Here is a 43,922-nt window from a genome sequence, read left to right as displayed (position 1 = left end):
CCCATGGCAAGGTCAGCCTGCATTTCTTTCCCTTCGGCGGCATCACACAGTCCGTGAAGTGGATAGAGCACTACCGTGCTCGCACCGACCCAGGCCCTTGAACATTCTGTGCGACGACCGCCTCTCTGGTGACATTGCGCCACCAGAGAAATATTCTCGCCAAATATAGTCATAAATTAGTCAGGGGCAAGACTCGGTATTGCCCTGACGCGTGAGCTTGCTAAAGTCGTAAATTGATACCTCAGCAAGCTTCAATTTTTTTGGGAATTTGTACAATAAAGTCGTAAATTCAATCACCTATTGCCCGCCGTCTTTATAGGCCGGCGGCAAGAAGCTGATTGAGTAGCCGGGCTCCGAGTTAGATTCTGTCATCCGTATCTACATCGGCATCCTGGGAGACGGCCAGCAACTGGCGATCGTCCTCGGCAGGGACCACTGTGCATCGAAACAAAGTTTGACACAAACTACGCAACTACAAAGTAGAGCAGCATTCTTGCAACAATAAAGTTTGACACAAACTTTCGGATCTCCGATATCGCCCTCGGCGCAACCAACTTCCCCACCTAAGCAAAGAAGCGGCCGGCTTCATGCCCCTGCGCCGCGCCGCTTAAAATCACTTTGCCGGATTCGCCCGTGTCTAATATTGTTCACTGCGCATTGGCGCGACCTAGTGACCTGCTCCCCGAAATTAGTACTGCAGGATGTAGAGTCTGCCTCTGAGAAGGCTACCCTGTTGGCGCCGACGGATTTTTGACCCAAGCTGCCGATTTTCGGTGCCCCATGTCCGTAGCCAGCAAACCCGCGTGCAGCAACGGTTCCAGATGTTTTGAGATGGGTCAGTTGGAATCGGCAGCCTTGCGCATGATGGCGGTGGGGAAGTGGGGCTGATGCAACAACGTTTACCGGCCCGTGACGGTTGGCGGGCACAGCGATTAATTCAACACCCTGTTAACTAGACGTTTCCAACTCTCTCCATCTCACTGCACCAAGTTCTCTGCATATCCAGGCTCTGCTTTAGTCTTCGAAAAAAAGGCTAGTGGCACCTCGAACAAAGCGAAAACCTTCTTGAGCTGTTGCTCGAGCTCTGCCCGCTTCATGACTTTGCTATTTCTTGAAAACATGAGGTGATAAATTGAAGCCCAAACAACAACAGCATCAGAGAAGCTGATCTTTACCGTGGGCCCAATCACGGAAAAGCATCCGCTCTTGGGAATTATTTCTGCCGCCAACTCCTTGTGCACCATTTCACAGGAGGACAAGAACAACCGTCGTCCCTCTAAGTGCGGTTGAAGTAGATCACCGAGTTCATCAAAGTCGATCTCCTCTTGGTTTGTCGTGCATAGACCTTCCTGATTGCCGTGCGCAGATATATGTAGGTAGCGGTAGCGAGATCTTCCAAACTCGTCAATCGCCTTTTCGAACTCCGCGCGTGTACGAACATAGTGATACTTCGGATTCTTCCCATGCAACCTCAAAATATGAGAGATCATCACGCCCTCGCATCGACCGTTGCCTTCGTCATCAGGATCCAAGCTCTCAATAATGAATACTTCCGGCAGCGTTTTCATAGGACTTCTTTCGCAAAATAGGTTCAGAATTTTCTTCTACCGAGTGCCTGTGAACTGCCAGCTACTCCTACTGAGTGTTGCCGAGGTTGCCACTGATAAGGCAGGTGCAGCAAAAGTGTGGAGGAGAATCCGTTGCGTGCAGTTTCATGAGAATAGAACCATTCAGCTTCCCGGACTTCGGCCAAATAGTACGTTTAGAAGTGTGAACTACTTTCGACCATCCCTTGGCTGAATAGTCCACGAGCATCTGACTCATGGGATGCTTGTGTACGTTCCCGGCGCCGACCGAAATAATAAGCTTCTGATTCCAACTCGCAGCAGGAAGGGATGTGCTGATCCCAGTAATGCCCCCCCCGTGGTGTGAGGCCATCAAGCTGGTGACGGTTACCTTGCCTGGCGGCGGCCGCAAGTGATCAAACGAGACATCGCCCGACAGGAGTATGGCATCGGGGCTACCACGTCGCATCACGTACCAGGTCAGGCTTTGATTGTTGCGATCTGTAGGTGATTTTCTAGGGTCCGTTCGAGTAATAACGCCAGCGAAAAACTTCACGCTTTTGAGTCTATTTGGCCAAAAAATGCGGTGTGGTAGCGCGGCAAGCAAACGCATGTGGGTAGGACCTAGACCCTTGGTGTTCTTAATGCGAGGCGGCTTCGGAACAATCCAAGGGCGATTCAGGGCTTCCGCCTTAAACGTCATCTTTGCTGCCTTTTTCCCGAAAACGTAGTCATGATTCGCCACAGCATAGGCCCAGTGATCGAAATCCCAGTGTGAAAGAATGACCGGAGCTCTGGCCGCAATCCGATAGTCACAATTTGCACAGGAATCTGGAGAAAAGAGCATGGGTGGGTCGATGGGACGCGTCGCACGGTTAAAGCTTGTCGGCCATCCAATATCGAAATAAATGATAGGGCGTCCGTGGACATCCACTAACGCTGTAGCGTTGCCTTGTCCGATGTCGTAGACAACTACGTTGCGGAAACCACAGTCAACTTGCGGCTTTGCCTGTCCAAGTATTTCAGCTATCTCTTTCTTTCGAGAGTTCAAACCAACAAGCAGCGACAACTTCGTCAGTGGAGGCTGGATGGGCGTTATTCCGCGAAGAGCGAATTGAGGAAGCTCTTCTTGCTCAGCCGAGCCACTCAACGATATGAACGATGCGCGAAAAGCACGATCCGGCGCAACAGAATGCTTCAGATCCATGATGGATAGGCTTATCCATTGCCCCGCAACCAGTTCGAAGCGGGACAGTCCGGAAGTTTGTGAACCAAGATCTACGCTAAGTAGCATCGTTTCATTGAAACTCTCGTCGAGCTCATCAATGTCCGCCCAAGACTTTCCTTTCAACTTGGCCGCTCCCTGCCGGGTAATGCAGTCGAGTATCACTACCTCACGGAGCCGGCCGTCTTGCCCCGCGATTGATACAACGTCATCGACCATCGCGAAATGCGTAGGAGAAAGCGAGTGTTCAAATTCGGATGGCATAGAAAGCCCTAGTAACAACCAGTTTGGGCCTCCATGGTAACAATTTCAACAGGGAAAATACTCTCGGTTTCTCACTTTGCCATGCCATTCATTGAGCCTTGCAAATTCCTCATACTTGACACACGATTCCAAGCAATTTTCACACCGCGCCAGGCAAAGAAAAATCTTTATGCATCATAACGCAGAAAGGCGATTCCATTTAGCGCGCACTTGATTTATGCTTGATCCCATTGATGCAACGGATGAGCGAGCGACAATGGCAACCAAGACACTTAAGACCGTACCAAAGATTTCCATCAGGATATGGCGCCCTATAATCGACAAGCTGGATGAAAAAATGGAGCTGGCATGCCTACGCCGCGATGCGTACCTCGCGCGAGTCCTGGCAGTCGAGCTCGACGCATTGGATGAAGAGGTCTCTATTCCAAACTCCCAAGCTAGCTACGAATTTGTATCGGCCAGCCTGAGTAAACTTGATCGCAAGCTCGTAAGCTTGGTATTGCCGCCAGATCTAATTGAGCGATTGAACGATGTCTGCAAACGAAAACGAATCGTGCGCGACGCATTCTTCAATAGAGTTTTTCTGCTGCTAGCCGCAGAATCTAGAGTTATTGATGCTCTTCTCTTCGCAGACGCGACGGGCAGTTGGCGTCGAGAGGTATGGGGGGAAAGCAAGCTTGACGGCCCCTTTTTTCAAAATGGCTTCTATCCACTTGCGCCAACAATTGATCCGTTCTGGGCGCTGCGGCACGGACTGGATATCTATTCGAGTAGCGCGAATGCCGAGGATTTCGTTGAGCACGCGAGCGGAAAGACGATACGTATCACGCGCGACATAACCGGCACGCCCATCCCAATTGACAGCCTGTATACGAAGATCTTCGAAAACAAAGTCGGGGGCCATGACCTACTAGGGCTGAGTTGCTACCTGTCGGACTCTCGAGTTCCTGGGGAGAGGGCGGAGTACGAACACCGGGTCAGACTTGATGAGATGTTTGCTGAATTGGGGGTATTACCGTGAACGCACAAAATTTCGGCCACTTGGATCAATCACGAAGCTCACCTGCAGGCCTGCTTGGTGAACTCGAACAGATTGATTCGGCACTTCGTGCGTCCAGGGACTGGATCGTCACGTTGGAGAAACGGCGCCAGGCAATTAGCGAAACAATGGAAAACCCATCGCCACAGCGAACCATTTCTCAACGAACTGCGGGAACAATTCGAATGGGCCTCGAGTTCAGCGGTGTCGTAATCGAACATTGGACTTGCATCGATATTCATCTTGACCTACTCCGGCGCTTCTGGATTGAGTACCCGGATAAGAGAGATGCGATGGCTATGGCGATGGCCGCTTTCGGACGCTCACGTTCATACGTGGCAAGGAATGTCACCGACCTTTTTCCAAATCAGCCGGTCGAATTTGCCAGAAAACACAGCAGGCTATTAGTAGATGACTGGTACGTGGATGTAAACCACAGTGTCGCGAGAATGGGTCGAATCTTGCCATGGGCGGTGCGTGCTGCAGGGCTTGTTTGGAATAAGGATGTGAAGGTCTATTGGCGCCGAACTCAAATGTGTTAAGTATGGCCGTGTAACGGAGTATCAACCCAAACTGAGAGCAATCAATGAGTTACATCTGCCCTGACTGCGTTGGCGAACCGGTCCTGCAATCCATAGTGATCGCCGAAGCCTCCGCTGAGAACCCATGTGAATACTGCGAAAGCGACCTGCCCACCGCAGCAATTTGGAGCATCGCGGAAAGGTGTGATAAGGCATTAGACACGTTCTACGAAGACTCTAGCCGAGCTATGGCCGTGGTTCTTTATGATCGAACGCCGGCAGGAGAGGACCTATCGACGACCATACAAGGCCTTGCTCGAGTCCCTGAATCTGCTGCTTCAGACATCATAGACGCCTTGCAGGAAATTGGTACGACCGGGATACTGGTGAAAGCAAATACGGCGATGACGAGCCATGGTTCATCTTACGCACTGAGATCGAGTCATCGCTACTCACCGAATGGGCCAAAATGGAGAGCAGTCTGCGGGGCGAGGCCAGGTATATAAATCCTAAAGTCACGGCATTTATGGAGTCGATATTTGGAGGAGTTTCGGACGATTATACGGAAGAAGGCACTAGCGTGCTAGTCGATGCGGGCCCCGGCACTGCCTATGAATCGTTCTCTCGGGCGCGTGTATTCCAATCCGAGCAGGAACTGACGAAAGCACTTCAACACCCCGAGAAGTTTCTTGGATCGCCTCCATCCGGCGTTGGATCAGGCGGACGGATGAATGCTGCTGGGCTTCCGGCTTTTTATGGGGCGACGAATACTCACACAGCGCTGGCCGAAGTTCGGCCCCCAGTCGGAAGCTCTGTCGTAGTCGCTACGTTTTCGGTGGTTCACCCATTGAAGCTACTGGATCTGAAATTACTGCGCCAAGTTCAATTGGCACAAACAGCCAGTCTTTTTGACGAAACTACTGAAGTGGCAGCTCAGCGGCGCGATTTTTTGAGGATGCTATCTGAGCGCATGACAGTACCCGTCGTACCAGAGCAACAGGATCACAACTATCTCATCACGCAAGTAGTTGCCGACTATCTCGCCATGCATCCAAACACATCGATCGATGGGATCATTTACCCATCCGTTCAGATCAATGAGGACGATGCTGAACAGAGTAGCGAAAACATAGTCCTTTTTCACAAGGCGGCTTTAGCGATGAGCGCAGACTCAGAAAGCCCCACAGCGGAAGCGGAACTTTGGGAGTACGCAGATGACGACGATGGCGCATACTTTTACCCAAAGATTTTTTTTAAGGAAACGAAGCCGCCGTATCCGTTTCAGCAAGAAGGATTTCATCCAAAGCCAGCCCTTCGATTGGTCGGCGAAAGCATTGAGATTCATCGAGTTCTTTCCGTCCAAATTCGCACGGATCGAACACCCATAAAAGTGGTAGTTGATCAAAATTCGCTGTTTGGAAGGTAGGCGCAACTGCGACTCGATGGCGGCGTCGATACAGCAACGCTGGCGTGCCTGCTGACATGACCGGTCTACCTGCAGGTAGGCGAATCTGGGTGGCCGCTGGCATCATCAATATGCGTGCCGGCATGAACGGCTTTGCTGCAAACGCGGAGAGTGCGTTGCCGGAAAGACCTAACACCGGCCATTGGTTCGTGTTGCCCGCCAGGAGCACTGAAAGTTCCTTGTCGGCGACGCTCTCTTTCGGGAGGCGAGCCAGCAGCGCGGGGGGCACCAGCACAAGCCCGATGCGCGAGTTGGCTAACCCTTTGTCGATGGCGCGCATCATCGGCACGCCGAGGCCAAGGTCCTTCTCGCTGAACCATACTTTGACACCAGCCGCCACAAGCAAATTGTGAAGCTCTTTGGCGGCCTCATTGCGGTCGTCCCACGCGTGGCAAAGGAAGACGTCACGCAGGTCGGGTTGCTCCACTGCTCGTTTCTCGACGTATTCGCGGACTGGTGTCAGTGTCTGCACCTCGGCGGCCGTGTACACCACGGACGAACCCGCGCGGGACCAGCGCGGCCTAGGACTACTAGACCCGCTAACGCTGCTTCGGCCTCCACCGCTGCTTCCCGCTGAGGAGTACGACGAAGGTGGATATGAATACGAACTATATACGCTACGCGGTGGCGCAATGTCGGAGGAACTTGATCGCTTGGCCGCCGTGGACGAATTCGTGCGGCTCAAGCTGTACGAGAAGTAGGCGATTGAGATCTCGTCGACGATAGCGAACAGATAGTTGATAGTTGCGGCGACTGATGGCAACCACACGCAGATTGCGCTCTGCTGCGGAGTTATAGATCTCCATCTAGTCGTCGCCGCAGTAGCGAGCCTGTGTCGGCCACGGAACCAGATCATTCCCATCGTTCACAACACCACGTATGCAGATCTCCGCAATGTCAGCCCAATGCTCGCCTCTCGAACCGGTCTGGACACTGCAGAAGAGTCAATGGCGGCGGTCGCGAAAAAAATCTCCGAATTGGTCACGATCTAATTTCATTTTTCACACCAAGCTTTTCCGGGCTTCCGGGTGTTTCAGCGAGTATGCGCACCACTAACTGCTGGGACGGATCCAACAGGTCAGGTGGTGGGAATGTGGACTTTCGCCGACGTGATTCGCCCGAATTCTAAAGACTAGACTGGGGACTATAAGACAGAGTACTTTTTTGGGATGCAGCAGAATGCGCGACTGCCAGATGGCTACCAATCGGGACGGAAGAGCGATGGCTACGGCTACTCGGATACGTTAAACCAGGCCACAAGTGTGGCCAGGGAAGTTACGCGGGATGCTGTTGGTTACCAGCCTAACGTCTTAGCTTGACCAGCCAGAATCCGAGTGATCTCTACCGAATCAGGAGAGAGACGGGATACGTTAGTGCGATTGTTTACAACCAGTTCCAAACGCGAGCGAACTGACATTGCCATGGAAACCGTCGCCGTCTTTGCCGGGCATTCTTCCACTTGGCTGAACTCGAAGTTCAGCGATAATTGCTTGTCGTCGTGAACATTGTTGAACATGTAAGCTCCCCCTGTGTAAGCACACTTACCTGCGCAAATTTCTAAAAGTCATAGATTATACATGACCTTGTCACTGGAATTCAGTCTAGCAGAATGCTAATTTCGTGCTCGTTCGTTACAAAAAAATTATAGTCTACGCAACATATCCTCGACAACATCGTCGGAGAGGACGACATCAACCCTCGTTTGCTGCACCCGAACCTTTGGTGCCAAGACCAGGTGGGGCGACCGGTGCCGCTGCGAGTGAGGCGACGACAGGCGCCGGCGCAGTGATCGGGAAGACCTCATCAAACAGCGTCGCTACTTTCACTTCAAAAACACGATGTGGGTCGATGTATTCATGAATAATTTTAATCGGGAACTCGCCACTGATCGTCCTGTTGGGCACGAAATCGCCGTTATCATTTTTCCGCGTGTCCCGTTGAAAAAAATCTGTGTACATGCGGGGGCCGACGCCGGAAAAATGAACAAATCTTAGTCTGGTGTGTTGCACGGGCGGATTGGCGGCGACAGAATCATTGTCGTGATCTAGAACCTCGATCGCATCCTTGTGCGCTTCCGGCGCAAGACTTTTCTCGTAGGGTTCAATATAGTAGACCTTGTCTATTCCCGCCGCGATGATGTGGCGAGCGCAGTTATGACAAGGGAAGGTTGTTGCGTAAAGGCTTCCTCCCACAGTCGACCCGCCGCCCCCGCGAGTCAAAGAAATAAGCGCGTCCATCTCGGCGTGCACTGCTCGCGAAAATTCTATTAGATCAGGAATACCCGACTGCTCGTAGACGAAGTCTGCAATCGCTGCGACATTCGCTTCCGCAATCTTCGCCATGTCCGCGTCCTTAAAGACCTCAGCAAACTTGGTTTCAATCCCCAGTTTAATTTTCGCAAATCGACGGTTTTTTTCAGCGTTGTTTTCGCAAATCTTGTGCGTCTTAAAGCAGCGATCATCCGTGGGATTTTCAGAGCTATAGAGGCCACCTTTATACTGTGGGACGTCATTGGTGCCCACCGCGATCAGTCGGCCCGAAACGTCCGTAATCGAGGCGCCAACCTGACGTGACAGGCAACTTGACTTCATGGCTGTTGAGTATGCTACGTACATGGCATGTTCATGCTTAGTGGGCGTGATCGCGTTATCACCGTGCGTCAAATGGATAAAGCGCTCGACCTGGTCGGTAACCAGTTTCTCCACTCCAAACGGATGATGGATAAAGTAATCGGCGAGTTTGAATGCCTTCTCCAATTGCTGACCAAACTTGTGGCCTTCCTTACGGTCACGGTTGACGACCTGGTCGATCAAATCCGGCTTCATGCCATCGTCCTTGAGCCGCGCTCTTCGATTGGCCTCCAAACTCATGACGCCGACGAGATAGAAATTATTCCGGTAAACCGTTCGGAGCAAGACAACCTCATCAGGATGCTTAATCTGGTCGATGAGGTAAGCAATCCTTGGCGGCTCTTTGGTCAGATCCTTTAACTCTGGATCAATCGCTAAGCGGTTTCGGCCTATCTGATTGATGGCGTACTTGGCCATGATGTCATGGCCGTGAAGTCTACGAAGTTCGTTGCCGCCACTCTGATATTTGAGATACCGATCATCCATATCCGATACAGGCACTGTCACCGTTTTATTTTCGATCTGGGCGGCTATAAAGGAACTCATCTTCACGCGGACAACTTGGTATCCTAGCTTGACCAACTGCTCTTCGAATTCAGTGACAATGCTCGGCAAGCCGGAGCCTACCGCGCCCATTACTCCAATCACAAACTCCTTGGACGCGCGGCTTTCAAGAAGCCCCACGACGGACCCCCGCGGTATGTTGCTCGTTCTCTGCGGGGCTTCTTTAATCTGGGCGCTCATCAATTTCTCTGTAAAATTCTAAGGCGACGATGACGTCGGAAATTTTTTAATTATCAATAACTAAAACAATTCTACCGTAATTTATTGACAAGAATCATTAAAATTGCATTCATGGCGTCGATGGCAGACTTCCTAGATTTGATTGGACGGAAGAAACGGGCCGGCTCGACGAATTGATCATTCGCCACGCGTCGGTAGCGGTCACGTGGTGAGTCCAAAAGAAGTATGACAATGCGGCATTTACGGTATTCTTCCTGCTCGAAACGCTGAACCAATCGGACTCGTAGGTTTCTTTCGGAGCGACTTTCGCAGGATGTCGATTGGATCTACGCATATCGCTTTCCCCCGCTGCGTTCACGCTGGCGGAACCGCTTCACGTATGCGCTGTCGGCAAGATCGTCCGGGCCGAAATCCAAGGCGCAGTTGGCTAACGAGGCGAGCGTGTTATCTGTCAATTTAAAGCCCTTGGGGAGCAGGCCATGGTTGTCCGCACTGTTTTCTTGGATGGCGGCAAGCAACGCCTTGAAGAAATCGGCTCGTGATGGGCGCGCGGCTGCCGTGGCGGCGGCGGTCAAGGGATCAGTGGTCTCCATGTCAGCATGTTGAGCATCAGAAGCTACTACTTGGAGAAATTGGCTCAACGACGGCCAATACTTGAGGTCGAACTGCCCGGAAAGGACATCTAGGCGTTCTTTGATATAGGACTTGAACAGGTAATTGTCTTCAGATGCAGCCTCGATAACGTCGCAGACGTGATAGTGCGTATTGCTGCTAAAGCCCGATGTGTTGTGCAAATCCGAACGACGTTCCAAGAGATCGACCAGCTCCGCCGCTTTGCCTGCAATCTGTTGATTGACGTCGGCGAGTTCATCGCGTGCAGAGCGTGCCTTTAAGATTTTATCGGGACTCCAGAACGCGGCCGTACTCAGAAGAACCTCCAAGAAAACCTTAAGGGCCGGGGGCTGCTTATGCAGCTTCTCGTGTAATTCCTCATAAGCCTCTTTCAGTTCAAGGCCACGCAAAAGCAATCGATCTGCCACCGCATTTTCACTTGGCAGAATGTGATGCTCGATGTTGTAGCGTTTTCCATCAATAAGGAGGTTTTCGCAGATTTGCAGTGGGGTCGTCAATTGGTGTGAGCTCATGGGCTGTCTGTGATGTTGGCCTCACATATGAGTCTGAAGTAATCAATGATGAGCAATGGACGGCATATGCAAGAAACTACGGTAGTTGGAATATCGAAGCCCGTCATTTTCCTGGCTCAGTATCGCGGATCTGGACACCTCATATTGGCAGCACTGGATTGTTAGACCTACGTTTATCTGAGCAGGCAAGGGCATCAAAAGAGCAGACTCTAGAGGAAGTTCTGGACGCCTTCATGTATCGCAACGCCAGCAAGGCTGACATCGAACACGCGACCACTGTATTAAAGGTGGAGGCGGCTCAACGCGTCAAAAAACTGGTCGCTGGTGCGAAGACGGAAACGCAAAGTGCACTTGAAAACTACGATGGTGAAAAGCCCACTATTTCTGAGACGCGCAAAATGGAGCAGCAAGGCAACGACGCTAGCGCTGAACGGCCAGCTGCAGACGCCTCGAATGACGAATGCGATGAAGCCTACGTCGAAATGATGCGAGGCGTTATTGCCAAAGCCACCCTAGGAGCAAACTCATGAATGTCTTGCATCCGAAGGACCCTTACGCAGGCAATGTGTTAGTTGAGAGGCTCGGTCCTATTCTATCTTTTCCGGAAACATTAAGGGCCTTAACGTATTTCCCGAAACTCCCACCCGACAACGTCGCTGACATCCCAGTACACATTCGTCTGCATCATCTTATGGCGCTTCGTGATCTGCATCTTCCATCACAAGAGGGTGCGCGCCTGCATCAGACAATCGATCTCATGATACGGCAAAGTTACCGATATCGGAATCCAGAATCAGCAGAAACCTGGAGGGCAATAGGCGGAGAGGCCAGTTCAAGTAAGTTGCTCCCCGCGCCGGCGGGCGCGGCTATGGTAACGGGATTTTCTGGCACGGGAAAAACGCAAGCGGTACTTCGCAGTTTGGCTACCTATTCAGATCAAGTTATCTATCACGAGCGCTTCCGCCATATGGCGGCAGGGCTACATCAGCTAGTGTACTTATCGACCGACGTCCCAGCAAGCGGGAAATCAGGTGACCTCGCAGCAAACCTAATGATGAGTTTCGATCAGGCGATGAACAGCTCCCGCTTTAGCGCAACGCTACAAAGAAAGCGAAATGACGGAATGAAGATGCTGGATGAATGGAAGCAGGTCGCCTCGTCTCATTTCTTGGGTATCCTTCATCTCGATGAAATTCAGAATTTTTTTAAAATCCCTACGCTTGAGCGGCGTCGTGCTGCAAAAAAATCTGAGCAGGGATTGGAACTCAGTATAGTGGAAGATTCACTGCTGAAGTCGATCCTGAACTTTACAAACACCTCGCAAATCGCTTTGCTGCTTTCTGGCACTCCCGATGGTGTCGGCGCCATGACTAAGCGTATCGCCACCACTCAGCGATTTGTAGCACAGGGGTATCACGCCTTCACTCAATTTTCCGGAAATGATGATCGAGAATTCCATAAGATCTTCTTTCCTACTTTGTGCCGATACCAGTATGTGAAGAAACCGATTCCCCATTCCGAGAACTTTGGGAACCTGATCATTGAACTCACAGCGGGAATTCCAAGGGTAGTCATTGCGCTATGGATTGCTGCACACCGCGTCGCTTTCGAGCGGAAGAAGAATGATGAACTCAGGCCAGAGGATTTCAGAAAAGCGGCGCACACATATTTATCTCCATTAATTCCTGCCATCGCATCGTTGCGGTCTCAGGACCCGAAGCTTATGCGGCACTTCGAAGACTTGATGCCTAGGGAGGATGGATTCTGGTCGACGTTTTGGAACGATGTGAAACGCACCTAATGCAAGCACTCTGCACCAGGGAACAAAATACTCATCCCAGATCATCATTTACGCAAGAGCCTCAATTCGTCGAAATTTTTCTGGAGTAAAAATGGGCAGCACATTACACCTATTTTCCGAAAGCCCACTGTTGACATGGATAGGGAGTGAGACTTTATTTAGCCTATCAAGCCGGTACCATTATTTCAGTGGCAGCAGATCCAATGATGCAACCTGCGTGGCATTATTCGGCCACTCCCGTAGAGGCTATCAGCATGATCTGCCGGCCGGGATCGAAGAATTCTGCCATCGCACGGAAGGACTTCTTGGCACAGCATCTGAAATTTGCACCCAACGTACGCTTCTGTGCTACTACTCGAAATTCATAAGTGAAGGCGATATGCTGGCGGCTGTATCAGCTATGCGCGGCACCACCGTCATGGGTTTAAAGTACAGGCTGGGAATTCTGACCAGCAGATTTCGTGCGCATCATCCTTTAAAAGCATGCCGGCGATGCATGGCTGAAGATCTCGCCGCGACAGGGTGGTCCTACTGGCACATTGAGCACCAGTTTCCTGGCGTCTGGGTCTGTGTAAAACACGATCACTTTCTTTTCGAGTCCACGGTCAAATCGAATGGAGTTGAGCGTTTCCTCTGGCATCTTCCAGATGCTGATAACTTTTTGCCAGCACCTCAGCTACCGCCAGAGACAAAAAGCGATTTGATGAAAAATCTTACTCGCTTAGCTCTCCTTACTAAATACCTAATAGAATCTAAAGAGATTGTACAAGTAGATCTGTCTTGCCTTCATATCCTCTATCAGGCAGAGCTACGCCGGCGTGACTCACTACGCTCAAATGAGCGCTTACCACTATTAAAAATTGCTGCAGAATTTGAAGCCCATGTCAGGCCATTTCGATACATGCCTGAATTCGCCGCTCTACCGGCCAATCCTGATCAGGCTTACTCTCAACTCTCAAGGTATCTTCGTTATCCTCGCACCGGTACCCATCCTTTGCGCCACCTCATCATTATTGACTGGCTGTTTGGCGATTACGAAAAATTTCTTAAAGCATACAGTGCGGGTATGTTATCGAGCATCTCAGATACAACGCTGCCATACATGGCGTTGGTATCGGAAGAAAAAGAAGATAGCCGAAGGGCAGAATTTTTCGCAGCAATTCAACAAGATCAATTGTCTCTAAGCGGCGCTGCGAAAAAGGTCGGAATAGAGGTAGCCACCGGCATGGCCTGGGCCACTCAACTCGGCATTGCGTGCAATCGACGCCCAAAAAAACTCGTACCGGCACGACGAGCATCTTTGATTGAAGAACTGCGCCTGGGGATAGATAAAGCCGAAGCCGCAGTTCGCTATCAAATCTCAGTAGGTACGGTTACACACGTCTTACGGACGGAGATTGGGCTTCACACCGTTTGGAAAAAAATCCGCCTTGAGTCGGCTTTGAGTTCGGCTCGAAGGCGTTGGGCACATCTAATTTCGGAGAATAGCGGTCTGGGCGTGAAATTTATTCGCAAACTTGAACCTGCTGTATACGCTTGGCTTTATCGAAACGACAGGCATTGGCTCTCCGAAAACTCAAACCCACGATCTAATCCTGATTCGTCTGGAATTCTGCGTGCACCATGGCACGAACGGGATGCCACCCTCAGTTCTGCAATCGCAAGCGCTGTTCTTAAATTGACTACTCGTCTCGGAAACAGGTCGCTGAAACTGTGGCATTTGTATCAGGAAATTCCCGAGCTACGAGCAAAACTATCGGCACTTCACCGATTACCACGCACTGCTGTTGCGATAGATAGGGCTTTAGGGGGTAAGGCAAGACGCTCGAATGTTCAGGCATTCGATCAGGCAAAGCTACTCGGAATAGATCCTGATCCTACTCAATCCAAAGAAAGAAACTGACATTGCTGATTCGACTTATACCCTTCGACGATGAACTAGACCGATCTTATTTAGGTCGTTTAATGCGGATAAATGGCGCTCAAAGCGAGACTGAACTACTAAATCTGATTGCACGGTGGGCAGGTTTTCCAGAGAAAACGCGCCGCCAATTACCCGCAATCGAACTACTTGCTTTAGCCAGTGGAATAGAATTACGTGAATTTGTACGAGCACACTCGACATTACCATATCGCCGAACCATTACATCTTATAAACCTAGCATTGAACATGGATGTCCTGAAAACAAAGACATGCTGTTCATTTCTGGAATGCGGCTTGCGCGCAAAGGAGCATATTTTTGTAAGTCATGTATTGATCATGATCATTTAAATGACGGAATGGCGTACTGGCGACGTGACCAACAATTACCAGGAGTTATGGTCTGCACCATTCATGCTGATCCTCTTCACCACATCGATAAAGACTCTAGCTTTCTTTTTTCACCATACAAATTTATAAAATTATCTAAAGTAATATCAGTGGAACTAGCAACATCGGCCAACAATAACGATACTACAATCCGGTTTCTTGCTATCGGGCGAGCCCTGATGTTTAATCCCGCCCCAATTGCACCAAATTTCGCCAAGCTTGCATTGCGTCGTCGAATATCAGAGTTAGGACTTCGTACTCATTGTGGTAATTCAGGTTCAGCTTTGGTAAGTGATTATATTTTGCAGGCTTACCCGCACACTTGGCTAGAATCCATAATTCCTGGATTAACGAAGAAAAAACAAAATACAGTATTCCACAAAATTGATGGAATTTCTAACTTCAGCAAATCCTCTTCATCTTCTGCTGCCTACTTACTAGTTGTAGCCGCCATTTTTTTCTCGGCAGAAGAAGCATTGCAAACTCTTAAATCAGGAACTCTTGCTCCCTTGAGACATAGTGAAAAAATAAGAAATGATATTTATTTAGATCTTCGCAATCGCTATATTCAATCGAGAGGAAGATACGACCTAATCTTTAGCGATCGCCTTCCAGAAAAATCTTTAATGCTAAACTTTATAAAATCACTCGGTTTTCCTGACTTACCGGATAACGGTAATTCTTCAACATTTATTGCGATGCGTTCATTTTTTTCAGAAGGAAAGTCTTTGGCAGAAAGTGTAAGAATTAGCCAAGTTTCAACGGAAAAAATTGAGGATCTAATTCGCCAAGTCGGAATCCATATCAATCTTATTTTAATAGAAATAGATAAAAATTAATAATTTAAAAATATCGGGGACCACCTCACCGAGGAAGAAAGGTGCGACTACTTGTTTAGTTTCTTGTGATCATATGCCTCGTCAAGCATGGCCCTGTTCCATGCCAGAGCCATGCTTGATGAGTTGATCGGCGGTTTTCTGCCGGGATCGTCCCACCGGTTGCAGCACATCGCATAGACTTCAGTCAATGAGCTCGCGCATTCATCCTAAGCCCGCAACGCCCTAAATATCCGGCAGGAAATCAAGGACTCTGGGCATATCCGACCGCGAGGCCGCCAAGGTCTTCAATATCACCCATGCCACGGCTGCCTTAAACAATTTACGACTTTAATGGGTAATTTACGACTTTAATACGCAATTTACGACATTAATTGCAAAGAATAAGAAAGGCACAATCCGCCCGGCTTACTCCACCGTCACCGACTTGGCCAGATTGCGTGGCTTGTCCACATCCGTGCCGCGCGCCAACGCCGTGTGATAGGCCAGCAATTGCAGCGCGACCACGTGCAGGATCGGCGACAGGTCGCCATAGTGCTCGGGCAGGCGGATGACGTGCAAGCCTTCGCCGGAGCTGATGCGGGAATCCACGTCGGCAAAAACGTACAGCTGGCCGCCGCGGGCGCGCACTTCCTGCATGTTCGATTTCAGCTTTTCGATCAGGGCGTCGTTTGGCGCGATGGTGACGACGGGCATTTCATTCGTCACCAGGGCCAGCGGGCCGTGCTTCAGCTCGCCGGCCGGATAGGCTTCGGCGTGGATGTACGAAATTTCCTTCAGCTTTAATGCGCCTTCCAGGGCGATCGGATAGTGCATGCCGCGACCCAGGAAGAGGGCGTTTTCCTTGCGGGCGAATTCTTCGGACCAGGCGATGATTTGCGGCTCCAGCGCCAGCACGGAAGCGATGGCGACGGGCAAGTGGCGCATGGCTTTCAGGTGCGCCGCTTCCTGTTCTTCGGAGAGGTGACCATTGACTTGCGCCAGGCACAGCGTCAGCAGGAACAGGCCTGCCAGCTGCGTGGTGAAGGCCTTGGTCGATGCCACGCCCACTTCCACGCCGGCGCGCGTGATGTAGGCCAGGGCGCATTCGCGCACCATGGCGCTGGTGGCCACGTTGCAGATGGTCAAGGTGTGCAGCATGCCCAAGCTGCGCGCGTGTTTCAGGGCGGCCAGGGTGTCGGCCGTTTCGCCGCTTTGCGAAATGGTGACGACCAGGGTATTCGCATTCGGCACGCTGTCGCGGTAGCGGTATTCGCTGGCCACTTCCACGCTGACGGGTACCTTGGCGATCGACTCGATCCAGTATTTCGCCGTCATGCCCGCATACGAGCTGGTGCCGCAGGCGAGGATCAGCACGCGGTCGATCTGCTTGAAGATTTTATAGGCGTCGTCGCCGAACAGTTCCGGCATGATGCCCGTCACGCCTTCCAAGGTGTCGCCGATGGCGCGCGGCTGCTCGAAGATTTCCTTCTGCATATAGTGGCGGTACGGGCCCAGCTCGGCCGCGCCTGTGTGCGCGTGCACGGTTTTCACTTCGCGCTCGACAGGCTTGCCGTCGACGTCGACGATCCAGCAGCGCGACAGTTGCAGGTCGACCACGTCGCCCTCTTCCAGGTAGATGATCTGGTCGGTCGTGCCGGCCAGGGCCATGGCGTCCGACGCGACAAAGTTTTCACCATTGCCCAGGCCGACGATCAGGGGCGAGCCCTGGCGCGCGGCAACCACGCGGTGCGGTTCGTCGCGACAGAACACGGCGATCGCATACGCACCGTCGAGGCGTTTCACGGCTTGCTGCACGGTCTCGAACAGGTCGCCGTTATACATGTGCTCGACCAGGTGGGCGATCACTTCCGTGTCCGTCTGGCTCTGGAAGACGTAACCGAGGGCCGTCAGTTCGGCGCGCAGTTCGTCGTGGTTTTCGATGATGCCGTTATGCACCAGCGCCACGCGGGCGTTCTCTTCCGTTGGGGAAAAGTGCGGGTGGGCATTGAAGGAGACAGGGGCGCCGTGCGTGGCCCAGCGCGTGTGGGCGATACCCGTAAAACCGCTCAAGCCTTCTTCGGCGATCTGCTTTTCCAGCTCGGCCACGCGCGAGGTGGAGCGCGAGCGCTGCAAGCGGCCATCCGCATGCAGGGCGATACCGCAGGAATCGTAGCCGCGGTATTCCAAGCGCTTCAAGCCTTCGACCAGGATGGGAGTGATATTACGTTGCGCTACTGCGCCGACGATGCCGCACATGGAAACCTCTGTCTAAAAATTCATCAATGCACGCATGCTAATGCAGAGTGCGTGAAATATGCTTTCTAAATCCGTGTATATTTGACTGAATATTTCATATCCATTTTAGCATGAAATATTATTTCATTTAAACTCTATATATTCTCCAATTCTTCAAAACCATGAGCGAAGACAACATTACCCTCGACGAAATCGATCGTCGCATCCTGAACGCCTTGCAAATTGATGCATCGCAAACCAACAGCGAGCTGGCGCAAGCGGTGCACGTCTCGGCGCCCACGTGTTTGCGGCGGGTCAAGCATTTACGCGAAAGCGGCGTCATCGAACGCCAAGTGGCCATCGTCGCGCCACAACTGGTGGGCGCGCGCCTGACGGCCGTCGTGGAAATCACGCTCGACGTGCAGGCGGCCGAGCGCATGGCGGAATTCGAGCAACTGGTGGCGGACGAGCCCGCCGTGCTGCAATGCTACCGCGTCTCGCCCGGACCCGACTTCGTGCTGATGGTGCAGGTGGCCGACATGCCCGCTTACCACGCGCTGGCGCACCGCTTGTTTGCCGCGCACGCGAATGTGCGCAACGTGAAAAGCTATTTTTCCACGTTTCGCAGCAAATTCGAGACGCGCATCGCTGTGTGAAGCAGACTGTAGAGAAGTTATCCCTGCTTATCCCCGACTTTCATCCTGCTTATACACAAGTTTATCCACAGCATGAAAAATCAAGGATATCCACGGCTGCCACATTCAGCCTCGCATGAGGCCTTTCAATAAATGTACGTCGGCTCTCGCATAAAACTTATCCCGTCTTATCCATGGCTTGTCCACGCCTTAAGCACAGGCTTTTGCACAGCTTTACCCACAGCCGGCACTAACAAACAGTCCTTGAATATCCTTCAAATACAATGATTTATGAGTTATTGAGCACTTGTCCTTAGATTAGACACAGGCTTATCCACAATCAAGATGAGCAGAAATCCTGAGCCATTTTGTCATCTGCGTAGTCTGGCTTGCAGACTGGAGCGGCAAGCCGGAGCCGATAACTTATCCCGTCTTTTCCAATGGTTTTTCACCGTTTATACGCAGCTTATACCGGGCTTATCCATCACTTGTCCGCATGCTTGTTCACATGTTTATCCACACATAACAGTACGGAAAAAATACGGGATGGGAAAAGTGGCGCGACTTATCCCGAGTTGTCAGTCAACTCTCCACAGGATTATCCACAGGCGTAAAAAAACGCCGCCAGCCCGGACAGGCTGACGGCGTCATGCGAACCGAGGGCGGTGCGCTTACTTCTTGATTTTCACGGGACGCGTCCAGCCGTCGATGGTGACTTGGCGTGCGCGCGAGACGGTCAGCTTGCCGGCCGGCGCATCTTTCGACAAGGTCGTGCCGGCGCCCAGAGTGGCGCCCTTGCCGACGGTGACGGGCGCGATCAGCTGGCTGTCGCTGCCAATGAAAGCGTCGTCTTCAATTACCGTGCGGAACTTGTTCACGCCATCGTAGTTGCAGGTAATCGTGCCGGCGCCGATGTTGACCTTCGAGCCGATGGTGGCGTCGCCGATGTAGGCCAGGTGGTTGGCCTTGCTGTGCGCGGCGATCTGGCTATTTTTCACTTCGACGAAGTTACCGATATGCACGTCTTCCGCCAGGACCGTGCCCGGGCGCAAGCGCGCATACGGGCCAATGATGGAAGCGGCACCGACGACGGCGTCCTCGATATGGCAGAAGGGCTTGATGTGTGCGCCGGCCGCCACCGTGGCGTTGATGAAGACGTTGTTGGCGCCCACGCGCACGCCGTCGCCCAGTTCGACTCTGCCTTCGAACACGCAGCCGACGTCGATGGTGACATCGCGGCCGCAAATGAGTTCGCCGCGCACGTCGATGCGGGCCGGGTCCAGCAAGGTCACGCCCCGCTCAAGCAGCGCTTGCGCGATATTGTTCTGGTGGATGCGTTCCAGCTGGGCCAGCTGCACCTTGCTGTTGACGCCCGCCACTTCCCACACGGCAGCAGGATGGGCCGAGGTGACGGCCACGCCGTCGGCGACGGCCTGGGCAACGATATCGGTCAAATAGTATTCCCCTTGCGCATTGTCATTCGACAAGGTCGACAGCCATTGCTTCAGGGCCACGGTGGGCGCGACCATGATGCCGCTGTTGATTTCCTGGATGGCGCGCTCTGCTGGCGTGGCATCCTTTTCCTCAACGATGCGCACGATGGCGCCGTGCTCGCGCACGATGCGACCCAGGCCAAAGGGATCGTCCTGTTCCACGGTCAGGATGGCCAGCTTATCGTTCCCAGCCGCATCCACCAGTTGCTGCAGGGAAGCGGCGCTGGTCAGCGGTACGTCGCCGTACAGGATCAGGGTCGGCACGCTGTCGTCCAGCAAAGGCAGCGCTTGTTGTACGGCATGGCCGGTGCCTAGCTGCTGCGCCTGCTCGGCGGCGTCGATCTGCACGGCATGGTTCACCTTGTAGCCGTCGAGCAACTTCAGCACCGCTGCGCCCCCATGCCCGTAAATCACGCATAATCGGGACGGCGCCAGCCCGCGCGCCGTGTCGATGACGTGCGACAACAGCGGCTTGCCCGCCAACGGGTGTAATACCTTGGGCAGTGCCGACTGCATGCGTTTGCCCATACCGGCAGCGAGAATGACAACGTTCATAGACCGTCTTTTATAAGTTAAGAATATGAAAAAGTTTAACACGCAGGCCCCATCTTCCACGCCCTTTAGCCGTTTTACTTATGCCGTGCTGGCCATCATGCTCGTCGTCATGGCCGGCTGCAGCGGCTTGCGCCTGGCCTACAACAATGGCGATACCGTGCTGTACTGGTGGCTCAACGCGTATGTCGACCTGGACCGCGACCAGAAAGGCTGGGTGCGCGAGGATATCGACAAGCTGTTCGACTGGCACCGCAAGACGCAATTGAAGGATTACGTGGAAATCCTGCGCACGGGCCAGAAGCAGCTGCAAGGCAATACCACGCAGGCGGACCTGATGGCCGACTACAGCGAGATCAAACAACGCACCCAGGCGCTGCTGCTGAAGGCGGCACCCGAACTGGCCGACCTGGCGCGCTCGCTCAAGCCCGAGCAGATCGCGCAGATGGAAAAGAAGTTCAAGTCGAACAATGATGATTACCGCAAGAAATACCTGAGCGGCGACCAGGAGAAGCGCCAGACGCTGCGCTACAAGAAAGCCATGGAGCAATTCGAACTGTGGTTTGGCAGCTTCAGCAGCGAGCAGGAAGCCATCATCCGCAAGGCGTCCGACGCGCGTCCCCTGAACAATGAGATCTGGCTCGATGAACGCATGCGGCGCCAGCAAAATGTGTTGAACCTGGTCAAGAAAGTCCATCAGGAAAAACTCAGCAAGGAAGCGACCGCGGGCTTGATCACGACCCTGATCAAGGACAGTTTCGAGCGCCTGGAACATTCGGAGCGCAAGGCCTTCTTCGATGCCTACGAAAACAGCACGGCGCAGATGGTCTTGACGGTGATCAAGATCGCCACGCCGGCGCAAAAAACCCACGCCGTCAAGCGCATGCAGGGCTGGATCGACGATTTCAATTCCCTGGCCACGCAAGCCAAATAGAGAGGCAGCGCCAGCAGGGGGGAGGGGGCCATATGCTATAGTGGCCGCCATCGAATTGAAGAAATCCCCATGCAAAAGAAGATTAAAAAACCCGCCAAAGTCCCCGTCCACCATGCGCCGCCACCGAACCAGGTGCGCATCATCGGCGGCCAGTGGAAGCGCTCCGTACTGCCTGTTTTGCAGGCACTTGGCTTGCGCCCGACGCCGGACCGCGTGCGCGAAACCGTGTTCAACTGGATCAATCACCTGCGCGACGGCGACTGGGCCAACGCCCAAGTGCTGGACCTGTTCGCCGGCAGCGGCGCACTGGGTTTTGAGGCGGCCAGCCGCGGCGCCGCCTCCGTCACCATGGTCGACACGCACACGCCCGTGATCCGCCAGCTGGAAGAAAACAAGACGAAATTGCGCGCCGACAATGTGCAACTGCTGCGCGGCGACGCCCTGCTGACGGCGCAAGGCCTGGCGGCGCGCGGCCAGCGTTTCGACCTGATCTTCCTCGACCCGCCCTACCAGCAGGATTTCCTCGCAAAAGTGCTGCCGCTGTGCGCCAACCTGCTCAAGGAAGGCGGCATCGTGTACGCGGAATCGGGCTTGCCGCTGGTCTTCGATGAAGCGAGCGCGCTGGAAAAGCCGGAGTGGATGGCGCCGTGGGAAGTCATCCGCGCCGACAAGGCGGGCACCGTTTATTATCATTTGCTAACTTACAACAAAGTGCCGGCAACTGCCTGAATCTGCCTATAAATGAGGCAAAAAGGCTCCCTGGCCCAAGGCGCAGCACCAATTTCAGGCATAATGCGCGTCTATATTGGTGCATCGTCAGGGAGCCGCAATGGTTGTAGCCGTTTATCCAGGAACATTCGATCCGCTCACGCGTGGTCATGAAGATTTGGTACGCCGCGCATCGGGTCTGTTTGACAAGCTGATCGTCGGTGTGGCCGACAGCAAGAACAAGCAACCGTTTTTCTCGCTCGACGAACGCCTGGAAATCGCCAACGAAGTGCTTGGCCACTATCCGAACGTGCAAGTGGAAAGCTTTTCCGGCCTGCTCAAGGATTTCGTGCGCAAGCATGAAGCGCGGGTCATCGTGCGCGGCTTGCGCGCCGTCTCCGACTTCGAATACGAATTCCAGATGGCGGGCATGAACCGCTACCTGCTGCCCGATGTCGAAACCATGTTCCTGACGCCGTCCGACCAGTACCAGTTCATTTCGGGCACCATCGTGCGCGAAATCGCGGCGCTGGGCGGCGACGTCTCCAAGTTTGTCTTCCCCTCGGTGAACCGCTGGCTGCAAAACAAGATTGCCGCCAACGCTGCCTCATCGCAATAAGTAAGAGTGAAATCATGGCATTACTGATCACCGACGAATGCATCAATTGCGACATTTGCGAGCCCGAGTGCCCGAATGACGCGATCTACATGGGCGCGGAAATCTACGAAATCGATCCCAACAAGTGCACCGAATGCGTGGGCCACTTTGACGAGCCGCAATGCCAGCAAGTGTGCCCCGTCAGCTGCATCCCCTTCAATCCCGCCTGGCGCGAAAGCCCGGAGCAATTGATGGCCAAGTACGAACGCCTGCAGGCTGAGCTGCCTGCCGCCAAAACCTAAGCTTTTCTCCCGCGCCACTTCTGCGTGGCGCCAGCTTCTGCCAACTGTTCTACACTGTGTGCTGACTTATCCACAGCCCATGGTTTCCACGGAGGTAGAAGATGCAAATACGCACATCCCGTTTCGGCCGTTCCCTCGCTGGCGCCTGCCTGTGCGCCGCCTTGGCACAAGCAGCGCTAGCCGTCGAGGTGGGCGGCGTCAAGCTGGACGACACGGTGCAGCTAGCCAGCCGCGAGCTGAAACTCAACGGCGCTGGCGTGCGCTATAAAGTCATCTTCAAGGTCTACACGATCGCGCTGTACCTGCCGGAAAAGAAAACCCAGCTGGCCGACATCCTGCCACTGCCCGGACCGCGCCGCCTGGAAATCGTCATGCTGCGCGACATCACTTCAGACGAGCTGGGGCAGGCCTTCATGCAAGGCTTGAAGCGCAGTTCCGACCAGGCCGACCGCACGCGCCTGCTGAGTCAGACGATGCAGTTCGGCGCCATGTTCGAAATGGTACCCGGCCTGAAAAAGGGCGACATCCTCACCGTGGACTGGCTGCCGGAAGAGGGAACGTTGTGCAAGCTGAACGGCAAGCAGGTGGGCGATACGGTGCCGGACTTGGCCTTTTACAATGCGCTGCTGAAAATCTGGATCGGCGCCCATCCGGCCGACACGTTACTGCGCGCGCATTTGCTGGGCGACATGGCTTAAAGCGGCCTGAACAAAACCACGGGCATAAAAAAAGCCGGCTCGCGCCGGCTTATCTTTCTACAACAGTGAGCTTATGCACGCGTCGACAGGGCGCGCAATTCGGCGGCGTTGCTTGGCGATACGCCATCCATCTTGCCCAAAGTGCGCTTCAAGGCTTGCGCTTCGCGCATCTGCTGGCGCGCCAGGCGCTCTTCGCGGCTCAACTTGGGACGCACCACCAGCATCATGGCGCGGGCGATGCCCACCAGCAAAGGCTTGAACAGCAGGGCGAAGGCGCCCACGGCGACGATCACCAGCACGAGTTGCAGGGCGTTCAGCAGGGAAATCTCCAGCACGGGTGCGGATACTGCGTACAGGGCGGAGGCGAAGGTAGACATAGTGTTCCAGTGCATTATAGAATTTGCCAGTACTATAGTGCAGTGCAACATATAAATCTAATTCCATTTCTTGATACCAATTATATGAATCGTGAATGGAAAACTGTAATATTTTTTAACGAGTGAAAATATTCGTGCCCGGCGCGGTTTACACTCCTAAGTAATCAATTTTAAGTAATCAATTCAACTTTTATCTTGGGCTTTCCATGAGTTTTCTGACGCTGGATCTGAACTTGCTGCGTGTTTTCGACGCCGTCATGACGGAACAAAACCTGACGCGCGCAGCCGGCCACCTGGCGATGACGCAGCCGGCGGTATCGAACGCCATCAAACGCCTGCGCGAGAGCCTCGGTGACGAATTGCTGATCCGCACGGCGTATGGCGTGAAACCCACGCCCCGCGCCGAAGCGCTGTGGCCATCCGTGCGCTCGGCCCTGGCCAGCCTGGAAGCGGCTGTCACGCCGGAAACCTTCGATGTGTCGAAGACCCACGCCACCTTCCGCATGGCCATGGCCGATGCGACTGCCGCGTTCTGGCTGCCGTCCCTGATGCGCTCGATCGAACGGGAAGCGCCGGGCGTCAACGTGCGCATGATGCCGCTGACGACGCGCGAACCGCGCCCCATGCTGCTGCGCGGCGACATCGACCTGGCCGTGGGCTTCTTTCCCGGCGTGGCGGCGCAATTGTCGAGCGAAACGGGTTCGCCGATCCGCCACGAGCGCCTGTATTCCGGCAAGTATGTATGCGTGATGCGCCGCGGCCATCCGCTGGCCGACAAGGAATTGACTCTGGATAACTACTGCGCGGCCAACCATTTACTGGTCAGCTTTTCCGGCCGCGCGCATGGCTTGATCGACGAAGCCCTGTCGCAGATCCACCGCGAACGGCGCATCCTGTTGACGGTCAATCAGTTCTTCACGGCAGGCCGAGTCGTCGCCAATTCCGACCTGATCACGGTCTTGCCGCGCCATTTGATCGCCTCGACGGGCATGACGGAATCCCTGCTGTACAAGGATTTGCCATTGACCTTGCCGGCCGTCCACCTGGACATGCTGTGGCACGAGCGCGACGCCCGCAGTCCCGCCCACAAATGGCTGCGTAATCATCTGGAAAGCATGAACACGCCTACCCTGCGCACGGCGACGGCGGCCGGCGGCGGCGTGGCGCCGAAGCCGCATATCGAGTAAGCGTCACCTGCACAAGAAAAAACGCCTGATGATCTCTCATCAGGCGTTTTGCTATGCGTGGTTGCTGGAGCGATAACCAATTCTGAAACCGCCCCAGTGCTTGCCCTCGACGTGGATGGGCACGGACAAATCGTGCATGACTTCGCCCGTGTCGCGTTTATAGGTCTGCAACAGGAAGGCCTTGGTATTGCTGCCGCAACGCTTGCCCGTGCGGTCGCTGAAGATGCGCTTGGTGCGGTTATTGACCATATCGGTGGCGTAGTCGCCCGTCAGCGGCTGGGAAAACTTCTTGTTGTGCGTCGGAAAATAGCCATTGTTGTCGACGGCGCCCGCGTACGCCAGATGGGGCAGGGCAGCCAGCACGCCTTCCTGCAAATCGGGCAGCACCTTGTCTGTAAACGCATCGAACTTCGTGTTGTGCTTGGGCGGATTGGTGTTCGGAATGGGGCGGTAGTGGCGGTCGAACAGGGCTTCGCGCGTGATACGGCCCGACGCGATCGCTTGCTCGAACAGTTTGCCCACGTCGCGCGCGGCGCGCTGGGCCGCCTCACGGATCTCGTCGTGCGGCGTGGCCACGCTCGATTCACCGAGGGCGCCGGCGATCACTTCGGCCCGCTCTGCCAGGGCCATGGCCGACTGCGTGGCGCGCGGCAATTCGGCATTCGTCGACAACATGCTGTCGCGGATTTGCAGGATGGCGTCGGCGATCACTTGCGTCGTGTCGACATGTTCGCGCGAGGCGCGGGCGATCTGCCCGATCTCGTCTTCCGATTCGCCCGACGATTCCTCGATATGGCTCAGTGACGCGTGCACGCTTTCCACATTGCGCGCCGCTTCCGTCACGCCGGCCGCCAGCGAACTCATGCCGCGCGCGGCTTTTTCCGACTGTTCATTGATTTCGCGCACCATCACGCTGATTTCATCGGAAGCTTCCTTGGTGCGCTGCGCCAATTGCCGCACTTCACCGGCCACCACGGCAAAACCGCGCCCATGTTCGCCGGCGCGCGCCGCTTCGATGGCGGCATTCAGCGCCAGCAAATTGGTACGCGCGGAAATATCGGAAATGGCTTCCGTGAAACCAGTGATGCGTTTGGATTTTTCCTGCAAGCTCAGCATGGTGCTGGAGGCGCCTTGCGCTTCCTCGCGTGCCTTATTGATGCGGCGCAAGCCCTGATCCACTTCGGCGCGCGCCGCCACGCTTTCCACGCGCACGCCGGCTGCCACCTTGGCGGCCCGCTCCGCATTGGCGGCGATCTTTTCCGTCATCGCGGCATTTTGTACGGAACTGTCGGCGATATCGCTGGCCGTGCGCACGTCGAGTTCCACCTTCTGTTTAACGGAATCGACAAAATACGAGGTTTCCGCCGCGCCGATCATGATGGCGTCGATGGCATTGCCCACCGTATCGGCGAACTGGTGCAAGCCTGGCTCGCCGCGCGGACGGCCGGCAAGCGCCAGCAGCGCGGCGCCGATGGCGGCAGCCACGCAGGCGATCATATAGGGATGGTCGCCGCCTGACAGCAGCAACAGATAGGCCAGGCAACAGGCGACGGCCATGGCCAGGATCGTGAATACAAAGAAACGCACCAGCTGATGCTGCAACTGCTTCATTTGTCCCCCGCTGCGCGAACCCGTCACGTCCCGGGAGGGACGTGCTGTGGCCGTATGCGGGTGGGCACGATTGCCCACCTTGCACCCTGAATACAACGTCTGCGCGTGTTTTCAGGCCGGCTACCGGATAGCAGAATTGTAGTTCTACCCTACAACATTTGTTCCGATAGCTCAATCAGAAAAACGGGGCGGCTACACCAGGGTCACTTAATTGGCAATTTGGTGGTGTTTTTGACCTCTTCCATGACGGCATAAGTGTGGGTTTCCCGCACACCTTTCTGCAGCAAGGTCTTGCCCAGGAATTCGCGGTAGGCGGCCATGTCCTTGACGCGCGCCTTGACCAAGTAATCGAAACCGCCAGCGACCATGTGACATTCCAGTACCTCTGGAATGATTTGTACGCTATGCTTGAAGGCGTCGAACACTTCCGGTGTCGTGCGATCGAGCACCACTTCGATGAACACCAGCAGCGACACGTCGAGCAGCTGCGGATTCAACTGGGCCGTATAGCCCATGATGTAACCGGATTCGTGCAGCTTGCGCACGCGCTCCAGACAGGCCGCCGGCGACAAGTTCACGCGCGCGGCCAGCTCCACATTGCTGATGCGTCCATCGCTCTGCAATTCCATCAAGATTTTCTTACTGATCTTGTCCAGCATTACCATCACCCCCAAATTAATATTATTTGGTTAAATTGTCGCATCAAAAACTATCTATTGCTAGTCCCCTGTATTACCAGAATTAATCCATAAGAATCCCCTTTACAATCGAATCATCTTAACGTCCGACTTTCTGTATTTTTTTGCACCAAAAAAGAGCAAGAATTACGTCAGTTTTCGTCCCCTTTTTCCTTGTAAAGAGTACTTATGCACCCTGCAGGCCCCTCGGCTTTTACCCCGATTCCTTTTGCTGCGTTCCAGGCAGAAATCCTGCCCGAAGCGACACCACAACGCGCCGCGATCACCGCCGCCTATAGGCGCGACGAGGTTTCGGCGGTGCAGTGGCTGTTGCAACAAGTGCGCCCCAGCAGCACCGAAACGACGGCCGAAGGACAAGCGCTGGCGCACCGCCTGGTCTCGAACGTGCGCCAAAAACGCACACGCGCGTCCGGCGTCGATGCACTGATGCACGAGTTCTCGCTATCGTCGGAAGAGGGTGTTGCATTGATGTGTCTGGCTGAAGCGCTGTTGCGTATACCCGACAGTCAGACGGCCGACCGTTTGATCGCCGACAAAATCAGCAAGGGTGACTGGAAGAAACACCTGGGCGAATCGCCGTCGCTGTTCGTCAACGCGGCCACCTGGGGCTTGCTGATTACGGGCAAACTGGTCAGTACCAGCAGCGAATCGGGCCTCGGTTCCGCCATGACCAAGCTCATCGCCAAAGGCGGCGAACCGCTGATCCGCAAGGGCGTCGACCTGGCCATGCGCATGCTGGGCAACCAGTTTGTTACAGGTCAAACCATCGAAGAAGCGTTGAAAAACAGCCGCGAGAATGAAACGCGCGGCTACCGTTACTCGTACGACATGCTGGGCGAGGCGGCCCTGACGCAGCAGGACGCGGCCAACTACTACGCCTCGTACGAAACGGCAATCCACGCCATCGGCAAGGCCTCGAACGGCCGCGGCATCCGCAACGGTCCCGGTATTTCCGTGAAACTGTCGGCCCTGCATGCGCGCTACAGCCGCGCCCAGCGCGCCCGCGTCATGGAAGAATTGCTGCCGAAAGTCAAAGCACTGCTGCTGCTGGCCAAACAGTACAACATCGGCTTCAACATCGATGCGGAAGAAACGGACCGTCTGGAACTGTCGCTCGACCTGATGGAAGCACTGGCCTTCGATGCGGACTTGGCCGGCTTCGACGGCATCGGCTACGTGGTGCAGGCGTATCAAAAACGCTGCCCGTTCGCCATCGATTTCCTGATCGACCTGGCGCACCGCAGCGGCCGCAAGTTCATGGTGCGCCTGGTCAAGGGCGCGTACTGGGATGCGGAAGTCAAACGCGCGCAAGTCGACGGCCAGGAAGGCTATCCCGTCTACACGCGCAAGGTTTACACGGACGTCTCTTACCTCGTGTGCGCGCAAAAACTGCTGGCAGCGAGCAGCCTGATCTATCCACAATTTGCCACGCACAACGCACAAACCCTGTCGACCATTTATACCTGGGCGAAACGCGACGGCATTACCGATTACGAATTCCAGTGCCTGCACGGTATGGGCGAGACCCTGTACGACCAAGTCGTCGGCCCCGAGAATCTCGACAAGCCGTGCCGTATCTACGCGCCCGTCGGCTCGCATGAAACCCTGCTGGCCTACCTGGTGCGCCGCCTGCTGGAAAACGGCGCCAACTCGTCGTTCGTCAACCAGATCGTCGACGAAAGCGTGGCCATCGATAGCCTGATCCGCGATCCGCTCGAGCAGGCGCGCCTGCAGGGCGGCTTGCCGCATCCGTCGATTCCGCTGCCGCTGGACATGTTCGGCAACGAACGCAAGAACTCGGCCGGCCTGGACCTGTCGAATGAAGACACCTTGCGCACGCTGGCCACGGGCCTGGCGCAGCAGCAGACATGGCAGGCCGCGCCGCTGATCGATGGCGCCGTCAGCCTGAACGGCCCCACGCACATGCTGCACAATCCGGCCCAGCACGACGATGTCGTGGGCAAGGTCATGGAAGCCGGCCCGGCCGACGTGGAAACGGCGCTGGCCAGCGCCAGCGCCTACGCCATGGATTGGCAAACCACGGAGCCGTCGATCCGCGCACAAGCGTTGCTGCGCGCGGCCGACCTGTTTGAAGAACACCACATCGAGCTGATGGCCCTGGCCGTGCGCGAAGCGGGCAAGTCCCTGCCGAACGCGATCGCGGAAATCCGCGAAGCCGTCGACTTCCTGCGCTACTACGCGGCGCAGGTGGAACACGCACCGAACACCCTGGCGCTCGGTCCCGTCACCTGCATCAGCCCGTGGAACTTCCCGCTGGCCATCTTTACGGGCCAGCTGGCCGCCGCCCTGGCGGCAGGCAACGTGGTGCTGGCCAAGCCGGCCGAGCAAACGCCGCTGATCGCCCACCGCGCCGTGCAATTGCTGCATGCGGCGGGCGTGCCGCGCAGCGCGCTGCAATTTTTGCCCGGCAGCGGCGAAGTCGTTGGCGCAGGCCTGTGCAATGACGCGCGCGTGAAAGGCGTGATTTTCACGGGCTCGACGGAAGTGGCGCAATTGATCAACCGCAATCTGGCCGCGCGCGCCGTGGCCGAAGGCATCGACATTCCCCTGATCGCCGAAACGGGCGGCCAGAATGCCCTGATCGTCGATTCGTCCGCCTTGCCGGAACAAGTGGTGCAGGACGTGATGTCGTCCGCTTTCGACAGCGCCGGCCAGCGCTGCTCGGCCTTGCGCGTGCTGTTCCTGCAAACGGAAATCGCCGACAAGACCATCCACATGCTCAAGGGCGCCATGCAGGAATTGCGCGTCGGCAATCCTGACCGCCTGGCCACCGATATCGGTCCCGTCATCGATGCGGAAGCGCAAGGTAACTTGCTGGCGCACATCAACAAGATGAAAACCATGGCCATCGATCATTATTCGCTCGATTTGCCGACCGTCAAAGGCACGTTTGTCGCCCCGACCGTGCTGGAAATAAAGTCGCTGGCGCAATTGACGCAGGAAGTCTTCGGCCCCGTGCTGCACGTGATCCGCTACAAGCGGTCCGAACTGCCGCAACTGGTGCAATCGATCAACGACAGCGGTTACGGCTTGACCCTGGGCATCCATACGCGCATCGATGAAACCATCGATTTCATTACCAAGCGCGCACATGTGGGCAATATTTACGTGAACCGCAACATCGTCGGCGCCGTCGTCGGCGTGCAACCGTTCGGCGGCGAAGGCAAATCAGGAACCGGCCCCAAGGCGGGCGGCCCCCTGTACCTGAAACGCCTGCAGCGCAATGCGCCGGCTGGCGCGCAGCACCAGCGCCAGGCGCCGCCAGCACTCGACGCGCTGACCGTCTGGGCGAAAATGCATGGCCACGACAAGGTCGTGCAACTGGCGCAAGACTATGCGCGTACCACCTTGCTGGGCAGCACCACTGTCTTGCCAGGCCCGACCGGCGAGCGCAACACCCTGAGCTTTGCCGCACGCGGCACGATTTTGTGCGCGGCAGCGACCTCGGGCACCCTGATGAACCAGCTGGCGGCCGTCCTGGCCACCGGTAACGAGGCCCTGGTGCTGGCACAAGCGCCGGATCTGATCCCGGGCGACTTGCCGGCTGCGCTGAAGGACCGCATCCAGATCATTACGAGCCTGGAGTCGGTCAAGCATGATTTCCAGATCGCCATGATCGAGCCTAGCCTCGATGGCCAGCTCAAACCGCTGCTGGCGGCACGGGAAGGGGCGCTGGTGGGCACCATCGCCACCACGCAAGAGGGTGCCATCCCCCTGTGGCGTCTCGTTGCTGAGCGGGCGCTGTGCGTGAATACGACGGCGGCAGGCGGAAATGCGAGCCTGATGATGCTGAGCGTCTAAAATTTAAGCAGGCAGTCAACGTAAAAGGGCAGAACCAGTGGTTCTGCCTTTTTTATGCACGCTGGATGAAAAATCAGCCTGCCAGACGCTGGCACAATTGCTGGATCACCGTATACGCGTACGGCGACGCGACGGTTTGCACGAAACGCATGAAGTCGACGGCCGCCTCTTCGTTGGCGTTGTCGGAAATGGTGCGCATGACCGTAAACGGCACGCCCAATTCAAAACACACTTGCGCCACGGCGGCGCCTTCCATTTCGACGGCCAGCAGGTCGGGGATATCAACTTTGAGCTGGTTCAGATGCGCGGCGCTGCCGATGAACTGGTCGCCGCTGGCGATCAGGCCGCGGTGCACTCGCGCTTGCTGCAAGCCAAATTCCACGATATGTGCCGCCTTGAGCACGCTGGACACATCGTCACGCAGAAAATCTTCCGCGGCGCCAGCCAGTTGCGTGCTCAGTTCCAGGTCCGTGGCGAAGCGCTGCAAGCCAGTCAATGGCACTTCAAAGCGGGGAAACAGAGGGCGGGCATCCATATCGTGCTGCATCAGCGCTTCGGCCACGACGATATCGCCCACTTTCACGTGTTTATCCCCACTGCCGGCCACGCCGGTGAAGACGATGTGGGTAACTCCGTACTTTTCCACAAGGATAGAAGCAGTCATGGCAGCAGCAACCTTGCCCAGACGCGACAGGACGCACACAGCGTCGATATTCCACAAGGTTCCCAGGGTGTAGTCGCGCATGCCGTGCGAACGCCTCTGGGGGCTCTGCATGGCTTCTACCAGCCCCTGCTGTTCTTCGTGCAAGGCACTGATGATGCCTAAACGCATTTTTTTATGTGTATGCATGCTGTTTTACAGGTTTTTTGAATTGCAAAACGGTTTACATGGTGAAAACAGCCGTTTCGGCGACTTTTCCACCGTTCGCGTTTGTCTCTGTGTTTTAAATAAAGATGTATACATAAAAATAGTAGTGATAGTAAACGGCCATTTTTTTGTGGATAAGTCGGTATACCATCGAAAAATCATCGACTTAGCGTACAAAAAAGTAGGCGCACAAGCATTGTATCTATGGCGGACTTGTTTGGGATAAAAATTGGCTTGTGGACAAAGATCGACTTTTCCCACATCTCATCCTGTGGATATGCAGGCACTTATCCACACCAGCACGCAAACATCGTGGCTTTTCTTGCTGTAGTGGCATGTTTGATGTGTTTCGTTGACATAGACCTATGTCTGCCAATCAACAGTGAGCGGGCACGAGCGTTGTTCTTTCACTGAGGTGAGCGTCCAGTTGATTCCTGGAAGACGGTTTGGCAGTAGGTCGTGAAGTTGCCGTTGGCTTTTTTTTTGACGGTTTTACATGCTTTTTGGAAATATCCCCGGACTTCCGCTTTTTTTGTCGGTTTACAATAGATCTGTATATAAAAATAGTAGTAATAGTAAACGCGTTTTTTTCTGTGGATAAGTCGCTTTTTTTCAACAGGATCAATCGTTTACACGCAAAATAAAGCGTGCATAATCGCTGTATCACGCGAGGAGCAAAATTGTATAAAATGCGGGCCTGTGCAAAAGTTCGTGTTTACGCACAAGTCATCCTGTGGATATCAAGTGAGTTATCCACAATCGTCTCAAATTTCCCTTCTTTTTGATATCGAATCGCCTGCCGGCACTGTGCCTGCTCAGGTCTCTTGACGTTTCCATTTTGTAAAACGGTTTTGCAGTGCTGTGTGCGTGATGCCGGCCGTGCCGGTTTTCGTCGCTCAGTTGTTGGCGCGATTTTTTTTTGTCGGCAAAAGCAGCTTCCCGACTTTTTTTGCAGACAGGCTTGCGAATGTTCTTCAAGGCGGAGAGCAGGCAAAGCGCGCGTTGTCGGGTTTACCTTAACAAGTTTGTATACAAGAATAGTAATAGTAGTTAACGGTGCCATTTTCTGTGGATAAGTCCTGATTTATCCTTGTAAACAATCGCTTGGCGTACGGATAAGCGCTGAGTAAGCGTTGTATCTGCCTGGGATGGTTTTGGGATAAAAAAAACACGTCCGAAAAAAATTTCGTTTACTCACATATCGTACCTGTGGATATCCATACGGTTATCCACAGCTTGCAGACCCTGGCTTGATACTCTTTTTTACCTGGCCGTGACGCTAGCCGTATCCCAGGCAACGATTAATGTCGCCCTGGCCCGGCACTGGTGGTAATCTCAAGGCGGCTCAGCAGCCATGCATGCATGAAAAAAGACAGACTCTGGTAGCGGAACGCGGTGGGGAGACACGCCGCGCGACAGCTTGATGGCATACCGAAAGGAGCTTCATTGGAATCGGCAGGCGAATACGACTACATCATCGTGGGCGGCGGCACGGCAGGTTGCGTGCTGGCCAACCGGCTCACGCGCGACAAGGACGCCAACGTTTTGCTCGTGGAAGCGGGCGGCAAGGACGACTATGTGTGGATTCACATCCCCGTCGGCTACTTGCATTGCATCGGCAATCCCCGCACGGACTGGCTGTATTCCACGCAGGCGGACGCGGGACTGGGCGGGCGCAGCCTGATCTATCCGCGCGGTAAAGTGCTTGGTGGCAGCTCTTCCATCAACGGCATGATCTATATGCGGGGCCAGGCCGGCGATTACGATCACTGGGCCGATTTGACGGACGACGCTTCCTGGCGCTGGGACAAGGTCTTGCCGCTATTTAAGCAAAGCGAGGATTATTACGGCGGCGCGTCGGAAAACCATGGCGTGGGCGGCGAGTGGAGAGTGGAAAAACAGCGCCTGTCATGGGATATCCTGAATGCATTCCGCGATGCGGCGCAGCAAGTCGGCATCCCGAAAACCAGCGATTTCAATGGCGGCGACAATAGCGGCAGCGCGTATTTCGACGTCAACCAGCGCCGCGGCATCCGCTGGAATACCTCGAAAGCGTTCTTGAAACCGGCATCGCGCCGCCCGAATCTGACCATCATGACGGGCTGCCACGTGGAACGTCTATTGCTTGAGACTTCGGAGTCGGGGCCCCGTTGCACGGGCATCGTGTTTACGGGCGGCGGCACGCAGTGGCAGGCGACGGCCCGGCGGGAAACCTTGCTGACGGCGGGCGCCATCGGTTCGCCCCAATTGCTGCAACTGTCCGGCATCGGCCCGGCGGCCTTGTTGCAGCAGCATGGCATCGTGCCCGTGTTGGACTCCGCTGGCGTGGGCGGCAATTTGCAGGATCATTTGCAGCTGCGCATCGTCTTTAAAGTACAGGGCGTGAAAACCTTGAACATCATGGCGGGCAATATGCTGGGCAAGATGCAGATCGGCTTGCAATATGCGCTGTTCCAGAGCGGACCCATGTCGATGGCGCCGTCGCAACTGGGGGCGTTCGCCAAGTCCGATCCACTGCAAGCCACGCCGAACCTGCAATACCACGTGCAACCCTTGTCCTTGGACAAATTCGGCGAACCCTTGCACGCGTTTCCCGCGTTTACGGCCAGCGTGTGCAATCTGCGTCCCACGTCGCGCGGCCACGTGCACATCGCGTCGGCCGACAGCTATGCGGCGCCGAAAATCATGCCAAATTACCTGAGTACCGAGCAGGACCGCAGCGTGGCGGCCGACGCCTTGCGCCTGACGCGGAGCATCGCCGCCGCGCCGGCCCTGAAAAAATTTGCGCCGGAAGAATACAAGCCTGGCGTGCAATTCCAGAGCCAGGAAGAGTTGGCGCAGGCGGCCAGCCAGATCGGCACCACCATTTTTCATCCGGTGGGCACTTGCCGCATGGGCCTGGCCAGCGAAGCTTCCAGCGTGGTCGACAGCCAGTTGCGCGTGATCGGCGTGGCAGGCTTGCGCGTCGTCGATGCGTCGATCATGCCGTACATTACTTCTGGTAACACGAACTCGCCCACCGTGATGATCGCGGAAAAAGCGGCGCAAATGATACATGCGGCCTGGAAATAGCCGGAAATAGCTGGGTAAAGGCGCGAGTTTGCGCCATTCGGGCTGGCCAAAAATCCCCGTAGTTATACTGTATTGTGCGTTAAATTTAAGTTGTGTATTATAAAAATGACTAAGTAGTACAAAAAGTACAACTAGGAGACACGATGTCAAACGTAATCTTGGAAACAAGAAATTTGACCAAGGAATTCAAGGGTTTCACCGCTGTGAGCGAAGTGAACCTGAAGGTAGAGCGGGGCCATATCCACGCCTTGATCGGTCCGAACGGCGCCGGCAAGACCACGTGTTTTAACTTGCTCACCAAATTCCTGGTCCCCACTTCCGGACAGATCCTGTTCAATGGGAAAGATATCACGGCCGCCAAACCGGCCCAGATCGCGCGCATGGGCGTGATCCGTTCCTTCCAGATTTCCGCCGTCTTCCCGCATTTATCCGTGCTGCAAAATGTGCGCATCGGCTTGCAGCGCCAGCTGGGAACCTCGTTCCACTTCTGGCAAAGCGAACGTGCATTGAACCAGCTCAACGACCGCGCCATGGCCTTGCTGGCCGAAGTCGACCTGACGGAGTTTGCCGACACCATCACGGTCGACATGCCGTACGGGCGCAAACGGGCGCTGGAAATTGCCACCACCCTGGCGATGGAGCCGGAGATGATGCTGCTCGACGAACCGACGCAAGGCATGGGTCACGAAGACGTGCACCGCGTGACGGAACTGATCAAAAAAGTGTCGGCTGGCCGCACGATTTTGATGGTGGAACACAATATGAGCGTGGTGTCGGGCATCTGCGACAAGATTTCCGTCCTGCAGCGCGGTGCCATGCTGGCCGAAGGCAGTTACGCGGAAGTGTCGCGCAATCCGCAAGTGATGGAAGCGTACATGGGCACCACCCACGCGGAACTGGAAGGGACGCATTGATGGCGACACAAGTGAATGGCGGCGCACCCGCGCTGGAAATTACGCAGCTGCACACCTGGTATGGCGAATCACACATCCTGCACGACGTGAACCTGAAAGTGGCGCAGGGCGAAGTGGTCACTTTGCTGGGCCGTAACGGCGCCGGCCGCACCACCACCTTGCGCGCCATCATGGGGCTGACGGGTGCGCGCACGGGCTCCATCAAAGTCAACGGCGTCGAAGCGATAGGTTTGGCCACGCACAAAATCGCCCACCTGGGCATCGGGTATTGTCCCGAAGAGCGCGGCATTTTTTCCTCGCTGTCGACCGAGGAAAACCTGTTGCTGCCGCCAACCCTGGCCAGCGGCGAGAAGGGCATGTCGGTGGAGGAAATCTACGCCATGTTCCCGAACTTGCAGGAACGCCGCCACAGCCAGGGCACGCGCCTGTCGGGCGGAGAACAGCAGATGCTGGCCGTGGCGCGCATCCTGCGCACGGGCGCACGCCTGCTGTTGCTCGATGAAATATCCGAAGGCCTGGCGCCCGTCATCGTGCAAGGCCTGGCGCGCATGATCACCACCCTGAAAGCGAAGGGCTACACCATTGTCATGGTGGAACAGAATTTCCGGTTTGCCGCGCCCCTGGCGGACCGGTTTTATGTGATGGAGCACGGTCAGATCGTCGAGACTTTTGCTGCATCCGAACTGGAGGCCAAGATGCCGGTATTGACCGAGCTGCTTGGCGTGTAGTCCCCATGTAGTAAGCGTCCATCGTCAGCAATCGACTGAATAGCAAACAATAATCCCAACGGAGACACTATGAAACGTAACGCTATCGCCATTGCCACCGCCACTCTGTGCGCCCTGGGCTTGTCCGCCGCCGCGCATGCCCAGGTATCGGGCGACACCATCAAGATCGGTTTTATTTCCGACATGTCGGGCGTGTATTCCGACGTCGACGGCCTCGGCGGCGCGGAAGCCATCAAGATGGCGATCGCCGATGCCGGTGTGGTACTGGCCGGCAAAAAGGTGGAATTCATTTCCGCCGACCATCAAAACAAGGCCGACATCGCCGCTTCGAAAGCGCGCGAATGGTTTGACCAGCAGGGCGTCGACATGCTGATCGGCGGTACCAATTCCGGCGCCAGCCTGGCCATGGCCAAGGTCGCGGCGGAAAAGAAAAAAATCTTCATCGCCATCGGCGCCGGCTCCTCGCGCCTGACGAATGAAGAGTGCACGCCGTACACAGTGCATTACGCCTACGACACCGTGGCGCTGGCGCGCGGCACAGGCGGCACCATCGTCAAGCAGGGCGGCAAGAACTGGTATTTCATGACGGCCGATTATGCGTTCGGCCACTCGCTGGAAAAAGATACGGCCGAGGTCGTCAAGGCGGCCGGCGGCAAGGTGCTGGGCAGCGTCAAGCATCCGCTGGGCGCCTCGGACTTTTCTTCCTTCCTGCTGCAGGCGCAATCGGCAAAACCGCAAATCCTCGGCCTGGCCAATGCGGGCGGCGACGCCATCAACAGCATCAAGGCGGCCAATGAGTTCGGCCTGACGAAATCGATGAAGCTGGCCGGCTTGCTGATCTTCATCAATGACATCCATTCGCTGGGCCTGAACCTGACGCAGGGCATGTACCTGACGGATGGCTGGTACTGGGACTTGAATCCTGAAACGCGCGCCTGGTCGAAACGCTATTTCGCGAAGATGAAGAAAGAGCCATCGATGCTGCAGGCGGCCGACTATTCGGCGGCGGCGAACTACCTGAAAGCCGTCAAGGCGATCGGTACGGATGACACCGAGAAGGTCATGGCCTACCTGAAAAAGACCAAGATCAACGACATGTTCACCCAGAATGGCGAAGTGCGTCCCGATGGCCGCATGGTGCACGATATGTATTTGATGGAAGTGAAGAAACCGTCCGAGTCGAAATACCCATGGGACTACTACAAGGTAGTCGCCACCGTGCCCGGTGCGCAAGCGTATGTAACCAAGGCCGAGTCGAAGTGTTCGCTGTGGAAGTAACGCTGTAGCAACCTCCACAGAGTGCCCGCCTGCGCGCGGGCGCTCTGTCCTGCATGCGCTTCGCCCGCAGGGTACGCCTTGCGCCGCCGCACCGGTTTGCGGTGGCGCGTTTCCCTTGATACCACACCGCTATCCGGCGGTGCTTTTTATACTGTGATGCCATGGAAATTTTCGGCGTTCCAATACAAGCGATGATGAGCCAGCTGCTGCTGGGTCTCGTCAACGGCTCGTTCTATGCCATGTTGTCCCTCGGTCTGGCCGTTATCTTCGGCTTGCTTAACGTTATTAATTTCTCGCACGGCGCCATGTACATGATGGGCGCCTTCCTGGCCTGGATGGGCCTCAGCTATTTCGACATCAATTACTGGGCCATGCTGGTCATCGCCCCGATCCTCGTCGGCCTGGTCGGCATTCTGATCGAAAAGACCATGCTGCGCTGGCTGTATAAACTCGACCACCTGTATGGCTTGCTGCTGACCTTCGGCATCACCCTGATCATGGAAGGCGTGTTTCGCTCGTTCTATGGCGTCTCGGGCCAGCCGTATGCCGTGCCCGAAGCGCTGGCCGGCGCGACGGACCTCGGTTTCATGATCTTGCCGAACTACCGCGCCTGGGTGGTGATCGCCTCGCTCTCCGTGTGCCTGGCTACCTGGTTCGTCATCGAGAAAACCAAATTAGGGGCCTATCTGCGGGCTGGCACGGAAAACCCGAAACTGGTGGAAGCGTTCGGCATCAACGTGCCGCTGATGGTGACGTTGACGTTCGGCTTCGGCGTGGCGCTGGCCGGTTTCGCCGGCGTGCTGGCGGCGCCGATCATCCAGGTCTCGCCGCTGATGGGCTCGAACCTGATCATCGTCGTGTTTGCCGTGGTGGTGATCGGCGGCATGGGTTCCATCATGGGTTCCATCCTGACGGGCCTGGGCCTGGGCGTGATCGAGGGCCTGACCCGCGTGTTCTACCCGGAAGGCTCGGCCACCGTGGTGTTCGTGGTGATGGTCATCGTGCTGCTGCTGCGTCCCGCCGGCCTGTTCGGCAAAGAAAAGTAATCCTCATCAGTCATGTATTGGAGCTACCACGATGAATAAGAATGTAGGCTACGCCATTGCCTTGCTGCTGGCGTTGGCGGCCCCGTTTTACGGCTATCCCGTCTTCCTGATGAAGCTGCTGTGCTTTGCCCTGTTTGCCTGCGCTTTCAACTTGCTGATTGGCTATACGGGCTTGCTGTCGTTCGGCCACGCGGCATTTTTTGGCGGCGCCGGCTATGTCACCGGCTATGCGCTGCGCACCTGGGGTTGGCCAACGGAACTGGGCTTGCTGGCCGGCGTCGCGACGGGCGCCTTGCTGGGCCTGGTAATCGGCGGCCTGGCGATCCGCCGCCAAGGCATCTACTTTACGATGATCACCCTGGCGCTGGCGCAGATGGTGTACTTCCTGGCCTTGCGCCTGCCGTTCACGGGCGGCGAGGATGGCTTGCAGGGTGTTCCACGTGGAACCTTGCTCGGTACGATAGACCTGGGCAACGACACCGTTTTGTACTACGTCGTGCTGGCCATCTTTGTTGCCGGCTTCGCCCTGATCGTGCGCACCATCCACTCGCCGTTCGGGCAAGTGCTCAAGGCGATCAAGGAAAACGAACCGCGCGCCATCTCGCTTGGCTACGACGTCAACAAGTACAAGCTGATGGCCATCGTGCTCTCCGCTTCGCTCGCCGCACTGGCCGGCGCGACCAAGACCCTGGTGCTGGGCTTTGAGACGTTGACCGACGTGTACTGGGGCATGTCGGGCCTGGTCGTGCTGATGACCCTGGTGGGCGGCATGGGCACCTTGTCCGGCCCCATCCTTGGCGCCGTATTGATCATCGCGCTGGAAAACAAGCTGGGCGATGTCGGTACCTACCTGGCCACGCACACGGGCATCGAGTGGTTTGGCACCCTGGGCGAATCGGTGGGCATGGTCACGGGCGTGATCTTCGTCATCTGCGTGCTGATGTTCCGGCGCGGCATCGTCGGCGAAGCCATCGCCCGCTTCGGCGGCAGGGCTGCCAAAGCCGCGGTCTGATTTTCAAGCAACGCCGGACGGATCGTCCGGCGTTTTTCATTGTGCGTCCACTGTTACTTCAACGGAGAGTACCACCATGCAAATGACGATCACGCGCGCGGGGAGCAGCTTGTGCACGCTGCTGGCGTTGGCGGCCTGCGGCAGCAACCATGCGCCGGAAGAACTGAACCAGATACCCGGCTATCTGGGTACCATCACGCGGGCCGACTACGACGGCAAGACGAACGACCTGCTCACGGCCGGTCTCGGCAAGACGGGGCTGGCGGGCGCCGCGCCCGCGTATGCAAATGTGGAACAGCCGACGCCGCTCGAACTGCGCCGCAATGCCATCTACGCCAATTACCGCGCCGTGCTCGACATTGCCGCCAACAGCGGCTACGGCACCCTGTACGGACCGAACGTGGATGCATCCGGCAACGCGGGCACGGGCGAGGGCCTGGTCGCGGGCAGCGAATACATCGCCTATGCCGATGATGGCACGGGCAAGAAGAACGTCACCTTGATGGTGCAGGTTCCAGCCAGCTTCGACCCCGACCATGCCTGTATCGTCACCGGTACGTCGAGCGGCTCGCGCGGCATCTATGGCGCCATCGGCAGCTCCGGTGAATGGGGCTTGAAAAAAGGCTGCGCCGTGGCGTATGCCGACAAGGGTTCCGGCACGGGCCTGTATGTGTTCGAGGACGATAGCGTCAACCTGCAGAACGGCCTGCGCGCGGGCAGGGTGGCCGCCGGCAAGAATGCGCTCTTCGCGCCGGACTTGAGCGACGCCGAGCGGCTGGCCTGGGCGGGCAGCAACCCGAACCGCATCGCCTTCAAGCATGCGCACTCGCAGCAGAATCCGGAAAAGGATTGGGGCAAGGTCACCTTGCAGGCCGTCGAGATGGCGTATTACGTGTTGAACGAGCGCTACGGCGTGCTGGCCCGCGACGGCAGCTCGCGCATCGTGCGGCTGACGCCGAAGAACACCATCACGATCGCCTCGAGCATTTCCAACGGTGCCGGCTCGGCCTTGCTGGCGGCGGAACAGGATAGCAAGGGCTTGATCAGCGGCGTGGCGGCCAGCGAGCCGCAAGTCCAGCCGGCGGCATCGAGCGCCTACACTGTGCGCCAGGGCGGGGCGGCGGTGGCCAATCCCGGCCGTGCGCTGTTCGACTACGCCACCTATGCGGCCCTGTATCAGCCGTGCATCGCTTCCGTGGCCGGCAATGCGGGACGCTGCACGGCGCTCGTCGCCAAGGGGCTATTGAACGGCGCCGACCTGGCGGCGCAGCAGGCCGATGCCAAGCAGCGCTTGCGCGCATATGGCTGGCTGCTTGACTCCGATCCGCTGCAGGCCGCGCATGCGGGCACGAACATCCTCGTGGCCGTCACGTACGCGTATGCCTACGGAAAATTCTCCGTGACCGATAAAGTGTGCGGTTTCACGTTTGCGCAGACGGACGGCAGCGGCAATCCGATTGCGTTCACCTCGGCGCAAAAGGCGGCCAGCTTTGCCGCGCAAAACGGCATTCTCGGCAATGTCGTGTACGAGAACAGCGTGGGCGGCGCCAAGGTGTACACGGCCGGCGTGTCGCCGTCGAGCAGTCTGGCGGACCAGTCGCTCGATGGCTTCCTGTGCCTGCGCAGCCTGGCGACGGGGCGCGACACTGTCAGCGGCGCCAACTTGCAGGGGACATTGGCGACGCAAAGCGTGCGCGTGCGGGCAGGCATGGCCGAGGTCGCGGCCAGCGGCAAACTGAACGGCAAGCCGGCCATCATCGTGCATGGCCGCAGCGACACGCTCATTCCCGTCAATCATGCGTCGCGTGCCTATCTGGGCCTGAATGCCGCCGTGGAAGGGGCGAATAGCCAGCTGCGCTATATCGAGGTGACCAACGCCAACCACTTCGATTCCTTCAGTAATGCGTTACCAACCCTGATCGTGCCGCTGCATGTGTACCTGAACCGGGCGCTGGACGCCATGTATGCACACTTGAACGCCAAGCAAGCCTTGCCGCCATCGCAGGTGGTGCGCACGGTGACGCGCGCCGATGCGTCGACCTTGATCACGAATGTCAATGTGCCAGCGATCGCCACGGCGTCGGCGCCCGGCAATGTCATCAGTGTGACGGGCACGGTCATCGATATTCCCAACTAGGCTGTACCGTCAGTGGAACTTGCGGCCACGTTTCACGTGGCCGTTTTTACTCCCAGGCCGACTCGGGGATGTGGCCCAGTCCCTGGAAGACGGGCTTGGAAAACCAGTAGCCCTGCATCAGCGAAATGCCGCAGCCGGAAAGAAAATCGCGCTCGGCGCGCGTCTCGATGCCTTCGGCCAGCACGCGGATACCGAGCTCCTGGCACAGGCTGGCGATGGCGCGCACGATGGCCTGGCGCGGCGTGTGCGTATCGATGCCGCGCACCAGGTCCATGTCGATCTTGATGATGTCGGGCTGGTATTCGGCCAGCAAGTTCAAGCCCGCATAGCCGGCGCCGAAATCATCGATGGCTGTCAGGAAACCGAAGCGGCGATAGGCGCGGAAGATCTCGACCAGGTGGGGACGGTCTTGCACCCGTTCGCCTTCCGTCACTTCAAAGATGATTTTGTCGGTAGGGAAGTGATGCAGCTTGGCCGCTTCCAGGGTGCTGCGGATGCACACCTCGGGACGGTAGACGGCGTTGGGCAGGAAGTTGATCGACAGATATCCCTGCATGCCCAGCCTGGCAGCGCCGGCCACGGCCTTGACGCGACAAGCCTGGTCGAAGCGGTAGCGGTTGGCGTCATTGACTTGCGCCAGCACGCTGGCCGCGCTTTCGCCGTTGGGGCCGCGCACCAGCGCCTCGTGCGCATAGATGCTGCGCGTAGCCAGGTCGACGATGGGCTGATACGCATACTCAAAGGCAAACGGCAGCGGCGCGCTGTCGTGGCAGCCCGCGCAGGCACCGTGCGGAAACTGGGTGCTGTCAGGATGGATGGGAATGTCGGGAGGCGTCATGGCGGCAGTGTAGCAGGGCGGGGTGGTAGGCTCCGTCTGCTGCTTCACAGTGCGGCCGCATAGATGGCGCGCGCATCGCCGCGGGTGACGGGCCGGGGATTGTTGCCCAGTAAGCGCGTCTGCAGCATGGCTTCATCGGCCAGGCGGTCCAGGTCGCCGGCTGCGATGCCCACTTCGCGCAAGGTACGCACGATGCCCGTGGCCACGGCAATCTCCTGCATGCTATCGATCAGGGCCACGGCCCGCGCTTCCTCGCTGCCCGCGATGCCGGGCTGCAGGATGGTCGCCAGTTGCGCATACAGCGGGGCCGCGTGGGACAAATTAAAACGCAGCACGTGCGGCAGCACCAGCGCATTCGATAAGCCATGCGGCACGTGGAACAGTCCACCGATGGGATAGGCGAGCGCATGCACGGCGGCCACGGGCGCATTGGCAAACGCCTGGCCGGCCAGCATGGCGCCCAGCAGCATGGCTTGCCGCGCCGGCAAGTTGCTGCCATCGCGGCAAGCCGTGACCAGGTTGCTCGACAGCAGCGACAGCGCCTGCGTGGCCAGCATGTCGGACAAGGGATTTTTCAGCAGGCGGCTGGTGTACGCTTCGATCGCATGCACCATGGCGTCGATGCCCGTGGCAGCTGTCACGGCGGGCGGC

Annotated in this window: 35 protein-coding genes and 1 pseudogene; 22 read left to right on the top strand and 14 right to left on the bottom strand. The window is 56.3% G+C overall.

Features of this window, described 5'->3' with window-relative positions:
* Nucleotides 1-977: 977 nt before the first annotated feature.
* Nucleotides 978-1,568 carry a hypothetical protein gene (locus tag ASN89_RS17830; RefSeq protein WP_058050213.1) on the bottom strand — a complete coding sequence of 197 codons (591 nt, stop codon included), beginning with the start codon at nt 1,566-1,568 and terminating at the stop codon, nt 978-980.
* Nucleotides 1,569-1,635: 67 nt separating this feature from the next.
* Nucleotides 1,636-3,054 (bottom strand): hypothetical protein, encoded by a 1,419-nt coding sequence (locus ASN89_RS17825; protein WP_152988605.1) that lies wholly within the window; start codon nt 3,052-3,054, stop codon nt 1,636-1,638.
* A 256-nt stretch (nt 3,055-3,310) separates the two neighbouring features.
* On the opposite strand from ASN89_RS17825, the gene ASN89_RS17820 reads away from it, so the two are divergent.
* The 3 genes and pseudogenes from ASN89_RS17820 to ASN89_RS29860 all read left to right on the top strand — a co-directional run.
* A complete protein-coding gene (locus ASN89_RS17820) occupies nt 3,311-4,075 on the top strand; it encodes a hypothetical protein (RefSeq protein WP_152988604.1) in 765 nt (254 codons plus the stop codon).
* Nucleotides 4,072-4,635 (top strand): hypothetical protein, encoded by a 564-nt coding sequence (locus ASN89_RS28720; RefSeq protein ID WP_152988603.1) that lies wholly within the window; start codon nt 4,072-4,074, stop codon nt 4,633-4,635. The genes ASN89_RS17820 and ASN89_RS28720 overlap by 4 nt, the downstream gene beginning before the upstream one ends.
* A gap of 448 nt (nt 4,636-5,083) precedes the next feature.
* Nucleotides 5,084-5,770, top strand: a pseudogene (locus ASN89_RS29860) (RES family NAD+ phosphorylase); the annotation flags it as partial.
* 97 nt (nt 5,771-5,867) lie between these two features.
* Here the strand turns inward: ASN89_RS29860 and ASN89_RS29520 are convergent.
* The 4 genes from ASN89_RS29520 to ASN89_RS17790 all read right to left on the bottom strand — a co-directional run bounded on the left by ASN89_RS29520 (nt 5,868) and on the right by ASN89_RS17790 (nt 10,598).
* Nucleotides 5,868-6,551 (bottom strand): toll/interleukin-1 receptor domain-containing protein, encoded by a 684-nt coding sequence (locus ASN89_RS29520; protein ID WP_235502003.1) that lies wholly within the window; start codon nt 6,549-6,551, stop codon nt 5,868-5,870.
* 822 nt (nt 6,552-7,373) lie between these two features.
* Nucleotides 7,374-7,595 carry a hypothetical protein gene (locus ASN89_RS28715; protein ID WP_152988602.1) on the bottom strand — a complete coding sequence of 74 codons (222 nt, stop codon included), beginning with the start codon at nt 7,593-7,595 and terminating at the stop codon, nt 7,374-7,376.
* Nucleotides 7,596-7,770: 175 nt separating this feature from the next.
* Complete coding sequence (locus tag ASN89_RS17795) at nt 7,771-9,453, bottom strand: anti-phage dCTP deaminase (RefSeq protein ID WP_058050208.1); 1,683 nt, start codon at nt 9,451-9,453, stop codon at nt 7,771-7,773.
* Between the two features lie 326 nt (nt 9,454-9,779).
* Nucleotides 9,780-10,598, bottom strand: a complete 819-nt coding sequence (locus ASN89_RS17790; RefSeq protein ID WP_058050207.1) for a hypothetical protein — start codon at nt 10,596-10,598, stop codon at nt 9,780-9,782.
* Here ASN89_RS17790 and ASN89_RS17785 point away from each other — a divergent pair.
* The 4 genes from ASN89_RS17785 (at nt 10,589) to ASN89_RS28235 (ending at nt 15,549) form a co-directional block, all read left to right on the top strand.
* Entirely contained in the window at nt 10,589-11,128 is a 540-nt protein-coding gene (locus tag ASN89_RS17785; RefSeq protein ID WP_152988601.1) for a hypothetical protein, read from the top strand. The genes ASN89_RS17790 and ASN89_RS17785 overlap by 10 nt on opposite strands.
* Nucleotides 11,125-12,399, top strand: a complete 1,275-nt coding sequence (locus ASN89_RS17780) for an AAA family ATPase (RefSeq protein ID WP_058050205.1) — start codon at nt 11,125-11,127, stop codon at nt 12,397-12,399. The genes ASN89_RS17785 and ASN89_RS17780 overlap by 4 nt, the downstream gene beginning before the upstream one ends.
* 91 nt (nt 12,400-12,490) lie before the next feature.
* Nucleotides 12,491-14,302 carry a TnsD family Tn7-like transposition protein gene (locus ASN89_RS28240; protein ID WP_082654629.1) on the top strand — a complete coding sequence of 604 codons (1,812 nt, stop codon included), beginning with the start codon at nt 12,491-12,493 and terminating at the stop codon, nt 14,300-14,302.
* 2 nt (nt 14,303-14,304) lie between these two features.
* A complete protein-coding gene (locus ASN89_RS28235) occupies nt 14,305-15,549 on the top strand; it encodes a TniQ family protein (protein WP_161911780.1) in 1,245 nt (414 codons plus the stop codon).
* 405 nt (nt 15,550-15,954) lie between these two features.
* On the opposite strand, the gene glmS is transcribed toward ASN89_RS28235, so the two are convergent.
* Nucleotides 15,955-17,784 (bottom strand): glutamine--fructose-6-phosphate transaminase (isomerizing), encoded by a 1,830-nt coding sequence (gene glmS / locus ASN89_RS17775; protein ID WP_046681833.1) that lies wholly within the window; start codon nt 17,782-17,784, stop codon nt 15,955-15,957.
* A 161-nt stretch (nt 17,785-17,945) separates the two neighbouring features.
* Here glmS and ASN89_RS17770 point away from each other — a divergent pair, with 161 nt between their 5' ends.
* The gene (locus ASN89_RS17770) at nt 17,946-18,419 is read left to right on the top strand and encodes an Lrp/AsnC family transcriptional regulator (RefSeq protein ID WP_058050204.1); all 474 of its coding nucleotides are present in this window, start codon (nt 17,946-17,948) and stop codon (nt 18,417-18,419) included.
* Nucleotides 18,420-19,069: 650 nt separating this feature from the next.
* Here ASN89_RS17770 and glmU read toward each other — a convergent pair.
* Nucleotides 19,070-20,446: a bifunctional UDP-N-acetylglucosamine diphosphorylase/glucosamine-1-phosphate N-acetyltransferase GlmU gene (gene glmU / locus ASN89_RS17765; RefSeq protein ID WP_058050203.1), complete on the bottom strand. Its 1,377-nt coding sequence runs from the start codon at nt 20,444-20,446 to the stop codon at nt 19,070-19,072.
* A gap of 25 nt (nt 20,447-20,471) precedes the next feature.
* Here glmU and ASN89_RS17760 point away from each other — a divergent pair, with 25 nt between their 5' ends.
* The 5 genes from ASN89_RS17760 to ASN89_RS17740 all read left to right on the top strand — a co-directional run bounded on the left by ASN89_RS17760 (nt 20,472) and on the right by ASN89_RS17740 (nt 23,683).
* Entirely contained in the window at nt 20,472-21,377 is a 906-nt protein-coding gene (locus ASN89_RS17760; protein ID WP_200969069.1) for a DUF6279 family lipoprotein, read from the top strand.
* Between the two features lie 69 nt (nt 21,378-21,446).
* Entirely contained in the window at nt 21,447-22,106 is a 660-nt protein-coding gene (gene rsmD / locus ASN89_RS17755) for a 16S rRNA (guanine(966)-N(2))-methyltransferase RsmD (RefSeq protein WP_152988600.1), read from the top strand.
* Nucleotides 22,107-22,206: 100 nt separating this feature from the next.
* Nucleotides 22,207-22,704, top strand: a complete 498-nt coding sequence (coaD, locus tag ASN89_RS17750; RefSeq protein WP_034752633.1) for a pantetheine-phosphate adenylyltransferase — start codon at nt 22,207-22,209, stop codon at nt 22,702-22,704.
* Nucleotides 22,705-22,718: 14 nt separating this feature from the next.
* Complete coding sequence (locus ASN89_RS17745) at nt 22,719-22,985, top strand: YfhL family 4Fe-4S dicluster ferredoxin (protein ID WP_034752637.1); 267 nt, start codon at nt 22,719-22,721, stop codon at nt 22,983-22,985.
* 101 nt (nt 22,986-23,086) lie between these two features.
* On the top strand, nt 23,087-23,683 hold the full coding sequence (locus tag ASN89_RS17740) for a chalcone isomerase family protein (protein ID WP_046681837.1): 597 nt from the start codon (nt 23,087-23,089) through the stop codon (nt 23,681-23,683).
* A 71-nt stretch (nt 23,684-23,754) separates the two neighbouring features.
* Here ASN89_RS17740 and ASN89_RS17735 read toward each other — a convergent pair whose 3' ends face one another.
* Nucleotides 23,755-24,060 (bottom strand): hypothetical protein, encoded by a 306-nt coding sequence (locus ASN89_RS17735; protein ID WP_034752641.1) that lies wholly within the window; start codon nt 24,058-24,060, stop codon nt 23,755-23,757.
* A gap of 206 nt (nt 24,061-24,266) precedes the next feature.
* On the opposite strand from ASN89_RS17735, the gene ASN89_RS17730 reads away from it, so the two are divergent.
* Complete coding sequence (locus ASN89_RS17730; protein ID WP_034752642.1) at nt 24,267-25,247, top strand: LysR family transcriptional regulator; 981 nt, start codon at nt 24,267-24,269, stop codon at nt 25,245-25,247.
* A 51-nt stretch (nt 25,248-25,298) separates the two neighbouring features.
* Here the strand turns inward: ASN89_RS17730 and ASN89_RS17725 are convergent, their stop codons facing one another.
* Together ASN89_RS17725 and ASN89_RS17720 are read right to left on the bottom strand one after the other, a co-directional pair.
* The gene (locus ASN89_RS17725; protein ID WP_058050201.1) at nt 25,299-26,858 is read right to left on the bottom strand and encodes a methyl-accepting chemotaxis protein; all 1,560 of its coding nucleotides are present in this window, start codon (nt 26,856-26,858) and stop codon (nt 25,299-25,301) included.
* A 203-nt stretch (nt 26,859-27,061) separates the two neighbouring features.
* A complete protein-coding gene (locus ASN89_RS17720; protein WP_010393827.1) occupies nt 27,062-27,517 on the bottom strand; it encodes an Lrp/AsnC ligand binding domain-containing protein in 456 nt (151 codons plus the stop codon).
* 207 nt (nt 27,518-27,724) lie between these two features.
* On the opposite strand from ASN89_RS17720, the gene putA reads away from it, so the two are divergent.
* The gene (gene putA, locus ASN89_RS17715; protein ID WP_058050200.1) at nt 27,725-31,378 is read left to right on the top strand and encodes a trifunctional transcriptional regulator/proline dehydrogenase/L-glutamate gamma-semialdehyde dehydrogenase; all 3,654 of its coding nucleotides are present in this window, start codon (nt 27,725-27,727) and stop codon (nt 31,376-31,378) included.
* A 73-nt stretch (nt 31,379-31,451) separates the two neighbouring features.
* On the opposite strand, the gene ASN89_RS17710 is transcribed toward putA, so the two are convergent.
* Nucleotides 31,452-32,210 (bottom strand): 5'-methylthioadenosine/adenosylhomocysteine nucleosidase, encoded by a 759-nt coding sequence (locus ASN89_RS17710; protein WP_058050199.1) that lies wholly within the window; start codon nt 32,208-32,210, stop codon nt 31,452-31,454.
* Nucleotides 32,211-33,692: 1,482 nt separating this feature from the next.
* Here ASN89_RS17710 and ASN89_RS17705 point away from each other — a divergent pair.
* From ASN89_RS17705 to ASN89_RS17675, 7 genes are all read left to right on the top strand, one after another.
* The gene (locus tag ASN89_RS17705) at nt 33,693-35,318 is read left to right on the top strand and encodes a GMC family oxidoreductase (RefSeq protein ID WP_058050198.1); all 1,626 of its coding nucleotides are present in this window, start codon (nt 33,693-33,695) and stop codon (nt 35,316-35,318) included.
* A gap of 143 nt (nt 35,319-35,461) precedes the next feature.
* The gene (locus ASN89_RS17700) at nt 35,462-36,232 is read left to right on the top strand and encodes an ABC transporter ATP-binding protein (RefSeq protein ID WP_058050197.1); all 771 of its coding nucleotides are present in this window, start codon (nt 35,462-35,464) and stop codon (nt 36,230-36,232) included.
* Nucleotides 36,232-36,960, top strand: a complete 729-nt coding sequence (locus ASN89_RS17695) for an ABC transporter ATP-binding protein (protein WP_034752656.1) — start codon at nt 36,232-36,234, stop codon at nt 36,958-36,960. Before ASN89_RS17700 ends, ASN89_RS17695 begins: the two co-directional genes overlap by 1 nt.
* A 69-nt stretch (nt 36,961-37,029) precedes the next feature.
* Nucleotides 37,030-38,238 (top strand): ABC transporter substrate-binding protein, encoded by a 1,209-nt coding sequence (locus tag ASN89_RS17690; protein WP_046681842.1) that lies wholly within the window; start codon nt 37,030-37,032, stop codon nt 38,236-38,238.
* Nucleotides 38,239-38,399: 161 nt separating this feature from the next.
* Nucleotides 38,400-39,284 carry a branched-chain amino acid ABC transporter permease gene (locus ASN89_RS17685; protein WP_034752662.1) on the top strand — a complete coding sequence of 295 codons (885 nt, stop codon included), beginning with the start codon at nt 38,400-38,402 and terminating at the stop codon, nt 39,282-39,284.
* 31 nt (nt 39,285-39,315) lie between these two features.
* Nucleotides 39,316-40,296, top strand: a complete 981-nt coding sequence (locus ASN89_RS17680) for a branched-chain amino acid ABC transporter permease (protein WP_034752665.1) — start codon at nt 39,316-39,318, stop codon at nt 40,294-40,296.
* A 76-nt stretch (nt 40,297-40,372) separates the two neighbouring features.
* Nucleotides 40,373-42,433: a 3-hydroxybutyrate oligomer hydrolase family protein gene (locus ASN89_RS17675; protein WP_058050196.1), complete on the top strand. Its 2,061-nt coding sequence runs from the start codon at nt 40,373-40,375 to the stop codon at nt 42,431-42,433.
* Between the two features lie 46 nt (nt 42,434-42,479).
* On the opposite strand, the gene ASN89_RS17670 is transcribed toward ASN89_RS17675, so the two are convergent.
* Nucleotides 42,480-43,271, bottom strand: coding sequence for an EAL domain-containing protein (locus ASN89_RS17670; protein ID WP_058050195.1), 792 nt, complete (start codon nt 43,269-43,271; stop codon nt 42,480-42,482).
* Nucleotides 43,272-43,315: 44 nt separating this feature from the next.
* On the bottom strand, nt 43,316-43,922 hold a 607-nt coding region (locus tag ASN89_RS17665), incomplete at its 5' end, for an iron-containing alcohol dehydrogenase (RefSeq protein WP_152988599.1).

Source organism: Janthinobacterium sp. Ant5-2-1 (assembly GCF_001445815.1).
GTDB classification, from domain to species: Bacteria; Pseudomonadota; Gammaproteobacteria; order Burkholderiales; family Burkholderiaceae_D; genus Janthinobacterium; species Janthinobacterium lividum_E.
The sequence above is the reverse complement of the archived record's forward strand: the minus strand, read 5'-3'. Positions and strand labels throughout refer to the sequence as shown.

What these genes read in the sequence shown, in the direction of transcription:
- ASN89_RS17830 (WP_058050213.1), bottom strand. Translation starts at nt 1,568, where the DNA reads ATGAAAACGCTGCCGGAAGTATTCATTATTGAGAGCTTGGATCCTGAT.
- ASN89_RS17825 (WP_152988605.1), bottom strand. Translation starts at nt 3,054, where the DNA reads ATGCCATCCGAATTTGAACACTCGCTTTCTCCTACGCATTTCGCGATG.
- ASN89_RS17820 (WP_152988604.1), top strand. Translation starts at nt 3,311, where the DNA reads ATGGCAACCAAGACACTTAAGACCGTACCAAAGATTTCCATCAGGATA.
- ASN89_RS28715 (WP_152988602.1), bottom strand. Translation starts at nt 7,595, where the DNA reads ATGTTCAACAATGTTCACGACGACAAGCAATTATCGCTGAACTTCGAG.
- ASN89_RS17795 (WP_058050208.1), bottom strand. Translation starts at nt 9,453, where the DNA reads ATGAGCGCCCAGATTAAAGAAGCCCCGCAGAGAACGAGCAACATACCG.
- ASN89_RS17790 (WP_058050207.1), bottom strand. Translation starts at nt 10,598, where the DNA reads ATGAGCTCACACCAATTGACGACCCCACTGCAAATCTGCGAAAACCTC.
- ASN89_RS17780 (WP_058050205.1), top strand. Translation starts at nt 11,125, where the DNA reads ATGAATGTCTTGCATCCGAAGGACCCTTACGCAGGCAATGTGTTAGTT.
- ASN89_RS28240 (WP_082654629.1), top strand. Translation starts at nt 12,491, where the DNA reads ATGGGCAGCACATTACACCTATTTTCCGAAAGCCCACTGTTGACATGG.
- glmS (WP_046681833.1), bottom strand. Translation starts at nt 17,784, where the DNA reads ATGTGCGGCATCGTCGGCGCAGTAGCGCAACGTAATATCACTCCCATC.
- ASN89_RS17770 (WP_058050204.1), top strand. Translation starts at nt 17,946, where the DNA reads ATGAGCGAAGACAACATTACCCTCGACGAAATCGATCGTCGCATCCTG.
- glmU (WP_058050203.1), bottom strand. Translation starts at nt 20,446, where the DNA reads ATGAACGTTGTCATTCTCGCTGCCGGTATGGGCAAACGCATGCAGTCG.
- ASN89_RS17760 (WP_200969069.1), top strand. Translation starts at nt 20,472, where the DNA reads ATGAAAAAGTTTAACACGCAGGCCCCATCTTCCACGCCCTTTAGCCGT.
- rsmD (WP_152988600.1), top strand. Translation starts at nt 21,447, where the DNA reads ATGCAAAAGAAGATTAAAAAACCCGCCAAAGTCCCCGTCCACCATGCG.
- coaD (WP_034752633.1), top strand. Translation starts at nt 22,207, where the DNA reads ATGGTTGTAGCCGTTTATCCAGGAACATTCGATCCGCTCACGCGTGGT.
- ASN89_RS17745 (WP_034752637.1), top strand. Translation starts at nt 22,719, where the DNA reads ATGGCATTACTGATCACCGACGAATGCATCAATTGCGACATTTGCGAG.
- ASN89_RS17740 (WP_046681837.1), top strand. Translation starts at nt 23,087, where the DNA reads ATGCAAATACGCACATCCCGTTTCGGCCGTTCCCTCGCTGGCGCCTGC.
- ASN89_RS17735 (WP_034752641.1), bottom strand. Translation starts at nt 24,060, where the DNA reads ATGTCTACCTTCGCCTCCGCCCTGTACGCAGTATCCGCACCCGTGCTG.
- ASN89_RS17730 (WP_034752642.1), top strand. Translation starts at nt 24,267, where the DNA reads ATGAGTTTTCTGACGCTGGATCTGAACTTGCTGCGTGTTTTCGACGCC.
- ASN89_RS17725 (WP_058050201.1), bottom strand. Translation starts at nt 26,858, where the DNA reads ATGAAGCAGTTGCAGCATCAGCTGGTGCGTTTCTTTGTATTCACGATC.
- ASN89_RS17720 (WP_010393827.1), bottom strand. Translation starts at nt 27,517, where the DNA reads ATGCTGGACAAGATCAGTAAGAAAATCTTGATGGAATTGCAGAGCGAT.
- putA (WP_058050200.1), top strand. Translation starts at nt 27,725, where the DNA reads ATGCACCCTGCAGGCCCCTCGGCTTTTACCCCGATTCCTTTTGCTGCG.
- ASN89_RS17710 (WP_058050199.1), bottom strand. Translation starts at nt 32,210, where the DNA reads ATGCGTTTAGGCATCATCAGTGCCTTGCACGAAGAACAGCAGGGGCTG.
- ASN89_RS17700 (WP_058050197.1), top strand. Translation starts at nt 35,462, where the DNA reads ATGTCAAACGTAATCTTGGAAACAAGAAATTTGACCAAGGAATTCAAG.
- ASN89_RS17695 (WP_034752656.1), top strand. Translation starts at nt 36,232, where the DNA reads ATGGCGACACAAGTGAATGGCGGCGCACCCGCGCTGGAAATTACGCAG.
- ASN89_RS17690 (WP_046681842.1), top strand. Translation starts at nt 37,030, where the DNA reads ATGAAACGTAACGCTATCGCCATTGCCACCGCCACTCTGTGCGCCCTG.
- ASN89_RS17685 (WP_034752662.1), top strand. Translation starts at nt 38,400, where the DNA reads ATGGAAATTTTCGGCGTTCCAATACAAGCGATGATGAGCCAGCTGCTG.
- ASN89_RS17680 (WP_034752665.1), top strand. Translation starts at nt 39,316, where the DNA reads ATGAATAAGAATGTAGGCTACGCCATTGCCTTGCTGCTGGCGTTGGCG.
- ASN89_RS17675 (WP_058050196.1), top strand. Translation starts at nt 40,373, where the DNA reads ATGCAAATGACGATCACGCGCGCGGGGAGCAGCTTGTGCACGCTGCTG.
- ASN89_RS17670 (WP_058050195.1), bottom strand. Translation starts at nt 43,271, where the DNA reads ATGACGCCTCCCGACATTCCCATCCATCCTGACAGCACCCAGTTTCCG.